Source organism: Pseudoalteromonas sp. CST2 (genome assembly GCF_028599385.1).
Classification (GTDB): domain Bacteria; phylum Pseudomonadota; class Gammaproteobacteria; order Enterobacterales; family Alteromonadaceae; genus Pseudoalteromonas; species Pseudoalteromonas atlantica.
The window spans coordinates 461,372-519,042 of record NZ_JAQREO010000001.1 but is presented as its reverse complement, the minus strand read 5'-3'; the positions used below and the strand labels follow the sequence as shown (position 1 = coordinate 519,042).

The 57,671-nt window shown below is 41.9% G+C and carries 52 protein-coding genes and 1 tRNA gene; 15 read left to right on the top strand and 38 right to left on the bottom strand.

From position 1 onward, the window contains the following. Nucleotides 1-212 precede the first annotated feature (212 nt). Complete coding sequence (gene recA / locus PSH41_RS02370; RefSeq protein ID WP_096739200.1) at nucleotides 213-1,256, bottom strand: recombinase RecA; 1,044 nt, start codon at nucleotides 1,254-1,256, stop codon at nucleotides 213-215. Nucleotides 1,257-1,321: 65 nt separating this feature from the next. Beyond that, nucleotides 1,322-1,813, bottom strand: a complete 492-nt coding sequence (locus PSH41_RS02365) for a CinA family protein (protein ID WP_064385255.1) — start codon at nucleotides 1,811-1,813, stop codon at nucleotides 1,322-1,324. Nucleotides 1,814-1,834: 21 nt separating this feature from the next. Between PSH41_RS02365 and mutS the strand changes: the two genes are divergently transcribed. Continuing rightward, the gene (gene mutS / locus PSH41_RS02360) at nucleotides 1,835-4,420 is read left to right on the top strand and encodes a DNA mismatch repair protein MutS (protein ID WP_273588785.1); all 2,586 of its coding nucleotides are present in this window, start codon (nucleotides 1,835-1,837) and stop codon (nucleotides 4,418-4,420) included. Nucleotides 4,421-4,552: 132 nt separating this feature from the next. Here the strand turns inward: mutS and rpoS are convergent, their stop codons facing one another. The 11 genes from rpoS to PSH41_RS02305 form a co-directional block, all read right to left on the bottom strand. Beyond that, on the bottom strand, nucleotides 4,553-5,527 hold the full coding sequence (rpoS, locus tag PSH41_RS02355) for an RNA polymerase sigma factor RpoS (protein WP_024033114.1): 975 nt from the start codon (nucleotides 5,525-5,527) through the stop codon (nucleotides 4,553-4,555). Nucleotides 5,528-5,562: 35 nt separating this feature from the next. After that, the gene (locus tag PSH41_RS02350; RefSeq protein ID WP_273588783.1) at nucleotides 5,563-6,387 is read right to left on the bottom strand and encodes a peptidoglycan DD-metalloendopeptidase family protein; all 825 of its coding nucleotides are present in this window, start codon (nucleotides 6,385-6,387) and stop codon (nucleotides 5,563-5,565) included. Between the two features lie 41 nt (nucleotides 6,388-6,428). Further along, complete coding sequence (locus PSH41_RS02345) at nucleotides 6,429-7,007, bottom strand: YqaA family protein (protein ID WP_004586188.1); 579 nt, start codon at nucleotides 7,005-7,007, stop codon at nucleotides 6,429-6,431. Between the two features lie 9 nt (nucleotides 7,008-7,016). Beyond that, nucleotides 7,017-7,655, bottom strand: coding sequence for a protein-L-isoaspartate(D-aspartate) O-methyltransferase (locus PSH41_RS02340; RefSeq protein WP_004586187.1), 639 nt, complete (start codon nucleotides 7,653-7,655; stop codon nucleotides 7,017-7,019). Further along, nucleotides 7,645-8,409, bottom strand: a complete 765-nt coding sequence (gene surE, locus PSH41_RS02335; RefSeq protein ID WP_004586186.1) for a 5'/3'-nucleotidase SurE — start codon at nucleotides 8,407-8,409, stop codon at nucleotides 7,645-7,647. The genes PSH41_RS02340 and surE overlap by 11 nt, the downstream gene beginning before the upstream one ends. Continuing rightward, a complete protein-coding gene (gene truD, locus PSH41_RS02330; protein WP_273588781.1) occupies nucleotides 8,390-9,439 on the bottom strand; it encodes a tRNA pseudouridine(13) synthase TruD in 1,050 nt (349 codons plus the stop codon). Before truD ends, surE begins: the two co-directional genes overlap by 20 nt. Further along, entirely contained in the window at nucleotides 9,436-9,933 is a 498-nt protein-coding gene (gene ispF, locus PSH41_RS02325) for a 2-C-methyl-D-erythritol 2,4-cyclodiphosphate synthase (RefSeq protein ID WP_064385263.1), read from the bottom strand. Before ispF ends, truD begins: the two co-directional genes overlap by 4 nt. Continuing rightward, the gene (ispD, locus tag PSH41_RS02320) at nucleotides 9,930-10,631 is read right to left on the bottom strand and encodes a 2-C-methyl-D-erythritol 4-phosphate cytidylyltransferase (protein ID WP_024033118.1); all 702 of its coding nucleotides are present in this window, start codon (nucleotides 10,629-10,631) and stop codon (nucleotides 9,930-9,932) included. Before ispD ends, ispF begins: the two co-directional genes overlap by 4 nt. After that, complete coding sequence (gene ftsB, locus PSH41_RS02315; protein ID WP_004586182.1) at nucleotides 10,621-10,908, bottom strand: cell division protein FtsB; 288 nt, start codon at nucleotides 10,906-10,908, stop codon at nucleotides 10,621-10,623. The genes ispD and ftsB overlap by 11 nt, the downstream gene beginning before the upstream one ends. 30 nt (nucleotides 10,909-10,938) lie before the next feature. Further along, nucleotides 10,939-11,568, bottom strand: a complete 630-nt coding sequence (locus tag PSH41_RS02310; protein WP_096739193.1) for a hypothetical protein — start codon at nucleotides 11,566-11,568, stop codon at nucleotides 10,939-10,941. Nucleotides 11,569-11,643: 75 nt separating this feature from the next. Next, complete coding sequence (locus tag PSH41_RS02305; protein ID WP_024033120.1) at nucleotides 11,644-12,123, bottom strand: DUF2947 domain-containing protein; 480 nt, start codon at nucleotides 12,121-12,123, stop codon at nucleotides 11,644-11,646. A gap of 60 nt (nucleotides 12,124-12,183) precedes the next feature. On the opposite strand from PSH41_RS02305, the gene PSH41_RS02300 reads away from it, so the two are divergent. The 3 genes from PSH41_RS02300 to PSH41_RS02290 all read left to right on the top strand — a co-directional run bounded on the left by PSH41_RS02300 (nucleotide 12,184) and on the right by PSH41_RS02290 (nucleotide 14,774). Next, nucleotides 12,184-12,423: a DUF1653 domain-containing protein gene (locus tag PSH41_RS02300; protein WP_029774266.1), complete on the top strand. Its 240-nt coding sequence runs from the start codon at nucleotides 12,184-12,186 to the stop codon at nucleotides 12,421-12,423. Nucleotides 12,424-12,475: 52 nt separating this feature from the next. Next, on the top strand, nucleotides 12,476-13,330 hold the full coding sequence (locus PSH41_RS02295; protein WP_273588777.1) for an AAA family ATPase: 855 nt from the start codon (nucleotides 12,476-12,478) through the stop codon (nucleotides 13,328-13,330). Nucleotides 13,331-13,586: 256 nt separating this feature from the next. Beyond that, nucleotides 13,587-14,774 carry a vWA domain-containing protein gene (locus PSH41_RS02290; protein WP_273588775.1) on the top strand — a complete coding sequence of 396 codons (1,188 nt, stop codon included), beginning with the start codon at nucleotides 13,587-13,589 and terminating at the stop codon, nucleotides 14,772-14,774. 692 nt (nucleotides 14,775-15,466) lie between these two features. On the opposite strand, the gene PSH41_RS02285 is transcribed toward PSH41_RS02290, so the two are convergent. From PSH41_RS02285 to tkt, 7 genes are all read right to left on the bottom strand, one after another. Continuing rightward, nucleotides 15,467-15,781, bottom strand: a complete 315-nt coding sequence (locus PSH41_RS02285) for a helix-turn-helix domain-containing protein (protein ID WP_004586175.1) — start codon at nucleotides 15,779-15,781, stop codon at nucleotides 15,467-15,469. Then, nucleotides 15,768-16,100, bottom strand: coding sequence for a type II toxin-antitoxin system RelE/ParE family toxin (locus tag PSH41_RS02280; protein WP_054982728.1), 333 nt, complete (start codon nucleotides 16,098-16,100; stop codon nucleotides 15,768-15,770). The genes PSH41_RS02285 and PSH41_RS02280 overlap by 14 nt, the downstream gene beginning before the upstream one ends. A 78-nt stretch (nucleotides 16,101-16,178) precedes the next feature. Next, nucleotides 16,179-16,634 (bottom strand): GNAT family N-acetyltransferase, encoded by a 456-nt coding sequence (locus tag PSH41_RS02275; protein WP_273588771.1) that lies wholly within the window; start codon nucleotides 16,632-16,634, stop codon nucleotides 16,179-16,181. 70 nt (nucleotides 16,635-16,704) lie between these two features. After that, nucleotides 16,705-17,940 carry an NRAMP family divalent metal transporter gene (locus tag PSH41_RS02270; RefSeq protein WP_054982730.1) on the bottom strand — a complete coding sequence of 412 codons (1,236 nt, stop codon included), beginning with the start codon at nucleotides 17,938-17,940 and terminating at the stop codon, nucleotides 16,705-16,707. Between the two features lie 142 nt (nucleotides 17,941-18,082). Continuing rightward, nucleotides 18,083-18,439: a ribosome hibernation-promoting factor, HPF/YfiA family gene (gene hpf / locus PSH41_RS02265; RefSeq protein ID WP_024033129.1), complete on the bottom strand. Its 357-nt coding sequence runs from the start codon at nucleotides 18,437-18,439 to the stop codon at nucleotides 18,083-18,085. Between the two features lie 178 nt (nucleotides 18,440-18,617). Further along, the gene (ppnP, locus tag PSH41_RS02260) at nucleotides 18,618-18,932 is read right to left on the bottom strand and encodes a pyrimidine/purine nucleoside phosphorylase (protein WP_024033130.1); all 315 of its coding nucleotides are present in this window, start codon (nucleotides 18,930-18,932) and stop codon (nucleotides 18,618-18,620) included. A gap of 257 nt (nucleotides 18,933-19,189) precedes the next feature. Further along, nucleotides 19,190-21,181: a transketolase gene (tkt, locus tag PSH41_RS02255; RefSeq protein ID WP_273588769.1), complete on the bottom strand. Its 1,992-nt coding sequence runs from the start codon at nucleotides 21,179-21,181 to the stop codon at nucleotides 19,190-19,192. Nucleotides 21,182-21,485: 304 nt separating this feature from the next. Here tkt and metK point away from each other — a divergent pair, with 304 nt between their 5' ends. From metK to serA, 5 genes are all read left to right on the top strand, one after another. Beyond that, complete coding sequence (gene metK, locus PSH41_RS02250; protein ID WP_004586168.1) at nucleotides 21,486-22,637, top strand: methionine adenosyltransferase; 1,152 nt, start codon at nucleotides 21,486-21,488, stop codon at nucleotides 22,635-22,637. Between the two features lie 308 nt (nucleotides 22,638-22,945). Then, nucleotides 22,946-23,488 carry a hypothetical protein gene (locus PSH41_RS02245; protein WP_256851192.1) on the top strand — a complete coding sequence of 181 codons (543 nt, stop codon included), beginning with the start codon at nucleotides 22,946-22,948 and terminating at the stop codon, nucleotides 23,486-23,488. Between the two features lie 19 nt (nucleotides 23,489-23,507). Beyond that, nucleotides 23,508-24,104: a 5-formyltetrahydrofolate cyclo-ligase gene (locus PSH41_RS02240; protein WP_273588766.1), complete on the top strand. Its 597-nt coding sequence runs from the start codon at nucleotides 23,508-23,510 to the stop codon at nucleotides 24,102-24,104. A 37-nt stretch (nucleotides 24,105-24,141) separates the two neighbouring features. Further along, nucleotides 24,142-24,795, top strand: a complete 654-nt coding sequence (rpiA, locus tag PSH41_RS02235; protein ID WP_004586165.1) for a ribose-5-phosphate isomerase RpiA — start codon at nucleotides 24,142-24,144, stop codon at nucleotides 24,793-24,795. 9 nt (nucleotides 24,796-24,804) lie between these two features. After that, nucleotides 24,805-26,034, top strand: a complete 1,230-nt coding sequence (gene serA / locus PSH41_RS02230) for a phosphoglycerate dehydrogenase (RefSeq protein WP_004586164.1) — start codon at nucleotides 24,805-24,807, stop codon at nucleotides 26,032-26,034. Nucleotides 26,035-26,120: 86 nt separating this feature from the next. On the opposite strand, the gene PSH41_RS02225 is transcribed toward serA, so the two are convergent. Continuing rightward, nucleotides 26,121-27,053 carry a hypothetical protein gene (locus PSH41_RS02225; protein WP_029774278.1) on the bottom strand — a complete coding sequence of 311 codons (933 nt, stop codon included), beginning with the start codon at nucleotides 27,051-27,053 and terminating at the stop codon, nucleotides 26,121-26,123. 75 nt (nucleotides 27,054-27,128) lie between these two features. Then, nucleotides 27,129-28,514 carry a DNA repair protein RadA gene (gene radA / locus PSH41_RS02220; RefSeq protein ID WP_004586161.1) on the bottom strand — a complete coding sequence of 462 codons (1,386 nt, stop codon included), beginning with the start codon at nucleotides 28,512-28,514 and terminating at the stop codon, nucleotides 27,129-27,131. A gap of 359 nt (nucleotides 28,515-28,873) precedes the next feature. Here radA and PSH41_RS02215 point away from each other — a divergent pair, with 359 nt between their 5' ends. Further along, entirely contained in the window at nucleotides 28,874-31,351 is a 2,478-nt protein-coding gene (locus tag PSH41_RS02215; protein WP_273588763.1) for a PilZ domain-containing protein, read from the top strand. 189 nt (nucleotides 31,352-31,540) lie between these two features. Here PSH41_RS02215 and serB read toward each other — a convergent pair whose 3' ends face one another. Next, nucleotides 31,541-32,557, bottom strand: coding sequence for a phosphoserine phosphatase SerB (serB, locus tag PSH41_RS02210; protein WP_273588761.1), 1,017 nt, complete (start codon nucleotides 32,555-32,557; stop codon nucleotides 31,541-31,543). Nucleotides 32,558-32,708: 151 nt separating this feature from the next. Here serB and PSH41_RS02205 point away from each other — a divergent pair, with 151 nt between their 5' ends. Next, on the top strand, nucleotides 32,709-33,329 hold the full coding sequence (locus PSH41_RS02205) for an AhpA/YtjB family protein (RefSeq protein ID WP_004586158.1): 621 nt from the start codon (nucleotides 32,709-32,711) through the stop codon (nucleotides 33,327-33,329). Here PSH41_RS02205 and PSH41_RS02200 read toward each other — a convergent pair. The 7 genes from PSH41_RS02200 to PSH41_RS02170 all read right to left on the bottom strand — a co-directional run bounded on the left by PSH41_RS02200 (nucleotide 33,296) and on the right by PSH41_RS02170 (nucleotide 42,919). Then, a complete protein-coding gene (locus PSH41_RS02200) occupies nucleotides 33,296-34,063 on the bottom strand; it encodes a TatD family hydrolase (protein WP_273588757.1) in 768 nt (255 codons plus the stop codon). The two genes, PSH41_RS02205 and PSH41_RS02200, sit on opposite strands and share 34 nt — an antisense overlap. Nucleotides 34,064-34,075: 12 nt before the next feature. Next, nucleotides 34,076-34,714, bottom strand: coding sequence for a pyridoxamine 5'-phosphate oxidase (pdxH, locus tag PSH41_RS02195; RefSeq protein WP_096739178.1), 639 nt, complete (start codon nucleotides 34,712-34,714; stop codon nucleotides 34,076-34,078). 409 nt (nucleotides 34,715-35,123) lie between these two features. After that, on the bottom strand, nucleotides 35,124-36,866 hold the full coding sequence (gene argS, locus PSH41_RS02190; RefSeq protein ID WP_054982738.1) for an arginine--tRNA ligase: 1,743 nt from the start codon (nucleotides 36,864-36,866) through the stop codon (nucleotides 35,124-35,126). Between the two features lie 62 nt (nucleotides 36,867-36,928). Then, nucleotides 36,929-38,518, bottom strand: a complete 1,590-nt coding sequence (gene prfC / locus PSH41_RS02185; RefSeq protein ID WP_273588754.1) for a peptide chain release factor 3 — start codon at nucleotides 38,516-38,518, stop codon at nucleotides 36,929-36,931. A gap of 289 nt (nucleotides 38,519-38,807) precedes the next feature. Next, nucleotides 38,808-39,842: an HlyD family secretion protein gene (locus PSH41_RS02180; RefSeq protein WP_064385284.1), complete on the bottom strand. Its 1,035-nt coding sequence runs from the start codon at nucleotides 39,840-39,842 to the stop codon at nucleotides 38,808-38,810. Between the two features lie 24 nt (nucleotides 39,843-39,866). Next, nucleotides 39,867-41,411, bottom strand: coding sequence for an MFS transporter (locus PSH41_RS02175; protein WP_273588750.1), 1,545 nt, complete (start codon nucleotides 41,409-41,411; stop codon nucleotides 39,867-39,869). Beyond that, nucleotides 41,408-42,919, bottom strand: coding sequence for an efflux transporter outer membrane subunit (locus PSH41_RS02170; protein ID WP_273588749.1), 1,512 nt, complete (start codon nucleotides 42,917-42,919; stop codon nucleotides 41,408-41,410). Before PSH41_RS02170 ends, PSH41_RS02175 begins: the two co-directional genes overlap by 4 nt. A gap of 240 nt (nucleotides 42,920-43,159) precedes the next feature. Between PSH41_RS02170 and PSH41_RS02165 the strand changes: the two genes are divergently transcribed. Together PSH41_RS02165 and PSH41_RS02160 are read left to right on the top strand one after the other, a co-directional pair. Beyond that, entirely contained in the window at nucleotides 43,160-43,828 is a 669-nt protein-coding gene (locus PSH41_RS02165; RefSeq protein WP_055252831.1) for a TetR/AcrR family transcriptional regulator, read from the top strand. 427 nt (nucleotides 43,829-44,255) lie between these two features. Beyond that, nucleotides 44,256-46,928, top strand: coding sequence for an ATP-binding protein (locus PSH41_RS02160; RefSeq protein WP_054982743.1), 2,673 nt, complete (start codon nucleotides 44,256-44,258; stop codon nucleotides 46,926-46,928). Between the two features lie 48 nt (nucleotides 46,929-46,976). Here PSH41_RS02160 and rimI read toward each other — a convergent pair whose 3' ends face one another. From rimI to PSH41_RS02145, 3 genes are all read right to left on the bottom strand, one after another. Next, nucleotides 46,977-47,444 (bottom strand): ribosomal protein S18-alanine N-acetyltransferase, encoded by a 468-nt coding sequence (gene rimI, locus PSH41_RS02155; RefSeq protein ID WP_029772791.1) that lies wholly within the window; start codon nucleotides 47,442-47,444, stop codon nucleotides 46,977-46,979. Continuing rightward, complete coding sequence (locus PSH41_RS02150) at nucleotides 47,431-47,736, bottom strand: hypothetical protein (protein WP_273588743.1); 306 nt, start codon at nucleotides 47,734-47,736, stop codon at nucleotides 47,431-47,433. Before PSH41_RS02150 ends, rimI begins: the two co-directional genes overlap by 14 nt. Before the next feature lie 64 nt (nucleotides 47,737-47,800). Beyond that, nucleotides 47,801-47,877: transfer RNA gene (locus PSH41_RS02145), tRNA-Trp, on the bottom strand. A gap of 705 nt (nucleotides 47,878-48,582) precedes the next feature. On the opposite strand from PSH41_RS02145, the gene PSH41_RS02140 reads away from it, so the two are divergent. Further along, a complete protein-coding gene (locus PSH41_RS02140; protein ID WP_055252828.1) occupies nucleotides 48,583-50,181 on the top strand; it encodes a BCCT family transporter in 1,599 nt (532 codons plus the stop codon). A 153-nt stretch (nucleotides 50,182-50,334) separates the two neighbouring features. Here the strand turns inward: PSH41_RS02140 and guaA are convergent, their stop codons facing one another. Then, on the bottom strand, nucleotides 50,335-51,912 hold the full coding sequence (gene guaA, locus PSH41_RS02135; protein WP_024033152.1) for a glutamine-hydrolyzing GMP synthase: 1,578 nt from the start codon (nucleotides 51,910-51,912) through the stop codon (nucleotides 50,335-50,337). A 96-nt stretch (nucleotides 51,913-52,008) separates the two neighbouring features. Next, nucleotides 52,009-53,478, bottom strand: a complete 1,470-nt coding sequence (gene guaB, locus PSH41_RS02130; RefSeq protein WP_273588741.1) for an IMP dehydrogenase — start codon at nucleotides 53,476-53,478, stop codon at nucleotides 52,009-52,011. 146 nt (nucleotides 53,479-53,624) lie between these two features. Here guaB and xseA point away from each other — a divergent pair, with 146 nt between their 5' ends. Continuing rightward, a complete protein-coding gene (xseA, locus tag PSH41_RS02125) occupies nucleotides 53,625-54,956 on the top strand; it encodes an exodeoxyribonuclease VII large subunit (protein ID WP_273588740.1) in 1,332 nt (443 codons plus the stop codon). 11 nt (nucleotides 54,957-54,967) lie between these two features. Here xseA and PSH41_RS02120 read toward each other — a convergent pair whose 3' ends face one another. The 3 genes from PSH41_RS02120 to PSH41_RS02110 all read right to left on the bottom strand — a co-directional run bounded on the left by PSH41_RS02120 (nucleotide 54,968) and on the right by PSH41_RS02110 (nucleotide 57,563). Continuing rightward, nucleotides 54,968-55,648, bottom strand: coding sequence for a hypothetical protein (locus PSH41_RS02120; RefSeq protein ID WP_054982747.1), 681 nt, complete (start codon nucleotides 55,646-55,648; stop codon nucleotides 54,968-54,970). A gap of 42 nt (nucleotides 55,649-55,690) precedes the next feature. Beyond that, the gene (cysE, locus tag PSH41_RS02115; RefSeq protein WP_004586131.1) at nucleotides 55,691-56,509 is read right to left on the bottom strand and encodes a serine O-acetyltransferase; all 819 of its coding nucleotides are present in this window, start codon (nucleotides 56,507-56,509) and stop codon (nucleotides 55,691-55,693) included. A gap of 124 nt (nucleotides 56,510-56,633) precedes the next feature. Further along, nucleotides 56,634-57,563: a sensor domain-containing diguanylate cyclase gene (locus PSH41_RS02110; protein ID WP_273588739.1), complete on the bottom strand. Its 930-nt coding sequence runs from the start codon at nucleotides 57,561-57,563 to the stop codon at nucleotides 56,634-56,636. Nucleotides 57,564-57,671: the final 108 nt, after the last annotated feature.

Sequence of the window (57,671 nt, the reverse complement as noted above, 5' to 3'; positions counted from 1 at the left end):
TAGCAATACCATGCTTTTATTACGCGCCTCAATTAAAAAGCGTACTTGTTAGCCAGCCTCGCTGTAAATATGGCTAAGTGCTATTTAAACTGCATCTATTAAAACCTGTAAGGTTATCGTTTTAACGTGCTTTAAACACAAAAAGGCGCTAACCATTGCTGGTTAGCGCCTTTTAAAGCTCGGGTCAAATCAAGCTTAGAGAACGTTTACACTTAAAGGTCAGGCTCAGCGCCTAATACGTCTTCGCCATCTTCTGGCTCAACCGTTGCTTTTAATAGCAACATATCACGTAACTTACCTTCAATTTCATCTGCAATTTCTACGTTTTCTTTCAAAAACTTAATAGAGTTTGATTTACCTTGGCCTACTTTATTGCCGTTGTAGCTGTACCAAGCACCTGCTTTTTCAACAATTTTGTGCTTAACACCTAAATCTATTAACTCACCTTGTTTAGAAATACCTTCACCATACATAATGATGAACTCAGCTTGTTTAAACGGTGGTGCAACTTTGTTTTTAACTACTTTAACGCGGGTTTCGTTACCGACTACCTCATCGCCTTCTTTAACAGAGCCGATACGACGAATATCAATACGCACTGATGCGTAAAACTTAAGTGCATTACCACCAGTTGTTGTTTCAGGGTTACCAAACATTACACCAATTTTCATACGAATTTGGTTAATGAAAATACATAGCGTATTTGAGCGTTTAATATTACCTGTAAGCTTACGTAGTGCTTGCGACATTAAACGTGCTTGTAAGCCCATGTGCGAGTCGCCCATGTCGCCTTCAATTTCAGCTTTTGGTGTAAGCGCTGCAACAGAATCGACAATAACAACATCTACAGCACTTGAACGTACTAACATGTCACAAATTTCTAGTGCTTGCTCACCGGTATCTGGCTGAGACACTAACAGCTCATCAATGTTAACACCTAACTTTTGTGCGTATACCGGATCAAGAGCATGCTCAGCATCAACAAAGGCACATGTTTTGCCTTCTTTTTGAGCCTGCGCGATAACTTGCAAAGTAAGCGTTGTTTTACCTGAAGACTCAGGGCCATACACTTCAACAATACGCCCCATAGGCAAACCGCCTATGCCTAAAGCAATATCAATCCCAAGTGAGCCTGTAGATACAGCATCAATATTTAGGGCTTTGTTATCGCCCAGTTTCATAATTGATCCTTTACCAAATTGACGCTCAATTTGTGATAGAGCAGCGTCCAGCGCTTTTTGTTTATTATCGTTCATTCTGTTCTCCAAATCCGGCTAATGCGAACAAGTATACTGTATGAAATCACAGTATCAAGTGAAATTTATAATTTTATCTTCTCGATAGTTTTTTTCAATGCAAATTCAATAGCTTGCATTCTAACTTGCGCTCTATCGCCGTTAAATATTTGTTTAAAAGTAAATTGTTCATTGGCAATTTGTATGCAAAACCACACAAAGCCAACTGGTTTATCGGACGTAGCGCCACCTGGCCCAGCAATGCCCGAAATTGCCACGGCAACATCAGCTTTGGCAACGCTTGCGGCACCAAAAGCCATCTCTTTTACTGTTTGCTCACTCACCGCACCAAATTGCTCTAGCGTAGTATTGGCCACATTAAGCAGTTCATGCTTAGCTTCATTACTATAAGTAACAAATGCGCGGCCCAAATAACCTGAGCTACCTGGCGTATCTGTAAGCGCATAACTCACTCCGCCACCAGTACATGATTCAGCGGTAGTGATCCATAAGCGTTTATCCGTTAAAATAACGCCCAATTGCGCAGCAAGTGTTTTAATCTCTTGATGTAATTCCATATTCAGCCTTTGGGTAAATACATGTCGTTTGATCTTTATGCACCGCACACTATAAAACAACAAACCCCTATGATGCAGCAGTATCTAAAAATAAAATCAGAGCATCGCGATATTTTATTGTTTTATCGTATGGGGGATTTTTATGAACTCTTTTTTGACGACGCTAAACGCGCGGCCCAACTACTCGATATTTCGCAAACGCATCGCGGTAAAGCCGGCGGCGATCCTATCCCTATGGCGGGTGTCCCTTATCATGCAGTAGAAAACTATTTAGCTCGTTTAGTGCAAATGGGCGAATCGGTTGCTATATGTGAGCAAGTTGGCGATCCTGCAACCAGTAAAGGGCCAGTAGAGCGCAAAGTCGTACGTATCGTTACACCGGGTACTATTTCAGATGAAGCGCTATTGCAAGAACGCCAAGATAACTTACTCACTAGCGTATGGCAAAATAAAAAAGGGCTATACGGTATTGCCTACCTTGATATAAATTCAGGGCGCTTCAACGTAGTTGAAGTTAACACCGACGAAGCATTTACTTCAACCTTACAGCGCTTAGCACCCGCTGAGCTTTTATACTGTGAAAGCTTTGAAAACACACATTTAATTGAGCATATAAAAGGGGCACGGCGACGCCCTGAGTGGGAGTTTGACCTAGACACCGCGCAACACTTACTGTGCGAGCAGTTTGGCACCAAAGATTTAGTTGGTTTTGGTGTAGATAAAGCGCATGCTGCTTTGGTCGCTGCGGGTTGTTTAATGCAATACGTAAAAGATACCCAGCGTATTGCGCTACCCCACATTCGCGCTATTACGCTTGAGCATAACGAGCACGCAGTTATATTAGATGCGGCAACACGCAAAAATTTAGAACTAACCGTTAATTTATCGGGCGGCTTTGAAAACACCTTAGCGCAGGTACTTGATAAAACCGCCACGGCCATGGGGTCGCGTTTACTTAAACGCCGTATTCATACACCTGTGCGTAATAAAAATGAGCTTAACTCACGTTTAAATGCCATTAGCGCAATTTTAGATGTGCAGTTATATGGCGAGTTACACGATTCATTAAAAGAAATTGGTGACATAGAACGCGTAATAGCACGACTTGCTTTATGCACCGCACGCCCGCGCGATTTAACCCGACTGCGCAGTGCCCTACAAGCACTCGCACCACTGCACGCATTATTAAACAATGCTAATGATGAGCGTATCGCTAGCATTGTTCGCCATTCTCCAGAGCTGCCTGAACTACAAGCTTTACTTGAGCGTGCTGTTATTGATAACCCACCAGTACTAATTCGCGATGGGGGCGTTATTGCACCTGGCTACAACAGCGAACTCGATGAATGGCGAAACTTGAGTAAAGGCGCTACCGATATACTTGAGCAACTAGAGCTTAGAGAGCGCGAGCGCACCGGGATCAGCACATTAAAAATTGGCTATAACAAGGTGCATGGCTTTTTTATCGAGGTAAGTCGTGCAAATTCACACTTAGTACCTGCTGATTATATTCGCCGCCAAACGCTTAAAAATAATGAACGCTACATAATACCTGAACTAAAAGAGCACGAAGATAAAGTGCTTGGCAGCCAATCAAAAGCTCTTGCACTTGAAAAACAATTATATGAAGAGCTATTTGAGTTTATAGCCCCGCATATTGAACAGCTTCAAATGATGGCTGGCGCATTAGCTGATTTAGATGTATTGAATAACTTAGCAGAGCGAGCCCAAACGCTTAACTATGCTAAACCACAGCTATGCGATGATGACAATATAAGTATTAAACAAGGTCGCCACCCTGTGGTAGAGCAAGTAATGAAAGAACCTTTTATTGCCAACCCTGTGGAGCTAAATAGCCAGCGTAAAATGTTGATTATCACCGGTCCAAACATGGGTGGTAAATCAACCTATATGCGCCAAACAGCACTTATCGTATTGATGGCGCATATTGGCTGTTATGTCCCTGCTGATAGTGCAAAAATTGGTAATATTGACCGTATATTTACACGCATTGGTGCAAGCGACGATTTAGCCTCTGGTCGCTCTACTTTTATGGTAGAAATGACCGAAACTGCCACAATTTTAAATAATGCAACTGCGCAATCTTTGGTATTAATGGATGAAATAGGCAGAGGTACCAGTACCTACGATGGCTTGTCACTTGCTTATGCAACGGCTGATCATCTGGCACAAAAAATATCTGCTAAAACATTATTTGCTACGCACTACTTTGAATTAACGGAACTTGCCGAGCAAAAAACTGGACTGGTGAATGTGCACTTAGATGCCATAGAGCACAACGACACCATTGCATTTATGCATACTGTGCTTGATGGTGCAGCAAGTAAAAGCTTTGGCTTACAGGTCGCAGCGCTTGCCGGCGTGCCTAAAGCCGTGATAGCCCAAGCAAAACAAAAGCTTAAACTGCTCGAAAACCACCAAAGTGTAACAGCGCCTAATGCTGAGCAGCAGGCGTTTTCATTTGCTAATGAGTTACCTGCGCCTGAGCCTTCAGAGGTTGAGGAGCAACTCAATGCCATTGACCCTGATAACCTATCGCCGCGTCAAGCACACGAACTTCTTTATAAATTAAAGGCTCTGCTTTAAATATAGATAACTTGAGCGGTGGTTAAGAAGCTGATAACACAGTGAATAGTATTTCTTGGGGGTTGTAAGACATAAAAAAAGCTGAAGGTTTTATTCTTCAGCTTTTAAACACATAGACAGTATAAAAGGGAGTTACGAGAACTGGTCAAACAAACTTTCTGTGCTTAACCCTTCTTGTTGTAAAATATCTTTTAAACGACGTAATGCTTCTACCTGAATTTGTCTTACGCGCTCTCGCGTTAAACCAATTTCACGGCCAACATCTTCAAGTGTTGATGGCTCATAGCCAAGTAAACCAAAGCGACGCGCTAATACTTCACGTTGTTTAGGGTTTAACTCACCTAACCAATCAACAATATGTTTGTTAATATCATTGTTTTGAACTTCGCCCTCAGGGCCTGCGCTTTTTTCATCGGCAATAATGTCTAACAGTGCGCTGTCGTTCTCACCGCCAATTGGCATATCAACTGAGGCAATTTTTTCGTTTAAGCGTAGCATTTTAGTTACGTCTTCTACGGGTCTACCTAAGCTTTCAGCAATTTCTTCAGCAGTTGGCTCATGGTCTAGCTTTTGTGTCAGCTCGCGTGCTGTACGCAAGTAAACATTTAATTCTTTAACTACATGTATTGGCAGGCGAATTGTGCGCGTTTGATTCATAATGGCGCGTTCAATTGTTTGGCGTATCCACCACGTTGCATAAGTCGAAAATCTAAAACCGCGTTCTGGGTCAAACTTTTCAACAGCGCGAATTAAACCTAGGTTACCTTCTTCAATTAAATCTAGAAGTGCTAATCCTCGGTTGTTATAACGGCGGGCAATTTTTACAACTAAACGTAGGTTACTTTCAATCATACGCTTGCGAGATGCTTCACATCCACGTAGCGATTTGCGGGCAAAAAAGACTTCTTCTTCAGCGCTAAGTAGGGGAGAAAAACCAATTTCTCCTAAATAAAGTTGGGTTGCATCAAGGTTTTTAGTTACTTCCTCTTTTGCAAATATCTCTTCTTCGTTATCAACCTCTTCAAGTAATGCTGCAGTTTCTTCTACTGCGGTGTCATCAAATTTTTCGTCGGTGGTGTTTTTGTCAAGTTTTGCTGCGTTAGCCATAAGCCTTCTCCCGAGCAATTATCAATACCTAAAAATTAGGGAAGGTATTTAGCAGGATTGACAGCTTGCCCACGGTAGCGAATTTCAAAACGAAGCGCAGTGACCGAAGATTCTGACTTGCCCATTTCTGCTATTTTTTGTCCTGCCTTAACTTTCTGCTTTTCTCTAACAAGTAGTTTCGAGTTATGTGCATAAGCACTTAGGTAATCATCATTATGTTTCAAAATGATTAAATTACCGTACCCTCGAAGCGCATTACCCGCATACACCACCGTTCCTTGTGCTGCGGCTAAAACTGAAGCCCCTGTACGATTAGTAATCTGTAAACCCTTGTAACCGTTTTCCTTATTAGAAAAGCGTTTAGTCACTTTGCCCTTTGCAGGCCAAAACCACTTTACTTTACTGTTCGACAAAGGTTTAGCATTACTAATTATTTCATTGGCTTGTTTTTGAACATACTCTCGTTGTTTCGGCTGATCAAGATTTTTCTTTAATTTTTTGTTAGTTTTTTGTACTTTTTTAGTGGTTGCTGAGCTTCGTTTAGCGGATGAATTGCTAGCAACCGCATGGCTACTGGTGGCTACAAGCGAAACAACTTGCCCAGGATAAATAACATAAGGTGATGGAATTGAATTGTTTTTTGCAAGCGACCTAAAATCTTGCCCTGCACTAAAGGCAATGGAATATAAAGTATCACCCTTTTGTACTGTGTATTTATTTCCACTAATGTTAATGCCTTTTTGAAAATCATTAACATTAGTATTGAGGCTACTAACAGGAGCAGGAATATGGCGAGATGAACACCCCGAAAGAAAAACAGCAATAAATACAACCACATATAATACGTACTGACTATTCAAGGTGTTTTGCTCCGAAATTTAAAAAGTACTACTTTTGCTAGTTAGCGTAATAAAAAGTAAGCAACCGCTATTAATATAACTAAACCCCAGCCAAGTACTTCAACATATTGACGTAATTTTTGCTCCATTTTAACCCCGCCCCACTTCATTAAAGCAGAAACTAAAAAGAAACGCGCACCACGGCCAACGGCAGACGCTATTAAAAATGGTAAAAATGCCATTTGTAATACCCCTGCACCAATAGTAAATACCTTATAAGGGATAGGTGAAAAGCCCGCTAAAAACACCACCCACACGCCATACTCTTTAAACCATGTAAGCGCTGTTTCAAACTTTTCTTGCCAGTGCATCTGCTCAATAAAGGGCTGTACAACAGGCTCAAATAACCAGTAACCTAAAAAGTAACCTACAATCCCCCCAAGTACTGAAGCAACTGTTGCAAAGCTTGCAAAGCGCCACGCTTTACTTGGCTGAGCAAGCGACATAGGAGCAAGCATTACATCCGGTGGTACCGGAAAAAAAACGGACTCAGCAAAGCTCATGGCTGCTAAATAGCGCTCAGCAAAGCGGTGTTTTGCCCACACTAGGGCCATATCGTATAACTTAGTAAACAATTTCAACGTGAATTCCTATTCAATATCACCAGGGACGAGAGGGACAAACCGAACTGGTGCAATAACATGCTCTGTGAAGCTATCGCCTTGGCGAATAACCATGGTTAATTTTTGTTCTTGCTCTCCAATGGGGGCAAGGAGTACACCGCCATCAGCTAGTTGTGCAAGTAAGTCTTGAGGTACTTTCGATGCGGCCGCGGTAACTATAATACCATTAAACGGGGCCTGCGATTGCCAGCCTTGCCAGCCATCTGCGTGTTTCATGGTTACATTGTATAAATCAAGTTGATGTAAACGGCGTTTAGCCTGCCATTGCAGTGCTTTTATACGCTCGACCGAATACACCTTATTAAAACACTTGGCTAACACTGCGGTTTGATAACCAGAGCCTGTGCCAATTTCTAACACTTTGTCGCGTACGCCAGCCAAATGAAGCAGCTCGGTCATACGCGCCACAATATAAGGCTGCGAAATAGTTTGCCCTTGCCCTATCGGCAACGCCGTGTTTTCGTACGCCTTGTGTTTTAGTACATCATCAATAAAGGCATGACGTGGTATATCAGCAATGGCTTTTAATACCTGTTTGTCTTCTACCCCTTCTTGCTCTAATAGCTTAGAAAGCGCAATAGCACTGCGCGAGTAATTAGCCAGCACGGTTTATCTCCATTTCAGCTAACCACTGCCCAACCGCTTCAATACTTTCTTTTGCTGTCATATCAACGCTTAACGGTGTAACTGAAGCATAGCCATTATTAACAGCGTAAAAATCAGTGCCCTCACCGGCATCGCTTTCAATACCAAGCGAGCCATACCAAAAAATATCACGCCCCCATGGGTCCGTTTGTTTGGTCATGGTTTCGGCTTTATGTCGAGCGCCTAAACGCGTAACTTGCACCCCTTTTAGCTCACTTAGAGGAATATCGGGTACATTTACATTGATAATTTGATCTTTAGGCAGTGGGTGCGATGCCAGCCCTTTAATTATATTAACGGTCACAGCTGCTGCGGTTTCAAAGTGCTCACCATGGTGCGAGCAAAGCGACACGGCAATAGCAGGCAAGCCTAAATGGCGCCCTTCGGTCGCCGCAGCCACAGTGCCTGAATACAATGTATCATCGCCCAAATTAGCGCCGTGGTTAATACCTGCTACGACTAAATCAGGCGTTTCATCAACTAACTGATTAACCCCTAAATGAACACAATCAGTAGGCGTGCCATTAACCGATATAAAGCCGTTTTCAAGCGTGGTAGAGCGCAGTGGATTTATTAACGTTAACGAGTTACTGGCACCACTACAGTTACGATCAGGGGCTACAAGGGTTACATCGGCAATTTGCGTAAGAGCCTGGTATAAAACAGCAATCCCTTTAGCGTTTACACCGTCGTCGTTACTTAGCAGTATCTTCATTTTGACTGTCCTTTTCTTTTCGCTCATTAGGGCTTGCATCGGTGTAATCCACCAGCTCACGTAAAAGTGCGGTAGCAAAACACCCTTTAGGCAATCCAAAGCTTAATTTTAAAGTCGTTTCGTCTAGTGTTTCTATGGTTAAATCTTGCGGAATGAGGCGCAGCATACGGCGCTCATTTTTAAGGCCTAATTCGCCTAAGCCCTCACACCATGCTTGGTATGGTTTTAGCCATATTTTTTCTTGTTCAGTTAAGCCCTTTTCACTTTTACCAACCATAGGGGCCGACATCATAATATCGCCAGAGGCTAAACGTGCTATGTTTTCATCGCTTATTGCATCTTCAAAAAATGCGTTACTACCGCTTAGCATAAATACTTCACGGTGCATGGTTTTAGCTAACCCATGCTCTTTAACACGTAAGCTCACTATTTGATTAAATACATGTGAACGGGCAGCGGAGATAATAATACCGCGTAGTTTTTTATCGCGAATGCGCTCGCCGGCAAACATTTTTTCGGCCATAACTAAATTATGCCCATCGCGGCCAAAGCGCTGCTCGCCAAAGTAGTTAGGCACACCCGCACGTACGGCATTAATGCGGCATAAAATATCAAGTGGCTGGGTTACATTACGAAGCGTAATAGTGAATCGGTTTCCTTTGTGGCAACCGGTGCGTAATTTACGTTCGTGGCGCTGTTGCGAAACCACAAAAATGCTGTCGCTATTGAGTTCACTAAAATCAATATGCTTTTTAATGGGTACTTTTACACTAAACCATTGGCTACACACGCCGTGGCGGTCTTTCATGCCAGCATAGCTTACTTCGCGCGGTGACACTCCAGCCTTTTGTGCAATTAACTTGGCCACATATTGCGTGTTTTCACCTTTTTTAACGACCTGTAAGCATACATGCTCACCACTGCCGGTAAATTCTATGCCGAGGTCTTCATCAACCATAAAATCTTCAGCAACGGTTTTAAAGTCTGCTTTTGAAAGCGGTGCACCGTATAGGTAATTTAAATCGCTCATGCGCTTGCTGTACTCTCAGGCGCTTTGCTCATAATAACTACCGCATGGCTAGAAATACCTTCTTTACGCCCTTCAAAGCCGAGCTTTTCGGTGGTGGTCGCTTTAACATTGATTTGTGAAAGCTCGCAATTTAAATCGCTGGCTAAATTAGTGCGCATAGCGTGGATGTGTGGCAACATTTTAGGAGCCTGCGCCACAATAGTGACATCGCCATTGCCCAGTACATAACCTTGCTCTTTGGCAAGGCCTACAACATGGCGAAGTAAAATACGGCTATCTATATTTTCATACTCGCTCGCCGTATCCGGAAAATGCTTACCAATATCGCCCATTGCCAAAGCGCCTAAAATAGCATCGCATAATGCATGAATAGCAACATCGCCATCTGAGTGTGCTAAAAAGCCCTGCGGGTAATCTATTTTTTCGCCGCAAATTGTTATTGGGCCTTCGCCACCAAATTTGTGTACGTCAAAACCATGGCCAATTCGAATCATAATGCTTGCTCGTTTTGTTGTTTGTTTAATAAAAACCCCGCTAGGTCTAAATCCTCCGGCGTGGTTATTTTAATATTGTCGCTGCGCCCTGCAATTAGCTTAACGGGTTTATTTGCCCACTCAATGGCACTGGCTTCATCGGTAATAGTTACGCCTTCACAAAGCGCACGTTGCAACGCATTTTTAAGCTCGTCATATTTAAAAAACTGCGGTGTAAGCGCTTGCCATAAATCATCACGAGGCACGGTTTGCTCGCTATGCGTGTTACCACGCTTTATGGTGTCTTTTACCTTGCTTGCTAAAATACCGCCTTCGTCGTCGGCTATACAATGCGCTATTAAGGTTTCAATATCGTTAATAGTAACTAAGGGGCGGGCTGCGTCGTGCACCAGCACCCATTCAGGAGGGTTATTTTCTAAAAATAATAGGCTATTAAGCACTGAGTCTGCTCGCTCTTGCCCGCCGCTGGCGCGTAAAATTCGCGAGTCTATGTGCGCAAGCGAGTCAAAATAAGGGTCGGTTTGACTAACGGCTACAACTATTTGGCTTAAGCTTTGTAATTGCGAAAGCTTACAGAGCGTGTGCTCTAAAATAGTTTTTCCTGCCAATTTAATATACTGCTTAGGTGCACTGTGCTGCATTCTGCTGCCTACGCCGGCAGCGGGTACAATGGCAGCTATTGAATTATTATTTTTCATGTTGTTTGCCCGGTAAAACACGTATAAATGTTTCATCCGGTTTAATCATTCCTAATTCGTTACGAGCGCGCTCTTCTATACCTTCTTGACCAAGCTTTAAATCTTCTATGTCGGCGGTAAGTACTTTATTGCGCTTAATTAGTTTTTCATTAGTTTGTTGATGAGAAGCCACGGCTGCTTTTAAACGCGTATAGTCTTGCACCCCGTTATGACCAAACCAAAGTCGGTATTGTATAAACAGTGCTAAGCACAACAGGCCAAGCTGAAAAAACCGCATTTAACACTCCCTATTCGTTTTTAAATAAAATTAGGCTCGTGGGCGTTTTATATTACGCCAATTAATATTACCCGCTAATAGCATTTCTCTAAGTGAAAGCAACCTAGGTGCGCAGCGTTTTGAAAATTGCCACTGATGCCCGCAACACGCCGCTGTTAAACTCATTTTACTGGGTTTTACCAACTGCGTATTTGCTTGCTCTAGGCCCTTGCCAAAAAAATCAAACCAGCCTAGTTCATTACAGTGCAGTTTATTGTCGCTTACTTGATCTATGCTGTCTATTCTTAGCCTCACTTGGTCATGGCTATTTATTAACACCGGCACTATTAGCCCCACTTGGGCATATTTTTTATAAAAAAGTTCATTTGCCTGAGCGTTAACCTCTGGCGGTGTTGGCTTTTGTTTTTCAAGCCAAGAGCCATTTTGTGAGTCGAGCGTAAACGGCGAACTCCCATTGGCAACCAAAGTGGCCGCCCGTTCTATATAATAAGGTAAGCTTTTTAATTGGCGGCGTAGTTTATCGGCATTAGGCTCAGCAACTAAGCGCTGTACCTCTCGCTGATAAAACGCATTGCACAATTGTGCATACAGCACTTTTTGCGCATCACTTTGCCATATTTCTTGCTGCTGAGCTGCAAGTGGCTGACTCTTCGCTACCAATAGTTATACTCAAAAAACAATTAGGTAGCTGTTTTATAGCACAATAGCGGCTATTTTTTAAGCGTACTAGGCAATTTAAGCGCTTGGCTTTTCACCTAATTTAGCAATGCCGCTTTCTAAAAATTGCACCACGGTATTACGCTTTTTACCAATTAATAAACTGCCATCAGCTAAAAACATAAAGTTTTGCCAATTACGTTTAAATACATCAAAGGTGGTTTCTATAACGTTATCGCGTGCCATACAAAAATAAACAGTGGTATTAGCCTGCCAATCTAAATGATCCAAAATAGCTTGCGGTAAGCTTTCGTCGCCATTTTCCCACGCATCTTCCCAATTTACTTCATCGCTAAAGCTTTCTTCTTTACCGCACCAATCAGTTTTATCAAAAAAATCGGGGTGGTCGAACTCGCGGCTCACCATAGTGCTCCAAAGCACCGCAGCACGTTCGCTGGTCATTGGCTTAATACGCGCAGCGTCTTCTTCAGATACAGGGAGGTCTTTATGGCGAAAAACCCAGGCTTTTTTGTGATCATCGAGCGAAATATAATTCATAGTGTTGGTGTATTCTTTGGCATAATAAAAAGCAAACGCAATTATACAAGAGATCAAAACATGACTACAGCAATAAAACCGCTTTCCCTCAAACCAGGCATATATCAACACTATAAAGGCCCACAATACAAAGTATTTTACGTAGCAACACACAGTGAAACCGACGAGCAACTTGTTATATACCAAGCCCTGTATGGCGAGTACGGCATGTGGGCACGTCCACTAAGTATGTTTTTAGAAACCGTTGAAAAAGATGGACACACTATTCCACGCTTTGCCTACCTTGGAGCTGCAGATTAACTATGGCATTATAATCACATACAACACTGATCAGACCAGGCAAGGGGAACCCGTGCAATTTAATTCTACCGACAACTACATCGCTAGCAGCTCGCTTAAACAGGCTGTAAATGCCGCTATTATGCTTGAAAAACCCTTATTAATTAAAGGTGAGCCAGGTACAGGTAAAACCATGCTTGCGGAAGAGCTTGCTAAAAGCTTAGATACCGAGCTTATTCAGTGGCACATTAAATCAACCACCAAAGCACAACAGGGCTTGTACGAATACGACGCGGTATCGCGCCTACGCGACAGCCAATTAGGCGATGAGCGCGTACATAACATTGGCAACTACATTGTTAAAGGTAAACTGTGGCAAGCGTTTAACTACGCTGAACTTAACGGCAAACGGCCAGTGCTTTTAATCGACGAAATAGACAAAGCCGACATCGAGTTCCCGAACGACTTACTACTAGAGCTTGATAAAATGGAGTTTCATGTTTACGAAACTAACGAGCGCATTGTAGCGAAAGAACGCCCTATTGTGATCATCACGTCAAACAACGAAAAAGAACTACCAGATGCCTTTTTACGCCGCTGTTTTTTTCACTATATTGATTTTCCAAGCAGCGAAGAAATGCAGCAAATCGTTGATGTGCACTACCCTAACGTTAAACAAGATTTAGTTCGCCAAGCACTCGAAGTATTTTTTAACTTACGTGAAGCCAACGGTCTTAAAAAGAAACCTTCCACCAGCGAATTACTGGATTGGTTAAAGCTTTTAATGGCAGAAGATATAGACGCTAAAACACTGCACGATAAAGCCCAAAAAGGCGGCTTAATGCCGATGTTTGGCGCACTGCTTAAAAATGAGCAAGACATAAGCCTCATCGAAAAACTTGCCTTTATGAGTCGTGGGGCCTGTTGACCTTTCAGGATTAAAATTTGTTCTAACTAAGGACGATTTAATCGTGGCGCGAGGTTTGTAACCTAGTGGGCTAAGTAAAAGCCGAGCAACAAAGAGTTAATCGTCCCTAGGACGAACCCTCGGGCAGCGCGTGTTTGGTATTTATGCTGTGTTATCGCCTATTTATGGGGAATAACCACACTACATAGGCTCTGCCTTACCTAAATACCAAACACACTGCTGCAAATTTAACCTCGAAAGATAAACAGGCCCAAACATGTTAGTACAGTTTTTTTTCACGCTGCGCAAATACCGCTTACCAGTAAGCCTGCGCGAGCTACTCGATTTAATAAACGCCTTAAAAAAAGGCGTTATATTTGCCGATGTAGATGGCTTTTACCATTTAGCCCGCACCATAATGGTAAAAGACGAAACCCATTTTGACCGGTTCGACAAAGCGTTCAGCGACTACTTTAGCGGTATTGCCGACCTTGATTTGCTCGAAAGTTTAAAACAACAGCACAACTTACCTAAAGACTGGTTGCGCAAAGAGTTTGAAAAACACCTAAGCGATGAAGAAAAAGCCCAGCTAAAAGCCATGGGTGGGCTCGACGAGCTAATGAAAACCCTAAAAGAGCGTTTAGAAGAGCAACAAAAACGCCACGCAGGCGGCAATAAATGGGTGGGCACTGGTGGTACATCACCTTTTGGTGCATACGGCTATAACCCAGAAGGCGTGCGTATAGGGCAAGACGGTAACCGTAATCGCCAAGCGGTAAAAGTGTGGGATAAGCGCGAATACCGCAATTTAGACTCTGATCGCGAAATTGGCTCTCGTACTATTAAACTCGCCCTTAAAAAATTACGTAAATTTGCCCGCACAGGCGCAAGTGACACCCTTGATTTAAACGAGACCATTCGCGCTACCGCCAAACAAGGCGGCATGCTGGATGTAAAAATGGCACCCGAGCGCCACAATGCCGTTAAAGTATTAATGCTGTTTGATATTGGCGGCTCAATGGATGACTACATTCATACCTGCGAAGAGCTATTTAGCGCAGCCCACAGCGAGTTTAAACATTTAGAGTTTTACTACTTTCATAACTGTTTATACGAGCACGTTTGGCAAGACAATACGCGTCGCCATTCAAACATCATCGACACCATGACACTGATTAATAAATTTACCAGTGATTACAAAGTTATATTTGTAGGTGATGCCACTATGGGCCCTTACGAAATAGCCTACCCCGGCGGCTCAGTAGAGCACTACAATGAAGAGCCCGGCAGTACATGGTTGCAACGTATAACAAACCACTTTGATAAAGTCGCCTGGCTCAACCCACAACCCGTTGAACACTGGCCTTACTATCAATCAATTGATTTTATTAAGCAGCTGATGGATAACAGAATGTACCCGCTGAGTTTAGATGGAATAAGTAACGCGATAAAAGAGCTGAGTTAGAATGTTAATTTACGAAGGCTCAAAACTAATAGCTAATCCTCCAGGCGTGAACCTATAACTTTGTTGGGTGGCGCCTTTGGCTTAACCAACCTACCTTTGACGTAGGTCGGATAAGTGGCGAAGCCACGCCATCCGACGATAATGATGAATTAACTAGAAACAACCCGACTTACTGCGCTAAATATGAGCTGTTGAAATTTCAAGCAAGGAAAGGCTAAATAATGATACCTACCCTTATCCTATAAATTATTATTTGCACTCTTCTATATAAGGTTATAATATAAACATATAACCAAAAGGAATATGGTTATAACAAAAAGGCCTAAGCGATTATAAATCAACTTAGGCTTTCTTTAGGTATTGACCATTTGTAAATTGCTAATGCCATACCCTTTTGCGTGAGAACTAAAGGTTAGCATTAGCACGGTAAAATGGTCAATTAATTTAAACCATTTGACCGAGAGGTGCATCATGCAAATCACGATTAAAATTAGTGAGAAGTTTTTAGCTGATTTAGTAAGGTTAGTTACTTCAGTTTCTCCAATCTTGTTAATCATCAATAACTTTATGTGACAATTAATTAACTGATAAAAAGAAAGGATTCTTTTTATACTTCTACATTATACCTTGTAGCTCAACTGCGCTTTATTCATTTTAAAACATAATAAAAATCGTATTACAGAGTCAAAGCCCTACAATTCAGCTATATGATTCAATGTTTCAGGATGTCGCTGCACAAGCTTTAACAAGGTAATTGCTTGCCCATTCGGTGCACTACGCCCTTGCTCCCAGTTTTCGAGTGTTCTTGCTGATGTATGTAGAATGTTTGCAAATACACCGCGCGACATATTAAATGTTTCTCGAATATTTACTATTTCATCGGGTGAAATAGCAAGATCGTTAATATCATTTACCGCATGAGTACGTAACGTAAGCTTTCCTTGTGAATGCGCTTTAGCATCATCAAGTGCTGTCGTTAATTCTGAAAATAAATCACGTTTGCTCATTGCGCCATACCTCTAAGAATTCTTTTAATTGCTTTTTCTGATCTGCTGTTAAATCGGTTACTTCGTTTTTACTGTAAATAGTGAGTAGATAAAAACGTCTTTTGTCGTCCAAGTAATAATATATAACTCTTGAACCGCCACGCTTACCTTTTCCTTTGCTCGCAACTCGAACTTTACGTAAGCCGCCTGTTCCTTGAATCACATCGCCCTGTTTTGGGTTAACCATGAGGTCTGCTTGAAATAAACGATATTCGTCATCACTCAAGTACAGCTCTCGGTACTTTTCAAATATGCTTGATTCAACAAATAGGCTTTTCATACATAGAAGTATACGCAGATAGCGTACAAATTCAATTAAAGATTTTAAATGGGCGGCAGCTGGTATCTTTTGCTTTAGCTAAAGCACTTTACTCATAAACAAGCTATACGGATCTAGCTGATAATCACCGAACGGCTCGCACTCTTTAAAACCAAATTGAGTGTAAAGCTTTTGTGCGGGCAAAAATGCCTCTGCTGTTCCAGTCTCTAAGCTTAACTTTTTATAACCTCGCTGTGTTGCTTGCTCAATAATATGCGTGAGTAACTTAGCGGCTATACCTTGGCGTAAATAACTGCTTGAGGTGCGCATTGATTTAATTTCGCCATGCGTTGTATTTAGCATTTTTAATGCGCCAACACCCGCCAAATTATTATCAATCCATAAGCTATAAAAGATTATATTGGGCTGAGTGAGTTTAGTTACATCCAGTGCATGTACGCTCTCAACAGGTGAGTGTTTTAGCATATCGTTATGATGCGCTTGTAGTAACTTTATAATGTGTGGGTTTGAAAGCTCGTCTGTTCTAATATCCATTTACACCCCATTTAATCCTTGAATTTAATGCTTAGGGCTTTAATTAAAACCCTAAAGTAAATAGCTATTTTTAAGCTGCTAGCTTCCACACCACAAACGCAACAGCAAAACCAACCAAGTACACTAAGCCTAACCAGGTTAAGCTGCGCAATAGTACGCTGTGTTTAATGGCAGGCTCTGAGCGCACTAGGCTAAAGTTAAGCCATGCAAAAACGGGGGTAGTGACAAAAGCAAGTGTCATGGCAAAGGTAAGCATGGGGCCAAGGGCCGATTTAAAAAATAAAATCACTGCCATACCGGCAAAGGCCTGCAGTACTAACCAAATATTTAAACTGTGTTTAGATTGCTTAAAACCAAGTAATTTATGTGACTCGTTAAGTGTACGGGCGTAGCCATCAAGCACGGTGAGTGTAGTGCCAAACATACATAAAAAAGCAATGGCTGATACAAGCGGCCTTGCCCACTCGCCAATAGTCAGTGCATACATATCAATAAGCTGTTTAGCAAAGGCAACACCGCCAAGCTCAATACTGCTGCTTTGCCCGTATTGCACCAGCACACCTAAGCTAAAAAATACCAATGCTAAACAGGCTGTTAGCCAATAGCCTACGTTAAAATCGAATAAGCCTTGGCTTTTAGTAACCGTTTGCTGAGTTTGTTTTTCTTTAAGCCATAGCGAACTAAGGGCTGAAATTTCAATGGGTGCTGGCATCCAGCCCATTAACGCGACCATAAAACTCAGCATAGCCAGCTCGTACGGAGACGGGCCAACATAATCAGCTGGCGCCATTGGGCCGTTACTAAACGCGATAACCAGTGCAATAACAGTAGCAAGCGTTAATAGTCCCATAATGCCTTTAGCAACGCTGTCGAGCGCTTTAAAGTGCCCAAGTAATAAAATAGCTAAACACACACCGAGCAATATCCAACACAGTAGCGTAACTTCTATCACTATTGGCAGTGCATAATGCAGCAAGCTTGCAGTCAGTAATAACACCCCTGCAGTATTAACTATGGCGGCCAGTATATTTAAGCCAATAAAACTATAAAAATAGACAGGGCCTTTATTTTTATAACCTTCTACTAAACTGTTTTTGGTTGCTAGGGTGTATTCCATACCAAAGCGAAAAAACGGGTACTTTAATACGTTAACAACGAGAATTAGCCAAAACAGTTGCCAGCCAAATAGCGCGCCAGCTTGAGTAGATGCAACTAAGTGAGAGCCGCCTATTGCTGCGGTTGCCATTAAGATACCAGGGCCTAGTGCGCCCAATCGAGATTTCCAAGAGGTGTGTGTTTGCTGCATTAATTTCTCAAATTATGTGTGTTATTCGCTCTGGTTATTAATTTTCATAATTAATAACACCGAAGGCTGCATAACTTACCTAAATTAAAGGCAATAAAAAAGAGCCGTAAGGCTCTTTTTTATAGTACTTTGGGACTAAATCTTATTTTAGTTCCATCTCTTGGATGATTTCGTGCGCTATTTCTGGCGTTGTGCTTACAGGCTTTTCGTGTAAATTTGCTTTTATTTGCCCTTTTCGATGTTTTAGTGCTGCATCGAGTTTTTTAGCTGCGCTTGCAATCGCCGGGTACATAACTTCGTTTTCCCCTTTTACCGATATACGCGCACCTTCGTAATTTGTGCTAATTTCTGCTTGGATTTTGTGATGCTCTTTAGACAATATAATGTCGAGTGCGATAAGTGATGGAAAGTGGCTCTCGATTTTTGAAAACTTTTCGTTGATATGCTCTCTAATAGAGTTAGTAACGTCTACATGGTGACCAGAAAGATTAATTTTCATAGGGTATCCTTTTATTTGTTACCTCATAAATAGTATTGGGGGCTATTTAGATTAACACAAGGAAAAAGCACTGATTTTTGAAATTAAATTGTTACTTAAACTGATTTAAATTATAAGTTGTGCAAAGTTTATGCAAAGCCCATAAAATATGGGCTTTCAGACGTCTAGCCTTTAGCGTTTAGTCTGTGTACGAACAGCAATAGTCAGCAAAATCACTCACTTTTACTTTAAAGCTAACATTGGCATCAACGTTAAATGATTCGCCCGCGATAAATGTTTTCCACTGCGTTTCGCCAGGTAATAAAATGTCCCACTGGCCGCCTAACAGCTCCATTAATTCTTTTTTACTGGTATCAAATACAAATTCGCCTGGTTGCATAAAACCTAGCGTTTTGGTTGTGCCATCGTTAAATACCACGGTACGGCTTGATACTTTACCGTCAAAATACACGTTCGCTTTTTTAATTACGCTTACATTTTCAAACTGAGACATCCTCACTCCTGTTGTATTATTTTATTTAATCGGCCACCACCTTGCCTGATAGGTCATAGCCTTGCAAGAAAAGCGCTGTGAAAATTACTCATCTGAAATTAAAGCTCAAAAGGCTTTAAGCTAAAAAAGTACTACGTATTACAAGCAGTGTGATTCAAGTACCTTAAAGCTACTACGCCGCTTTATAACTCAGTCAGCAAACAAAAAAGCCCGCCCTGTTTTACACAGGGCGGGCTTTTAAATATTATAGCTAACGGTTAAAACAACTCGTTTGCTTTATTTACAATGTTCTCTACTGTAAAGCCAAAGTACTCAAACAGCTCACCAGCAGGTGCCGACTCACCAAAGGTAGTCATACCTACTACTGCACCGTTTAGGCCAACGTACTTGTACCAGTAATCAGCAATACCAGCTTCTACTGCTACGCGGCGTGTAACGGCTGCCGGTAGTACGCTTTCTTTGTACTGTGCGCTTTGCTCTTCAAATACATCAGTACATGGCATAGATACAACACGTACCTTTTTACCTTGGCTGCGTAGCTCTGTTGCAGAGTCTTGTGCTAGCTGCACCTCAGAACCTGTAGCAATAATAATTAGCTCTGGCTCGCCGTCACAGCTAAGGATGTAACCACCCTTTTTAACATCTGCTAATTGCTGAGCGTCACGCGCTTGTTGCTCAAGGCCTTGGCGAGTAAAGATAAGTGATGTAGGACCGTCTTTACGCTCAATAGCTTGTTGCCATGCTATTGCCGACTCAACTTGGTCACACGGGCGCCAGTTGTATAAGTTTGGCGTTAAACGCATGCTCGCAATTTGCTCTACCGGTTGGTGAGTTGGACCGTCTTCACCTAGGCCGATTGAATCGTGCGTGTATACAAAAATGCTTGGTTGCTTCATTAGCGCAGCCATACGTACCGCATTTTTTGCGTATTCAACAAACATTAAGAACGTTGCACCGTAAGGAATAAAGCCTTTATGAAGGGCAATACCATTCATAATTGCCGACATACCAAACTCACGTACACCGTAGTAAACGTAGTTACCGCTTGCATCGTCTGCAGTTAACCCTTTAGAGCCATCCCAAATTGTTAAGTTTGAGCCAGCTAAATCGGCTGAGCCACCCATGAATTCTGGTAATAACGGGCCAAATGCATTTAATGCATTTTGTGACGCTTTACGAGATGCTGGATTTGCAGGGTTTGCTTGTAGTTGCTCTATGTACGCTTGAGATTTTTCAGCCCAATCGTCTGGAAGTTCGTTATTAATACGGCGCTTATATTCAGCTGCAAGCTCTGGGTATGCCTTTGCGTATGCTGCAAATTTTTCGTCCCAGCTAGATTCAAGCTGTTGACCTTTTTCTTTGCTATCCCACTGTGCGTAAATATCATCAGGGATTTCAAATGCACCGCCAGACCAGCCTAAAAATTCGCGAGACGCTGTAATTTCGTCATCACCTAATGGCGCGCCGTGACAATCGTGGCTACCAGATTTGTTAGGTGAACCGTAACCAATCACTGTTTTACAACAAATTAGTGATGGTTTGTCAGTAACACTTTGAGCCTCTGCTATTGCAGCACTAACAGCATCGCTGTCGTGGCCATCAACGTCACTTATTACATGCCAGCCGTACGCTTTAAAGCGTGCTGGTGTATCGTCGCTAAACCAACCTTCAACTTCACCATCGATTGAAATACCGTTGTCATCCCAAAAAGCCACTAACTTGCCAAGACCTAATGTGCCAGCAAGTGAACATGCTTCATGAGAAATACCTTCCATTAAACAACCGTCACCCATAAATGCATATGTGTAGTGATCAACAATGTCGTGGCCTTCACGGTTAAATTGTGCAGCAAGCGCTTTTTCAGCAATCGCCATACCTACCGCGTTTGTGATCCCCTGACCTAGCGGGCCCGTAGTAGTTTCAATTCCCGGTGCATAACCGTACTCAGGGTGGCCTGGCGTTTTAGAATGCATTTGACGGAAGTTTTTAATTTCATCAAGTGGTAAGTCGTAACCAGTTAGGTGCAATAGAGAATAGATAAGCATTGAACCGTGGCCATTTGAAAGAATAAATCTGTCACGGTCAGCCCACTCTGGATTAGTTGGATTATGCTTTAGATAATCGCGCCATAATACTTCTGCGATATCGGCCATGCCCATTGGGGCTCCAGGGTGGCCAGATTTGGCCTTTTGTACTGCGTCCATTGACAAGACGCGAATAGCATTTGCAAGTTCTTTGCGAGATGGCATGAATTCTCCTACCTTTATGTGTATTTGCGCGGGTACTTATGTGTTCGTTAATACCCTTAAGTAACTTAAGAGCTGTTATAGCAACCATTCTTACTTAATGTGGGTGCAGTGTGCAATTAAAAACCCCATAAAAATGGGCTATTATGAATATTTTTTAAGACCAAAAAGTTATTACTCATTTTATTTAGACGTCTAGGCGTAAAAACACTATGCAAGGTGTTTTGTTTTAGATAAAATACGCCCCTTAATTTTTTAGCGCTAATACCGACGTTTGTGAAGCGCAATATTTGTGAGCAGAAATACAATGGCAAAACATTTATTTACTTCTGAATCTGTTTCTGAAGGTCATCCGGATAAAATCGCCGATCAAATCTCTGATGCGGTACTTGATGCTATCCTAGAGCAAGACTCTCATGCCCGTGTTGCGTGCGAAACTTACGTAAAAACCGGTATGGTTATGGTTGGTGGTGAAATTACCACTAGCGCATGGGTTGATATTGAAGAAATTACACGTAAAACAGTACGTGAAATTGGCTACACGCATTCAGACATGGGTTTCGATGCAGACTCGTGTGCAATTTTAAACACAATTGGTAAGCAGTCTCCTGATATTAACCAAGGTGTTGACCGTACTAGCCCAGAAGAACAAGGTGCTGGCGACCAAGGCTTAATGTTTGGTTATGCATGTAACGAAACAGAAGTACTAATGCCTGCGCCAATTACTTACTCACACCGTTTAGTACAGCGCCAAGCGCAAGTACGTAAAAGCGGCGAGCTTAACTGGTTACGCCCAGATGCAAAATCTCAAGTAACTTTTGCATACGAAAACGGCAAGCCAGTAGGTATTGATGCAGTTGTACTTTCTACTCAGCACGCTGAAGAAATTTCGCAAAATGACTTAGTAGAAGCCGTGATGGAAACCATCATTAAGCCGGTACTTCCTGCAGAGCTTATTACAAGCGCGACTAAATTTTTCATTAACCCAACGGGTCGTTTTGTAATTGGCGGACCTATGGGCGACTGTGGTTTAACGGGTCGTAAAATCATCGTAGATACATACGGTGGTATGGCACGTCACGGTGGTGGTGCTTTCTCAGGTAAAGATCCATCAAAAGTTGACCGCTCAGCTGCATACGCTGCACGTTACGTAGCTAAAAACGTAGTGGCTGCAGGCCTTGCTGATAAGTGTGAGCTACAAGTATCTTACGCAATTGGTGTAGCCGAGCCTACCTCTATCAGCGTTGAAACCTTTGGTACGAGCAAGCTTGAAGAAGGTCGTTTAATTGAGCTTATTCGTGAGCACTTTGACCTACGCCCTTACGGCTTAATTCAAATGCTTGATTTAGAGCGCCCTATCTACCAACCAACAGCGGCATACGGTCACTTTGGACGTGACGAATTCCCATGGGAACGTACAGATAAAGCAGACGCACTTCGCGCAGCTGCTGGCCTTTAAGCCAAAATGCATTAAATAATAAACGGCCCTTTTAAGGGCCGTTTTTATATCTAAAGCAAAGACTAATTATGCGCTTTATATCAATTGCATTAATTTAGTTGTTTATCATAGCACCCAAAAAATAGTGCAATAACAAAGGAATTTACGGCGTACAGTTATTTTATATAAATAATTTTAACGCAGTCAGTGCGCTATTTAATACGCTAAACTAATCGTGTTTTGAATTAAATTGGTATTAGCTAGCCCTCGAATTTCGCACGGTTTTAGGTATATACTCTTTGTATAATAAAAGCTTAAGGGATAAGTAAATGGCCAATAATTTTCGCGTTATGTTTGTAGGACTCGCCGAGGGCACTGAGGCTAAAACGGCCTGCGTAAATTTAGCAAGTAAGCTAAAAACGTCTGAAGATAAAGTAACTCAGTTTTTTAATGGCAAAGCACTCTTTGCACCTAGCAATAAAGACAAAGCCTTAAAGCAGGCCAAATTACTGGCAAGCCTAGGCATTAAAAGTAAGTTACAAGCCACTGGTGAGCTACCCACTCAAAGCCCTAGCGCAGCAAGTCAGCGCGATGAGCGGATTTTTGATGCCCTTGATTACATAACAAGCAGCCTGATCCGCCTAGAAGAAAAACTAGAAGAGCTAGAACAAAGGCTTCCAAGCAATGAGCTAAAAAGCCCTACAGACGAAAGCGATGACTGGCAAGAAGATGATCTTATGCTTGACGAGCAGCTCGATGAACCCGTTAAAACGCGTAGCAATACTTTGTTATATTCACTGATTGCCACTGCCGTTTTACTACTTATTGTGCTTGCTGTTTACTTAGCTTTTCCTGATTTAGTGTCTAATTAATCAAAGGTGCGTAATTACAATGAGCAATAAACGTACACACATACGCCAATCTATTCGCCAATTACGCAATAAGCTATCAAAAAAACAGCAAGAAAAAGCCGCGGCACAGCTAAAGTTGAATTTTACTCAACAGCTAAATAGCGATAAAACAGCCTCACAAAAACATATAGCCATTTACTTTAGTAACGATGGAGAATTAGATACCTCATTGTTAATTAATGAGTTATGGCAACAAGGCCACTCCCTTTACTTACCCGTTATACACCCATTTAATGGGGCTACTTTGCTGTTTCAACGCTATGAAAAAAACTCACCCATGAGGGCAAATCGCTATGGTATCTTGGAGCCTAAGCTGAACTGCTCTCAAATATGCCCATTAACTGATTTAGATTACTTACTGATGCCACTTGTAGCATTTGATAATCAAGGTAATCGATTAGGAATGGGGGGTGGATTTTACGATAAAACACTGGCGCAATTACACGCTTACAATAGGCAAAAACCGCAACTTATAGGCTTAGCACATAGCTGCCAAAAAGTAGATGCACTGCCAATTGAATCGTGGGATGTTCCACTTAAAACCATTATTACTCCCGATAAAATTTATCACTGGTAATAAACACCCACTACACATTTGAAATATGAGCATAACAATGACGCAAGACGAATTAAAAAAAGCAGCTGCGTGGGCTGCACTCGAGTTTGTAAAAGAAAACACCATTGTTGGTGTGGGGACAGGCTCTACCGTAAATCATTTTATTGATGCCCTAGGCACAGTAAAAGACACCATAACGGGTGCGGTATCTAGCTCTGAGGCTTCAACAGCGCGTTTACACGCGTTAGGTATTGAAGTGTTTGAGCTAAACGATGTAGATGCTCTTGATGTATACGTAGACGGCGCAGATGAAATTAATGCCCAAAACGAAATGATCAAAGGCGGCGGCGCAGCACTTACCCGCGAAAAAATAGTCGCAGCCGTTGCAAAACAATTTGTTTGTATTGTTGATGACACAAAATTAGTAGATACATTGGGTGATTTTCCGCTTCCGGTAGAAGTTATACCCATGGCACGCAGCTACGTAGCGCGTGAATTATTAAAACTTGGTGGCGACCCTGTGTACCGCCAAGGCGTAGTAACCGATAACGGTAACGTTATTTTAGATGTACACAATTTAAGTATTAGTAATGCCAAACAACTTGAAACACAAATTAATTCAATTGTTGGCGTAGTTACCAACGGCCTATTTGCGATGCGCGGCGCTGATAAAGTGATTATCGGCACTAAAAATGGGCCACAAATTAAATAGGATGAGGTTATGAGTAAGGTATCGTTAGCAAAAGACAAAATTAAAATTCTCTTGCTTGAAGGTGTTCACCAAAGCGCAGTAGAAACGCTTAAACGTAATGGTTACAGCAACATCGACTACGTAAAAACATCGCTACCTGAGGACGAACTTAAAGAGCGTATTAAAGATGTGCACTTTGTAGGGCTTCGTTCTCGTACTCATATTAACCAAGCAGTTTTAGACTCAGCTGAAAAGCTAGTAGCCATTGGTTGTTTTTGTATTGGTACTAACCAAGTTGACTTAAACTCAGCTCGCGAGCGCGGTATTGCGGTATTTAATGCACCGTTTTCAAACACTCGTTCAGTAGCTGAGCTTGTACTTGGCGAAATACTATTACTATTACGTGGTATTCCAGAGCGTAATGCAGCAGCGCACCGTGGCGGCTGGTTAAAAACAGCAACCGGCTCGTTTGAAGCGCGCGGTAAAACGCTCGGGATTATTGGTTACGGTCACATAGGTACACAGCTTGGTATTATGGCTGAAAACATAGGTATGAACGTAGAGTATTACGACATTGAAGATAAGCTCTCTTTAGGTAATGCCACACAAATTCATAACCTAACACAGCTTTTACAACGCGCTGATATTATTAGTTTACACGTACCAGAAACACCGCAAACTAAAAACCTAATTGGCACAGCAGAACTTGCCGTAATGAAGCAAGGGTCAATACTAATTAACGCTTCACGCGGTACTGTAGTGGATATTGATGCACTTGCCGAAGCACTTAGCGAGAAAAAGCTAAGCGGCGCAGCTATTGATGTATTCCCTGTTGAGCCAAAATCTAACGAAGAAGAATTTGTATCGCCACTGCGTGAATTCGACAACGTTATTTTAACGCCGCACATTGGTGGTTCAACCCAAGAAGCGCAAGAAAACATTGGTATTGAAGTAGCCGGTAAATTAGCTAAATACTCAGATAATGGTTCAACTATTACAGCGGTTAACTTCCCTGAGGTTTCGCTACCAGAGCTTGCTAACCGTAGCCGCTTATTGCACGTACACCACAACCGCCCTGGCGTACTTACGCAAATTAACCAAGCATTTGCCCAGCACGGTATTAACATTGCCGCTCAGTACTTACAAACTGATGAATCAATTGGTTATGTAGTTATTGACGTAGATACCGATCAGTCAGAAGTTGCACTTAAAGAGCTAAGCGCAGTAGAAGGTACAATTAGAGCGCGTATTCTTCACTAAGCTATCAGCTAAAATAATAAAAGCCGTACTTGATTAATCAAGTACGGCTTTTTTGTATTAAACTGGCTACTAAGAGCTGTTCGCAATTACTCGCCTTTAACTTCTAAATTAACAAATTTAACTAGCTCTTCAGGCTGGCCAGCTAACATCATTATTTGCTGGTTTACTTCCATCATGGTTTTACCTTCAGGCAATTTTGCCGATATGCTTAATGAGTTTAAACCTTTGGCAAAATCAGTCAGCGCCTGTGCAATTTCTTCAGTTACGGGAGCTTGCTGTAACTGTTGCTGTAGCGTCATTTGCATTTGCTCAAGCGTCATTCCTTGTTTTTCAAGCTCGCTCACAAATAGCTCTTTTAATTTGCCTTGGTTATTAAGTACTAAATTAATATTTCGTGGCTCAAGCTTACTCATAGCTTGCATAACTAAGGTTTGCTGTTGTAACTCTTGCTCGTACGTAAGCGGCGTGTCACCTGCTTCTTGCTGTGCTTTGCTTATAGCAAGGGATGCGTCCATTAATGCTTTAGAATTGGCAAGGCCTACATCCATATTAAAACTAGCAATATCTTTTGCATCTAGTTTTAAAACTACGTCACTGTCGCCAGATTGTTCATCGTAATCGAGCGATGAGCTTAAGTCGTAACTTGCAGAGGCAAGCATTTCGTTTGTATCAGCAGGTAGTTTTGCTACAAAGTCTTTATCGAACTGAAAGCTTTTTACTGTAAACGATGTATGTGGCGATATTTTATCGGTTTCGTAACCGGTTACTTCAATACTTTGAATATGCGCTACGTTATCACCTTCAGGGCTAATTACTTCCATGTTAGTAATTTCAACACTTTGAGAAATAACACTTGCCGATAAACCCGCGTATTTAAATGTTGCACCGGTTTGATCGCTCACTAAAGCAAGCTGCTTGTCTACTTCGGTACGTACTTCTTGAGTTGCTACATAGTTTGCGTAGCTAACACCGCCTACGCCAGCTGCAACAATGGCTATGGCTATTACGAGTTTTTTCATGCTATTTCCTTATTCTGATCTGTATATAAATTGTGTTTGCTCAAGAGTAACATTGCACAGCAGCAGCTGTAAGCGTTAATTAATTAAACTCAGTAACTCGTGCACGGTTTTTACTGGCGTAATTTTAGCCCCTAGTCCTTCCATCGATTTATGGTAATTACGAAACGGAATAAATATTTCAGTAAACCCATGCTGTGCCGCTTCTTTAACCCGTGGTACACCGCTGTCGATTGGGCGCACATCGCCGTTTAAACTAAGCTCTCCCATAATGCAGGTTGTACGCGGTACAACAAACTCGTTTAAGCTGCTTAAAAGCGCGGTTACTAACGCTAAATCAATACAGGTTTCGGTTTCATCGATTCGTAAGCCGCCCACAATATTAAAAAACGTATCGTGAAATATTTTAGTTTTGGTGTGTTTGCGTAAAATACCAGTGAGCATTTTTATTCGGTTCATGTTTAAACCCACACACACACGCTGCGGAAATTCGGCTTCGGTTTCGGTGGTTAAACATTGTATTTCGAGCAATAAGTTACGGTTACCTTTTCGGATACACGTAATAGTAGAGCCTGGTGATTCCGTACTTGATCCCGATAAAAAAATCTCGCTGGGGTTATCAACACTCAACATGCCGCGTTCGCACATTTTAAAAATACCTACGGTATCAATATCACCAAAACGGTTTTTGTTAGCTCTAAGCGTACGTACCTGTCCATCATTCGTGTCAATGTGCAATAAGGCATCCACTATATGCACTAATGTTTGCGGCCCTGCAATTTCGTTATTTTTATTAACATGGGCAATAATAAACATAGTGACATCGTTTTGCTTACAATACTGAGTAAGCGCTTGTGCGGCACTTTTTACTTGCGAAGGCGAACCAGGGCTGCCATTTGCAGTGTCGGTTACAACAGCTTGAATAGAGTCGATAACAGCAAACTTAATTTTATTTTTATCAAGCTCTTCAATAATGGTTTCTACGCTAGTTTCAGAAAGTAAATAAAGCTCATCGGCGTTATAGTTAAGCTTTAAGCGGTTTACACGGTTTTTAAACTGCGACAACGACTCCTCAGCAGTACAGTAAAGTGATGGCATACGCTGCGACATTCTGGCTACTAAATCAGATAACAGCGTTGTTTTACCTGCACCTGGGTCGCCCGATATAATATTAACCGAGCCCGTGGTTACGCCGCCGCTTAGTACACGGTCAAGCTCGCCTATTTCTGTTAGCTGCTTTTCGGCCTCGGTGGTGGCTACATCATCAATTTTTTTAGAGCCGCCTCCAATGCCACCTGCATAACCACCAACGGTTGCTCGCGCAGCGGCTTTTTTACTTTGCCCTGCAGAGGGTTTAAATTCTGCCAACGTGTTCCACGCACCACAGCGACACTGACCTTGCCAACGTTGGTAGTTCATACCACACTCTGTACAAACAAATTCTACTTTTGCCGCCTTAGCCATTTATAACCTTACCTACTATTCTTTAATTTAAAATGCATACATTTAGTTGTTTATTTTATCATGGGGAGAACGACATAGCAGCGCTACATTGCTAAAGCCAATCAAGGACCTATATTAGAAACAAACACATGTAATTTTCTCTTTTACTTTAAGTTAGGGCATACTTATTGCTTTTAAATACTTTAAAGTAACTTGCCAACAAATTGGCATTTAACACATAATAACAAGAGTTAAACTGTACTTACACGAAAAATCGTACCTATATTAATAACATAGCACGATGTTACGTTTATTGAATTTTTCAAATAAATGGACTTTACAGTATACCTACTTTTCAATTAGACGGTGACGATTTATAAATGGCTGAAGACATACTGCTCAAACACGAAGACCTCGTAAATGAGCTAAAAACCTATTTAGGTAACGCAAAGTTCGACCTAATTTTCAAATCTAAAACGGCAGGTTTAACAAAGCCTGAGCAGTTTTTAATGAAAATGGAAATGTCGCGCCTATCTCAGCCAGTTGCCCGTTTTGTTGACCTGCGAGGCTTAGTAACAGGCCAAGTTCGCCCGTATGAGCACAATGGTAAACAACACTTTATGGATGACACCGCCATAGAAGTATTTGAGGCAGCCTTAAAACAACACGGCGGCTATACTTTAGCGGTATACGAAGCGGTAATGAATACCGAAAACAACCATCGCGTACTACAAAAGCAAGCACAAGAGCAAAGTGATACACAAGTTGAAAACGACACTCTGACTACCAGCGTAATAAAATTTGCCTCTTATGAAAGCCGCTCTGAGGAGCGAATGAACTACTCGATTAAAGTTAAAATTGAGTACAACGATAAGAAAAACATTGCCGCTAGTACCTCAGATATCTCTTTGAGTGGTTGTAAAATTAAGCTTCCTACCCGCCAAATTATAAAAAAAGGGCAGCTAATTGCCATGCGGCTAGTAGGGCTTGAGCAAGATTTTGAGCTAGGCCTTAAAAATGGTATTCAATATGAAGTAGTTGCAGTTGAAAACATATCTCGTGAATATAACCACATTCGTTTAAAGCGTACTTTTATAGAAAAAAATGAAGCGTTCGATAATTTTTTAGATAGCTTTATAAACGGTAATAAACGCCGCTATAAAGTGAACTTAGATAACACCCTAGATGCTGTTGTTTCAAAGGGTTATGAGCAATATTATATTCCGCGCGTTACCTCTTTATACGTATTTTTAAGTAAAAAAGGCGAACAAATTGTTCCTAGTTTAAGCCTAACCACTGAAAATAATATTTTTATTCAGCGCTATTTTACTGATGAACGAAAAGTGCCCTGCTTATATAGCATTTTAAATAATCAACGTATTAGCCAAATGCTTACCCAAGTAAACGCAGTAAAAGAAGATTACTTATATACGTTTACTCATGTTTCTGCAGGAAAAATTTATTACTACTCAGCCACGCGTACAGAGCTTAATAACAACCCTAAATTAAGAAACCTGTTTTTAGGGTTTGGTAGCCAAAAAGACAGCTGGCAATGCTTTAAGTTACAAGTTATGCCAAGCCACCCAGATGATTCGTTTATTCCATTATCGTTGCCTAACTCGGCGGGTAAAAACATAGAAAAGCTTAATAAGCCACCTTCTCCAAGAGTGGCAGGCCTTATAAAAGATGTAAAATACATTGCGGTTTTAACCGCCATTGGCAACAGTGAAGAACAAGCGCATTATAAGAAGCAGCCCTACGATAAGGCGTTAGTTAACCAGCTTAAACATTTTGGCCACGCTAAGCATAATAAGCCTCCTTATTTAGATATTGTGCCACTAGAGTATGTAAATTTACGCTCTCACAAACGTTACTTGTATAAAACACCTGCCGAGCTTACGTTTGAGGATAAGCAGTATCAGGCTCATACTCGGGATTTTTCGGTTATGGGTTTGCAATTAGAGTCAGCCTCGCCGGTTAGCTTTAAAAAAGGTGATATTGTTTTACTGTCTTTCCCCGATTTACAAAAAATAACTAAAAAGCATAATTTAAGTGAGCTTAAATACGAAGTGATGGCAATTAGTAAGTCGTTAACGACCATTAATTTAAAAGCCAACAGAGTTGCTGACTTACCACATGCAGGGGTTAACTTTTTTACCCAATTAATTCAAAGTAATAAAGATAAATTAAAAGTGTCTGAAGAAGCCCCTAAAATAGAAGGCCTTTCTACCGCACTGAGAAATATGGTGACCAAAAGTGTGTGCCAATTCCCGCTTTATTTACATAAAGAAGCAAGCCACTTTATTCCTGGTGCCATAGGTTTTGGTTTATATGCCAGCCCAATTCACGTGATTTTACAAAATTTTGGCTTATTAAATAATAAAACTGACCTAAGCCATATTTTAACGCAGCAACAAATTATTGATGTGATCACCCCAAGCATTAAAGATCGTAGCCGACAAGACCCGCCTTTGCCGTTTACACTCGCAATTAATTTTGACCCTAAACAAGATAACATTGAAAAGGCTGTGACGAGCCAATGCGTACTAGGCGAAAACTATTCAAGCTTTAGTGAGCAAATTAGCGCAGGCGTTAAATCTGAGCTGGTATTTGTTATGCGCTTGTACTTATCGCGAACGGGTCGCCCAGATACAGACTACCTATCAAACGAACTTAAATATGTAAGCCAATATGCAATGCACAAAGCAAAAGACATAGAAGAAGCGCTGTGGGCAGTATCTGGGGTGGGTGATATTGTAGATATAACCGACGAAGCGCTTAGCCATTTAGAGTTAGATCAAAAGCAGGTCGATCAAATGGGTCGCAGAAAGCTGTTATGGTTAAACCGCTTGCGCTAAGCGGCTTAATACCAATCGACTTAAAAGTTTATAGCGTGCTAAATAAAGCGTTAACGGCGTTATAAACTTCTCAAATAGAACAACTACATGTCGAAATTTATGCCTTGTTATCACGCTATTTATCTATCGCTATAAATGTCTAATAACTTAACCCGATTGGTATAACTTATTTTGGTGGTTATTCTCAGGTTACTTATTTAAGGGAATAGCCAGCATATACAATAATTGCAGTAACGAGCCCTGACATATAGCCGCTTGAGCTTGCTCCACCACTTTTGGTTTACCATGTACGGCAACACCTAACCCTGCTTTTTCCATCATGAGCAAATCGTTTGCACCATCGCCAATGGCTACCGTTTGTGTATTATCTAAGCCCAGCTTTTGCTGCAGTGTTTCTAAAACAACCGCTTTTTGCTGCGCATCAACAATGGCACCAGAGACTTTTCCTGTGAGCTTATCGTTTGCAAATTCAAGCACATTAGCATGTACTTCATCTAAATTAATCAGCTGCTGCACACGCTCGGCAAAGGGTACAAACCCGCCTGATGCTATAGCAAGATACCAATTATGCTGCTTTAATATTTGGCATAACGCTTTAATACCTGGCATTAATGGTAAGGTGTTTTTTAAGTCTTCAATTAAGCTTTGCTCTATGCCTGCTAACTTTGCTACACGCTGATTTAAACTTTCGCTAAAATCTAGTTTGCCCGCCATTGCAAGCGCGGTTACAGAAGCCACATCGTCATATACATCTGCTAAACGTGCAATTTCATCAATGCACTCTATGGTGATGGCGGTAGAGTCCATATCCATAACCAGCAGCCCTGGCTCATATAGGTTAGGTGGCGTTGTAACTTGCACTAGCTGAAAATCAAGCGTGTTTGCAAACTCTCTTAGCGCAAGCGGGTTAATTTTTTGCTCTGCCTCTGGGCTATAAAAACACAGAGCTGGGGCTAACCCTAAGTCGGGCTGATATTGACATATAGCTGTTACTTTAAGCCCGTGCGTTTTTAAAAAGTCGATAATACTCGTTACATGCTTTAGTTCAAAATCGCCCGCAAACGCAATACTAAATAACCCAACGGTTTTATCTGATATTGTTTGAGCAGGAGTAAAACTCCCTTCTTTGTAATCAAACCATGTGTTTAGCGTTAAAGAATGTAATGCTTGCTCAGCAGCTGGCTGTGCCATGTTCATTTGCGACATGGGTTCTCCGTGTTTGTTATTTATTTTTCTAATTTGGCGTATCAATTAGGGTATTCATAACGCTAAATTCGCCATCGGGGTAGATTTAAGGTTATAGTTAGCGTAGTTGTAACATCAAATCAAAATGCTGTCAGTAGCATATACGGTGACTATGAAAAATAACCATATAAAAAGCCCTTTGTCTGCATCACAAAGAAAGCGAATCGTTCGCTTATTATTGGCTGCGGGCTGTTTTGTATTACTGAGTTTTGTAGGTGTTAACAGTAGCTTTGAAAGCCACCAACTACTTTATAATAGTGCCGATAATACTGCCAAAAGCTTAACCTCATTTATGGCTCTTAATGCTAAAGAGCCATTGCTTGCTAAAAATAAGCCACAGCTTAGAGCTTTGTGTAATGATATAAGCAAAGACGAGTTTGTACTTTCAGCCACAATTTACGATCAGCAAGGCGTACTGATAGCCAGCAGCGATCACTGGCAATCGCACCATATATTTGGCCAATTGCCAGAGTCCACCCCAGGGATTAGTAAACTAAAAACCCCGTTTGTTGAGCCTGTTGTAAGCGACATAGATAAGCCTTTAGGCTTTGTATCTATTACTTATTTAACCCGCGCGGCAATATCTGACAGCCACAATCACTTTCATGATTTAGGCAGGCAAGTTTTATTAATGCTAGTAATAGCCTGTATTTTTACATGGCAGCTAGGGCGAGGCCTAAAACGTTGGCAGGTAAATCGCTATATGCAAAAAACCTCAGAGCAAGAATCGTAAAGCTGCTGAGCAAGTTCGGCTTTATTACTATTTGGCTTTAAGCTGCATAAAACTTCAAATACAGCAGGAATATGCGCAGGGGTGTTAATTTCTCCCTGATGGCCACTTAATGGCATTGAGGGTGCGTCCGTCTCAAGCACTAAATGCTGCGGTTCTATTTGAGCAATTACATCACGGGTTTTTGCTGCTCGTTCATAAGTAATAACGCCACCTACACCTAATTTAAAGCCCTGTTTAATATAATACTGTGCTTGTTGCATAGAGCCTGAGTATGCATGTATCACGCCGCCATATTTTGGCTTGCAGCGCTTAAACGCATGCGCAATTAAATCATGGCTTTGCCTGTGATGCACAATAAGCGGCAGCTTGAGCTCGTTAGCAAGGGTAATATGTTGCTCAAATAGGCTGGTTTGTTTTTCAAGGTCATCAATACTTCTATCAAGCCCGCACTCCCCTATTGCCACCAGCTGTTTTTTATTGGTTTTTGCAAAATCGAATAACTGCGCTAAGTGAGCATCTTTATGCTCATCTAAAAAGTAAGGGTGAAGCCCTGCGGCAATATGTACTTGTGGGTATTTAGATTTAAATTCAATTAGTTGCTGAGATTGCGCCAAGCTAATACCTGGCACAACAAAGCGCTCAACGCCTTTAGCCATACACTCTTTTATGAGTGCTTCGCGGTTTGCGTCAAACTCAGCAAAATCGAGGTGGCAGTGGGAGTCTATAAACTTCACAGCGTAAACCGGTTAAGGGTTTAAACGTGTTATTTGCCAGCTATTATCAGTTTGGCGCTGATATATAAAACGGTCGTGTAAACGATGTGCGCCGCCTTGCCAAAACTCTATTTTAGTAGGCACTACGCAGTAACCGCCCCAAAAATCAGGCAATGGAATTTCACCATTAGCAAATTTACTCTTCATATTGGCAAAGGTTTCCATAAGCACTTTACGCGATGAGACTGGCCTGCTTTGCGCTGAGGCCCATGCTGCTAATTGGCTTTCTTTAGGGCGCGATAAAAAATATTTAGCGACTGCAGCCGTCGGTAATGGTTTTGCCTCACCGTATACAATCACTTGGCGCTCCATATGATGCCACGGAAAATGTAGCGATATTTTGTTATTGCCTTTTAGCTCTTGCGCTTTACGTGAGCCGGTATTAGTAAAAAATACAAACCCGTTATCATCTAAATGTTTTAACAATACAATACGCTGTGAAGGTTGCCCTGTTTCATCAACCGTTGCCACAACCATGGCCGTTGGGTCTGGGATATTACTGCCCACAGCATGCTCAAGCCAGGTTTCAAATTGTTTGAATGGATCATCTTGCAAGTTATCTTCGCTTAGCGCGTCTTGCAGGTATTCACGGCGGATGTCTTCGAGTTTCATAAACAAATCCTTCTCTGTTTATTAAAGCGTATGTGGGTAAGTAAGGTCAGGCAATTAATAGTAATCAGTAATAAGAACAATTTTATATTTTGGGTTAGTGCTTGGTTAATGTTGGGTTTCGTTTCACTCAACCCAACCTACGGTGCAAACCTATATATCTGCAAGTGTAGAAGTGCTAGCAAGGCGGTAAAACTATTTATGCCAAGGAGCATACAGTTAGTATGTGACTTAGGCTAAAAAAGCACGACAACGCAGTCAAAGCGAACTACACGAAGCAGAAGGTTCACCTAAGTAGTTTAGCCTAAGACAAGGCATCCACCTCCTACTTATCCCTATGAGCATACGGTTTGTATGTGATTAGGGTAAGTTGGGGTGGATAACGCAGTATTAGGTTAAAATACGACGGTGATTACATTTGCTCCATGACTTCAATGCCAAGCAAATCCAATCCTGTTTTTAGTGTATCTGCCACTAAATTACATAACACTAAACGGCTGTCACGTACGCTTGGCTCTACGCCTTCTTTTAGTACTGGGCAGGCTTCGTAGAATGTCATGTATAGGCTAGCTAGCTCGTATAAGTAGCTACATAGTACGTGCGGAGTAGCCTCAGAGATCATTAAATCAAGGACTTCTTCAAGCTGTAGTAGCTTGAGCGCGAGGGCTTTTTCTTGCGGCTCGGCTATGGCTACATCTGCATTTAGCGTAGCGGCATCGACACCTGATTTACGGAAAATACTGCGTACACGGGTATAAGCATATTGTAAGTAAGGTGCTGTTGCGCCTTCAAAGCTTAACATGGTGTCCCAGTTGAATATGTAATCGCTGGTACGATGCTTAGAAAGATCAGCGTATTTAACTGCGCCAATACCTACTTTACGCGCAATTTCGCTGCGATCATGATCTGATAAATCAGATTCACGCTCAGCAAGTTTTGTTGCTGCACGACTAATGGATTCTTCAAGTAAATCAGCAAGTTTTACTGTACCACCTGTACGGGTTTTAAATGGTTTACCATCGGCGCCCATCATGGTGCCAAACGGGCAAAACTCGTAGCTTGTTTCATCGCGTAAAAGGCCTGCTTTACGTGCGGTAAGCTCCACTTGATTAAAGTGAAGGCTTTGGCGTGCATCAACAAATATTAAAATACGCTCAGCGCCTAAGGTGTTTGAGCGGTAGTTACACGCGGCTAAATCGGTGGTTGCATATAAAAAGCCGCCGCCAGATTTTTGCACAATAAACGCCGATGGCTCACCATCTTTATTGGCAAGTTCATCTAAAAACACAACTTGTGCGCCTTGCGACTCTACCGCTATGTTTTTATCTTTTAATAGGCTAATAATATCGTTAAGCTCACTGTTGTAAGCACTTTCAGCCATAATATCGTCTTGGGTAAGCGTTACGTTTAGACGTTTGTAAACTTCTTCAGAGTGCTTAACAGAGGTCGCTATAAATAGCTTCCATAACTTTTCACAGTGCGCGTCGCCGCCTTGTAGTTTAACTACATAGTCACGGGCTTTATCGGCAAAGCCTTCTTCATCGTCAAAACGCTTTTTAGCATCGCGGTAAAACGTTTCTAAATCAGCAAGCGCTACCGACTCTAAGTCTACGCCTTGGCTAATTTGATCTTCTAAATGCGCAATTAGCATACCAAATTGTGTGCCCCAATCGCCCATGTGGTTTTGACGAATGACTTTGTCGCCTCTAAATTCAAGCGCACGTACAATGGCATCGCCAATAATGGTTGAACGCAAATGGCCTACGTGCATTTCTTTTGCAAGGTTAGGTGATGAGTAATCTACCACGACAGTTTGCGGATTTGCGTGCTCGTTTACAGCCAGTTTTGCATCGTTGTTTGCTGCTTTTACACTGTTGGCTAAAAACTCAGGTTTTAAATGAATATTAATAAAACCTGGGCCGGCAATTTCTGTTTTTTCAGCGATGTCGGTTACATCTAGGTTATCAATAATTTTTTGCGCAAGCTCACGTGGGTTGCTTTTCATTTTTTTAGCGGCGCCCATTGCACCATTAATTTGGTAATCACCAAACTGTGGGCGTGTGCTTTGTGTAACAGCTGGGTTTGTGTCTTCTGGTAGGCCTGCTGCGGTCATGGCGGCAATGGCTTTTTCTACTAAAATAGTACGAATGTTCATTATATTATTTACCTTTGTAAGCCCGCCATAGCAGGCTTTCAGTTAACTTTAGTCAGTCGATTCTAGTTTTCGCGCGTATGGTTAAAGGTTACCTCTGGGTAACGCTCTACCGATAAGTTAAGGTTTACACGGCTCGGCGCTATGTAAGTTAAGTTATCGCCACCATCGAGTGCTAAGTTGCTTTCGCACTTACGTTTAAACTCTTCAAACTTTTTAACATCGTCGCTGCTTACCCAACGTGCCGTATTTACATTTACGCCTTCGTAAATTGCATCTACGTTGTACTCAGCTTTTAAGCGCGCTACAACCACATCAAACTGTAGTACACCCACCGCGCCTACAATTAAATCGTTGTTAGTAAGCGGTCTAAATACCTGTACAGCACCTTCTTCAGAAAGTTGTACTAAGCCTTTTAATAATTGCTTTTGTTTAAGCGGATCGCGCAAACGAATACGACGAAATAGCTCAGGCGCAAAGTTAGGAATACCGCTAAATTTAAGCTTTTCGCCTTGCGTAAAGGTATCACCAATTTGAATGGTACCGTGGTTATGCAAACCAATAATATCGCCCGCATATGCATCTGCTGCACGCTCACGATCGCCTGCCATAAAGGTTACCGCATCAGAAATACTAATTTGCTTACCAAGGCGTACGTGGTTCATTTTCATGCCTTGGGTGTATTTGCCCGACACAATACGCATAAATGCAATGCGGTCACGGTGTTTAGGGTCCATGTTGGCCTGAATTTTAAACACAAAACCGGTAAAGTTTTCTTCTGTTGCGATTACTTGGCGGTCATCTGTTTCGCGCGGTAATGGCGTTGGTGCCCATTGCGTCAAACCATCAAGTACATGGTCTACACCAAAGTTACCAAGGGCTGTACCAAAGTACACCGGTGAAAGCTCACCCGCTAAAAACAATTCAAGATCAAACTCATTTGAGGCACCAATTACCAGCTCTAGCTCTTCACGTAATTGCTCAGCGAGTTCTTCACCAATGGCGGTATCAAGCTCTGGGTTATCTAGGCCTTTTACAGTGCGAACTTCTTGAATAGTATGCCCTTGGCCTGTTTTGTATAAAACCGCCTCGTCGTTATGAATGTGATAAACACCTTTAAACTCTTTACCACAACCAATTGGCCAAGTAATAGGCGCACAGGCAATATTTAGCTCTGTTTCTACTTCATCAAGTAGTTCCATTGGGTCACGAATATCACGGTCACACTTATTCATAAAGGTAACAATAGGCGTGGTACGTAGGCGCGTAACTTCCATTAGCTTACGGGTACGTTCTTCTACACCTTTTGCGGCATCAATAACCATTAAACACGAATCTACCGCGGTCAATGTACGGTAAGTATCTTCTGAGAAGTCTTCGTGTCCAGGGGTATCAAGTAAATTAACCAGCGCATTGTTATACGGAAACTGCATTACAGAGGTAGTAACCGATATACCACGCTCTTTTTCCATTTCCATCCAGTCAGACTTTGCATGCTGATTAGAGCCACGGCCTTTTACAGTACCGGCTTTTTGAATCGCTTGTCCGAACAAAAGTACTTTTTCGGTGATGGTGGTTTTACCAGCATCCGGGTGCGATATGATTGCAAAAGTCCTTCGCTTGCTAATTTCGTTGATAATATTCTGGTCTGCCATTAATAAGTTCTTTTAGTTTGATGCCAAGTTACATGCATAACATTGAGTGTATGCAAGGCAACCCGTTAAGTTGATCGTTATTAACTGGGCTTTGAGCAATTTAGTGTGAATAAATTGACAACAATTAACGCCATATAGCTAATTTTTTAATAGTGGCAATTGTAACAGGAGTCGGTATAAAAGTGTGCTATCTAACTCAAAAATATCTTGGCTTTATATGCAAAAGGAAGGAGTAACTAATTTTAAGGGCCAGCAACATGGTTACTGGCCCTATAATTAACGCAATGTGCTACTGCGTTATTGAAATACTTGGCACCACCGACATACCTACTCGTAACTGCTTAAGCGCCGGCTGGTTTGCATCTAAGCTAATTTTAACCGGTAAACGCTGCACAATTTTGGTGAAGTTTCCCGTGGCGTTATGAGCACCAATGGCTGAGTAGCTCACGCCACTGGCAGGGCTTAGGCTATCAACATGGCCGCGTAAAATTTGCCCTGGTAGTGCATCTACTTTTATTTCAACTTCTTGGCCTACTTTTACATTAGCTAGCTGAGTTTCACGGTAGTTTGCACTAACAAACACTTTATCAAGAGGTACAACAACCAATAGCGGGCTGCCTGGGTTTACATACGCCCCTACACGCACCGATTTTTGGCCAACTATGCCATCAATAGGCGCAGTAATTTGGGTATACGATAACTTAAGCTCGGCATCTACTACACGAGCTTTAGCTTGTACAAGCACGGCTTTGGCTTTTTCAATATCGGCACGTAAAATTTCAATCTGCTGCTTTGCTGCTGCAAGGCCTGCTTGGTTTTTATGCAAGTTTGCTTTTTGAATAGCCAGCTTTGCTTGTGCTTCTTCTCGTGCTTGCACAGTGCCTGAGCCATCGGTTGCTAAGTTGGTATAACGCTTTAAATTTAACTGCGCTAATTTAAGTGATGCAGTGTCGGCCTCTACCGCAGCTTGCGCTTGTTGTACCAGCGAATCTTGATAAGTTAGCTTAGCTTGCAAGCTAGCTACACTAGCTTTAGCACTATTAGCTTGGGCTTTAGCAGAATCTAGGGCCACTACAAAATCGCGATTATCTATGGTGGCAATTAAATCGCCTTTTTGTACTCGCTGGTTATCTTTAATGAGTACTTGATCTACCGTGCCAGATACCTGAGGCGCCACAAAGGTAAAGTCGGCTTGCACGTAGGCATCGTCAGTTGTTTGAGTTGCACTTTGCGACTCCGGTTTATTAAGATAAATAATACTGCCTGCAACAACGGCAAGTATAGTTGCTACAACGGTTAATTTAACTACTTTTGGTAAGGCCATAATATATTACTCAACGATTAAAATTTAAGATTTACTAAGATTCGGGGCTGGTACAAAGTTCATACATAGCGCCAGCGGAATTAATACAAGTGCTAACACACCAAGCACCAAGTAGGCATCACCTACCGACATCACTAACGATTGCTGGGCAATAACGCCACCTAATTGATCATTAGGTATGGTGTTTGCCAATGAATTACCGACCAGTGAGGCGCGATCTAATAGCATTTCGTTATGAAAATGACTGCGCACCGTTAATAGCTGCCCCACAACAGCCCCGCCAATAAGCGAGCCAAACACACGTAATGTGTTTATGGTTCCCGAAAAAAACGGCCCTTCGCTTGGGTCTAGTACACTGGTCATTAAAAATAAAATAGAGACCACTGCCATGGGCTGGCCAAATGCTTGCAACAGCTGCGCTGTGATAAATTGATCCCGATGCCATAAAGGCGTAATTTGTGCACCGCTAAAACAGGCCAGCGCAATTAAAAATAATCCAATTGACATCACAATGCGGGCGTCTACCCATTTTTTGTATAAAAGCAGTGCCACTACCGAGCCAAGTACAAGTTGTGGTAGCGCAATTAATAACCCTACTGGCGCTAGCTGTAATGCTCTATAGCTATGCAAATTGGCTAAATGGGTTGAGGGCAACATTGAGCCCGACATCAACACCACTAACAACATGGTAAGCAGTACAGAGCCAATACCTAAATTGCGTCGGCCTAATAATTGCGGTCTCATAAACGGCGCTTTGTGATGCCACTCGGTTAATACGTAGCAGCCAAATAAAATTAGCCCACCAAAAAAACACACACTAATAAGCGATGAATTAAACCAATCTAAACGCACACCTTGATCAAGCGCGATGGCAATTAACGTCAAAGACGATACGCCGCACACTAGGCCTAACCAGTTTCCTTCTTTAAAGCGCGCATATTTAACGCCCTCTTTTGGAAGCCCCCACGCAGTTAGTGAGCCCGCAATAATACAAAGCGGAATAACTTGCCAGTAAATCCAGCGCCAGTCCGATAACACATCAGCCCACTGCCCGCTTAGCCAAATAGCTAAATTTGGGGCGAATGTAGCGGTCATGGCGTAAAGCGCTAAACCGTGTAAACGTATGTTAGGGGGTAAAAATTTAAGTGCAGCCATCATTAATATAGGAATGAGCGCGCCACTACTTACCCCTTGCACAAAACGCAGCGCAATTAATAAGTTTAAATCATGAATAAAAGGCAAAATTGCCGCAATAACGCCACATATAGTCACCATAGAAATATGAAAGCGTCTAACCGATAACGTAATGGCAAACCAAGAAGCAAAAGGCATAGCGATTAGCTCCCCAACGGTATAGGCGCTTGAAAGCCAAGAGGCATCGTCTAAACTAGCCCCTATTACGCCCCTCACATCTGCTAATCCAAGTGCCCCTACTCGGTTATTTAAACCCGTCATCATAGCGGCAATAAAAATGCCTAATAGCCCAGCCAGTGCTTGTTTTGATGGCCCTGCGGGCTTAGCAACAGGTGCTGCATTTTGTACAGGCACATTAATCGTGACTGCATTCATTTCTCGCCCTCCGCCTTGGCTGACATGGGCGCAAGCGCACTTTCAGGTAGCGCGTCTGGGTTCCAGCCACCACCGAGAGATTTATACAAATTTACAACCGCAATCGAGGCATTGGTTGCACTGTTATTTAACTTAGTTTGGCTTGCTAATAAATTACGTTGCGCCGTTAAAACACTAAGGTAGTCGGCTGCCCCTTGCTGGTAGGCTCTTTCAACGGTTTGTAAAGCCTGCTTATTAAAGTCGTGGGCAATTTCAACTTTGTGATGGTGATTTTGCTGCGCAGCCCAGCCATCTACTGCGTTATCAACTTCGTGCCACGCTTTTAGTACAGTTTGACGATACGTTAATGCCGCGTTTTTCTCGCGCTCTTTAGTAAGCTTAAGCTGTGACTTTAAGCGCCCACCCTGAAAAATAGGCAAATAAACATTTGGTCCCACTGAAAAAACACGTGAATCCCAGGTTGATAAATCACTCTGCGCATACCCTTCAACTCCTAATGAGCCCGTTAAAGTAATGCGTGGGTAAAAATTCGCTTCGGCCGCGCCAATAGCGGCAACAGCGCTGTGTAAGTTTGCTTGCGCTTGCAAAATATCTGGGCGGCGTTTCACAAACTCTGATGGAATAGCCGAAGGGATTTCGCTTGGCATAACAGGCGCAGCAATACGCTCGGCTAACAAAGTATTTAAGGCACGTGGTTTTTCACCTACTAGCAACGCAAGCGCGTTCATTAACACATTACGGCGCTGCGTTTGCTCTGGTAGCGCAGCATTAATTGTTGCCAGCTCTGCTTTTGCACTAATTGTTTCAAAACGTGTACTTACACCGTTTTTTTCGCGGCTTTGTGCAAGCTTTAACACACGCTCTGCAATGGTTTTGTTTTCGTGTGTTATGTTGAGCTGCGTTTGTGCACTGCGCAGTAACAAATACGTTTTAGCCACCTCGCCAGCTAAGCTAACACGCGCGGCTTCACGCGCATACAAAGAGGCCTGCAGCATAGCGACGGCCCCTTCTTCAACACGTTTATTACGGCCCCATAAATCAAGTTCCCAGCTGGCATCAAAACCAAGCTGCCAAAAGTTATCAGGGTCTGAGGGCGCACCGAGTGCAACAAACTTACCATTTTCGCTCAGCCCTTCGCGCTTGTAGTCAAACCCAGCAGATACACTGGGTAAGCGGTCTGCCGATGCAATACCCAATGCCGCGCGGCTTTGGGCAATTCGGCTTGATGCTAGCTGTAAGTCAAGATTACCTAACTGTGCTTTGCGCTCTAGCTCCGTTAAAATAGGATCGTTTAAAATTGTCCACCAATTCCACGCCAATTCAGCATTACCGCCTTGTAGCTGAGTAAATTCGGGAGTTGGCTTTATAGCATCGTTGTTTATATTTGTATTAGGCTCTTCAAAGTTAGGACCCACTACACAACCCGACAAAGCCGCAGCTAATGTAAGCGCAATAGCTGAATGCCGCGAATAATTAAAAAGTCTTTTATTAAGACACTGATTAGCCATTTTTAAATCCTAAATTAATAACACAATTATTTATGTACTGTACCGCTCGGTTCGAGTGATAAGCAAAAAAAAAGCTAAGCACGCTAATTGCTGCCTAGTCACACCTTAAATACATTTAAACAGGGTAATACCAATAGTTAACAGCTGCAAAAAACACCCTTAACTTAAAGCTCAAATTGAACTGTACCGCTCGGTTTGATATGCTAGGCGTAATTTAACATTATGTCAAGGTGAAATGTAATGACAAAAACGCTTACTAATGCCCAAAACACTCTGCCTCCAAGTGAATTAGAGCTTGGCGCAAAAGCACGAACGGTATTACACGCTGCACGTAAAATATTTTTAATTCATGGTTTTAACGGTGCAACCACCGACATGATCCAACGTGAGGCAGGCGTATCAAAATCGACGGTTTACGCTCACTTTGCAAATAAAGAAATTTTATTTTTAGCGGTCATTAAAAGTGAATGCGAAATATTTACAGCATCAATCGATAATATAACGTTTAAGCCAGGTAACTTAACAGAAAACTTACGCCGCCTTGGGCATGCTTATTTACAAATCGCTCTATCAGAGTCGGCCATGGCTTTATACCGAATTGTTGTTGCTGAAGCCCCCCGCTTACCCGCCCTAGGTCATATGTTTTATAACTCTGGCCCGCGGGTGGTAAAAGACAAGGTCTCTAATTATTTAAAAGCGGCAGTGGAATCTAAAGAGCTTGATTTTGAAGAATTAAACATTGAAGAAGCCACTAACCTATTTGTTGCCTTAATGCGCAGTGAGCTACATTTAATGTACTTAACTCACCCCGATCAGCCTGTGCTTAAAAAAGATATAGACCGCTGGGTAGAAGTAGCAATAAACTTTTTAGTGCGCTCTTACGGTACGGCTCACACTCAAAAGAACTAATTTTTAAATGTGTAATACTTTAAATAAATAGCATTTTAAAGCCACGCATTAATTTTAAGCGTGGCTAAATTACCCTCAATGCCAATGCCCTAAAAACGCATATTTTAATGCATTGTGCTAAACACTAATAAATATAAAAATAGCGCTACGGGTTAGCCCCTTGCGCTCAATTTATGACAGGCATTGATACTGCACTGTTAGCTATATAATTAAAAAACCAAGCAGCGCAGCCGCTAACTTATTTAAAATAAAGCTAAATATAGCACCTTAAAGATAGTCTCGCTTTCGGTGCTCACTAGCCTTGTTTAAACCAATTATATACACACTTTTTTTACGCTAAATTAACCCAAATCAGCTTACGCTTCTTGTGTAATAAAGTCGTAACGCATATCATTGCTAGATTGCACGGAGGATAAGTAGTTTGGTCATGAAAACCAGTAAGTTAAGTATTCGATTATTATGGTATATAACCCCGCTTGTTATATTACCCTTGTTGTTTTTAGGTGGTTTTACATTAACTAACGTAACCAACTCAACACAAAAGCAGGCTGATCTTATAATGAGTCGCTTTGTTGAGCAGCAACAGCAAAAGGTTTTCAACTACATAGACTCGTTTCATTCAACAGCAAAACTACTGTCTACCTCGCCTGTTTTAAACGATTTTTTATCAAACGACATTCATGCTGATGGCAGCTATACCCGCCGCTTAGGGGCACTAATGGATGTTTTTGCCAGTTACAGCGAAGCCTACCCAGATATAATTAGTATTAACTTAGTCTCGGCCAGTGGTAAAAGTGACGCGTATTATTCTAATAATTTAACTACCGCACCGCAGTCATACCCATTTTTTAAGCAAGTACTGCAAAGTAATTTGCGCCAACAACAATTTATGGTGCAAAACAACGATGGCACCACCAACTTATTTTTTGTACAGCGCGTACAAAGTGTTGATTACTATTTAAAACGCCCACAACAACTTGGCTTTATAGTATTACAAGTTGAACCCTCTATATTAAACACCAGTATTTTAGAGGCGCCTTATAACAACACCCTAAATTTACTGCTAACCAACGACGGGCAAATTTTATTTAGCTCAGACTACAGCTTACGTGGGCAATATATTACCGAGCACGAGCTTGAACAGGTTCACGATTTAGCCGATGTAGGCACCCTTTCGACTATTGAGCTTTCGAGCATAGATAAAATAGAAAGAATGATATTTGCCGTACAAATGAGTGGCGGTTATTACTTTGTATCAACCATTCCAAAAGGCGTGCTTTATCAATCGGGTAAGGCAATTAGCTTAATCACAGGCTTAATTGTGATAATTTCGGTGATCACCCTGCCTATCCTTATTTTTGTGGTTGTGCGCAATTTACTGCTAAACCCAATTGAGCTTTTAGGGGCCGCCAGCCACCGTGTAGGTGATGGTGATTTATCGGTAAATTTACCTGCTCATACAAATGATGAAGTTGGCGTGTTGTTTAACGATTTTAACCACATGATCAACCAAATAAGACACTACCAAGAACAGTTAGAAGAATATAAACACCACCTAGAAGACAAAGTAGAAAGCCGTACTAAAGCGCTTGAAGCGATGAACAGCCAGCTTGAACTTGCCATAGCTCAAGCAGAGCAAGCTAACCAGCTTAAAAGCCGCTTTTTAGCAAATATGAGTCACGAGATTCGCACCCCACTTACAGCCATTATGGGCTTTACCGAGCAGTTATTAATTAACGATAAAGTGGTTAACGACAAACAGCATTTAAATACCATTTTACGAAACTCTAAACACTTATTAGAGCTAATAAACAACATACTCGATTTATCTAAAATAGAAGCAGAAAAGCTCGCTGTAGAGCAAGCACCCCTTAATGTAGTGCAGCTGGTTCACGATATAGAATCAATTATTGAACCGCTAGCACACGAAAAACAACTCGGGTTTAGCATTCATTACGAGCTGCCATTACCGCGCACTATTTATAGTGATATGACGCGCTTAAAACAAATTTTGATAAACATAGCCAGCAATGCCGTAAAGTTTACCGAGCAAGGCAAGGTGTCAATTTGTGTGCACTATTTGCAAAGTAAGCAGCAGCTTGAATTTGTTGTTAAAGACACCGGTATTGGTATGTCTGAGCACCAAATAGAGCGTATATTTAAACCTTTTGAACAAGCTGATGCCACCACCACGCGCCGCTTTGGAGGCACAGGATTAGGTTTATGTATTTCTAAAAACTTAGCGCAATTATTGGGTGGCGATGTTACTTTAAAAAGCGAAATTGGCATAGGCAGTCGCTTTGCTATTACCGTTGATTGCCATATTAACGAGCCTAAACAGTCACTAGAGCTTTTAACTGAGCAAGCACAGCTTATTCCAGAAAAAGACCCTTTCTTGTCGTTTGCCACTTCTAGTTTTGATGCCAACATATTAGTTGCCGAAGATAACCCCGATAACCAGCTACTTATAAAACTGCTATTACAAACCTGGGGCCTAGAGCCAGATATGGCTAACAATGGTGCACAAGCAGTAGAAATGGCGTTAGTAAACGACTACCAGCTAATTATTATGGATATGCAAATGCCTGTAATGGGCGGCCTTGAGGCAACTAAAATGCTACGTCATGCAGCCTACGATGGGCCTATTATCGCGCTTACTGCCAATGTAATGAACCATGATATAGACACATACATTGAGGCAGGTTGCGATAAAGCGCTGGCAAAACCCATTGATAAAGACGCGCTTGAAAACGTGCTAGTTAGTTACTTAAACCTTGAAAAAGATAATCAGAACAAGTGGGATAGTTTACTAAAAAGTGAAAAGTTTCAGCAAATTAACGATAACTATGTGGCTAACCTGCCAAGTTACTTACAAAAGGTAAACAGCTTAAAAGCCAGTAACGATGCAGAGGCGCTTCGAAGTGTAGCTCATAGCTTAAAAGGCAGTGCTGGTTGCTTTAATTTTGACGATATTTACCACAGTGCAGCGCTACTAGAAGAAAACCTGCTTAGTAATGACCAAGCGCAACGCCCCACATTAATTGTAAATTTAATTAATGCTATTGAGCAAACCATAGCTAAAAGTAAAGAAACAGCCTAAAAGCGCGTGTTTTACTTTAAACGTTTATTTAGCGCTTAATTTAACCCTTTAACTAAACCCTAAGTTAAGCGCCATACCCATTAGTATGGCGTCTTCATAGCCATTTTTAGAGGGCTCATCGCTTGGGTAATAGTTTTTACGTACCGACATTTGCGTAAAGCCAGCATGTTCGTAAAGCGTTATTGCACGCGCGTTTGATTCGCGTACTTCTAAAAAAAGGTTTTCAGCATTTTGCTGCTCGCCATATTCAATAAACTGGCTAAGTAACTGCCTTGCAATGCCTTTACCTTGCTCACTGGGCGTTACACATATATCCATAAGGGTAAAGTCAGGCCCTGCCTTTTCACCTATATAAAAACCTACCAGGGTGTTTTCATCAAACGCCGCTAAATTAAAGTAACGGCCCCCCATGCAAGAGCTCATTGTTTTAAGAGACCAAGGATGAGAGTGGCAGGCAGTTTCAATAGCCATTAATTGTGCTATTGCGCTTTCGTTTACAGGTTTAAAGTTTATCAAGGTGTGTGCTCATTAAAGCCCATAAAGCGCGCTTATCAGAAGCACTGAGCTGTGAGGTTGGTAGTGTAAGTTTATCGTCGGCTAACTGTATGTCTGGCCCTTTTAAAACATGATTAATTGTTAAAGAAGGTGCACTTAAACGTATATCACTTAATAACTGTTTGCTCAGCGCTAAAGGCTCAGCTGGAGTGCTTTGTGAAACGGCTAAAGTAGGATCAGTATTTTTAGGACGATAATGCTGATTTAGTTCAAGGTTTTCTATACCAAAAATAGCTGCGTAACGTGGATGCATAACAACTCAGTAGATTAAACACTAGAACAATATATGAAGTAATAAAAACGATGTAAAGAAGAAATGGCAGGGGCGGAGAGATTCGAACTCCCAACCGTCGGTTTTGGAGACCGCTGTTCTACCAATTGGAACTACGCCCCTGCAATGTCGACGAATTATAGAGACCTTTTAGAAAAGGTAAAGTAAAAAATTAACTTTTTAGTTCAACTGCTTTTTAATTATACAAAACGCTGAATTAGCAAGCTAAATAGCGCTGTAAAGCCACTTTAGCTTTAGCAGCACTCACCTTTTAAAAAAATAAATGCTGCTCAGCTTAGCGTAATTAAAACTGCAGTATGTGCTTTAAAACCGTACGAGCTTAATAACCGCGGTACTGTTTTTACCTACGCTTAGCCCAAACGCTATGCTGTAAATTCCTTCTTAAGCGTTAAATACTTTAGCTAGCATGGTGTATTTACACTTGCTGCTAGTTATTTTTATAGCGATTTAGCTTGGTGGAGTTGCTGTATACATAAACAAGTCAATAACATTGGTAGCATTTATGATACAATTTAGCGTCTAGGGGATCCGCGTTATACCAATCGTGTTAAGTTATTAGTCGCTTATAGCGACAGATAAATAGAGCGGTTACAAGGCATTAATTTTTACATGTAGTTGCTCTACCTGAGAAATTTATAACGCTGTTAGCGCTTTATTTAGCTCGCTAGAAAGGCTAAGTATTTAAGTCGATTGGTATTACCACCTAATTGCATATTTCATCATGTATCTTACTTACGCGGGTCATTCACAATGCAAATATGGAGGAGCTTTACTATTAGCAGTTGCTGGTAGTTCACGCCGTGTTATATGAAGTTTAAATCAAAAAAATACAGTATCGATTCAACCGATTACCAAGTAGGACAAGATAACGTTAGCAAATGGGGCATGGATATTCATACTAATGTATTTTCTGTTTCTATTGGCCTATCTCTACTTTTTATAATTACTCTACTTGCACTCTCGCCTAACGAAGCTAAAGAGGCGATTAACTCAATAAAAAATGCCGCACTAACTAATTTTGATTACGTATTTATGTGGGGCGCCAATATATTACTGCTGTTTGCAGTGGGTATTGCCGCTTCACCGCTGGGTAAAATTCGCCTTGGCGGCGATAAAGCAACTACAGACTATTCAACCTTATCGTGGGTATCGATGCTCTTTGCTGCAGGCATGGGTATTGGTCTAATTTTTTGGGGTGTGGCAGAGCCTACCGCCTTTTACACCGACTGGTTTGGCACGCCTCTCAACGCTGAAGCCTTTACCGAACAAGGCCGAGAAATGGCTTTAGGGGCTACTGTATTCCATTGGGGTCTGCACGCGTGGGCAATTTACGGTATGACCGCTTTATGCCTAGCCTATTTTGTTTATAACAAAGGCTTACCGCTTTCTATGCGCTCTATATTTTATCCGCTTTTAGGAGATAGAGTATGGGGCAAGTTAGGTGATGTTATCGATGTAATGGCGGTATTAGTAACCCTTTTTGGTCTTGCTACGTCGTTAGGCTTAGGCGGGGCACAAGCTGCCAGTGGTATTAGCCACGTACTCGGCTTTAAAAGCTCTTTATTATTACAACAAGGCATTATTTTATTAATTATGAGCTTGGCTATCCTCTCTATTGTGCGCGGTATGGATGGTGGCGTTAAACTCCTAAGTAATATAAATATGGGCATAGCCTTTGTGTTTCTGGGTTTAGTGTTTATTTTAAACTTTACCACGGTACTTGATTCTGCATACACTGCAGTAATAGGTTATGTTAAAAATATCATTCCTCTAAGCTACAGCACAGGCCGAGAAGATACGCAGTGGCTACATGGCTGGACTGTGTTTTATTGGGCGTGGTGGGTTGCATACGCACCTTGCTTTGGTATGTTTGTAGCGCGTATTTCAAAAGGGCGCACCATACGCGAGTTTTTAGTGTATGTATTACTCATTCCTACTCTTGTAACTACTGCTTGGATGTCGGTTTTTGGTGGTGTTGCGATTGATCAAATTATAAATGAAGTTGGGGTACTTGGCGCAAACCAAGGTATTACAGATGTAACGCTTAGCTTGTTTTATATGCTAGATGCTTATGCATTCGGTACGCTGCTTTCTCTTTTAGCTGTGGCGTTAATAATTATCTTTTTTGTCACCACCCTCGACTCCGGCTCTATTGTAATAGATAGCCTTACATCAGGCGGAAAACTAGAAGTACCTATAAAGCAAAAGCTAGTATGGGCCGTTATTGCCAGTATTATTGCTATGTTAATGCTGTGGATTGGTGGCACCGATTCAATTCAAGCATTGCAATACATTACTATTATTGCCGCCCTGCCCTTTACTATTATTTTAATTTTAGGCTGTATTAGCCTAGTTAAAGGGCTACTTACAGAAACCGAGCAACCTACGCCCGTTCCTGCAAAATAAACCCGCTTAGCCCACTTCACTTAATGAGTTTATTGGGCAAGAGCTAACGGTTTTTAGGCATAAAAAAAGTCCGTGTAAGCGGACTTTTTATTATTTAAATAACAAAACTATGTTTGCAATCTAAAAGGCATTAACCATTAGTAAAGACGGGTGTTATTCCCACTCAATAGTGGCCGGTGGTTTACCAGAAATATCGTAAACAACACGTGAGATACCGTCAATTTCGTTGATGATACGGTTAGAAACCACACCTAAAAACTCATACGGTAAATGTGACCAACGCGCCGTCATAAAGTCGATAGTTTCTACACAACGTAGTGATACAACCCAATCGTATTTACGTGCATCGCCCATAACCCCTACCGACTTAACAGGTAAGAATACAGTAAACGCTTGGCTTACTTTATGATAAAGCTCAGCTTTGTGTAGCTCTTCAATAAAGATAGCATCAGCACGACGTAGTAAATCACAGTACTCTTTTTTAATTTCGCCAAGTACACGTACACCTAAACCTGGCCCTGGGAACGGGTGGCGATAAAGCATGTCGTACGGTAAACCAAGCTCTAAACCAATTTTACGTACTTCATCTTTAAATAATTCACGTAACGGCTCAACTAAGCCCATTTTCATGTCATCTGGTAAGCCGCCCACGTTGTGGTGAGATTTAATTACGTGTGCTTTACCTGTGGCTGAAGCGGCTGATTCTATTACGTCTGGGTAAATAGTCCCTTGTCCTAACCACTTCGCATTTTTAAGCTTTTTAGCTTGCTCATCAAATACATTAATAAACGTATGGCCAATGGCTTTACGTTTTTCTTCTGGATCTGATTTGCCTGCAAGGTCAGCTAAAAATTGCTCCTCAGCGTCTACTTTAACAATGTTTAAGCCAAATTTATTACCAAACATGTCCATAACTTGCTGACCTTCGTTTAAACGAAGTAAGCCATTATCAACAAATACACATGTTAGGTTTTCGCCAATTGCACGGTGGATCAGCATTGCTACAACAGATGAATCAACACCTCCTGATAAGCCTAAAATAACTTCATCATCGCCAACGGTTTCTTTAATGCGCTCAATAGCATCATCAATAATTTTGGCAGGTGTCCATAGCTTTTCACATCCACAAATATCAATTGCAAAACGCTCTAATAAACGTTGTCCTTGATGAGTGTGCGTTACTTCTGGGTGAAATTGTACGCCGTAAAAACGTTTTTCTTCGTTAGACATAGCAGCATGCGGACACGTTGGTGTTTTAGCTGTGGTGCTAAAGCTTGCCGGCACTTCCATTACTTTGTCGCCGTGGCTCATCCAGACGTCTAAAACGCCGTTGCCGCCATCAGTAATATGATCTTCAATTGCATCGAATAATGCACAGTTACCCACTTTTTCTACTTGTGCATAACCAAACTCTTTTTTATCTGAGCTGTGTACACTACCGCCAAGTTGAGCTGCCATGGTTTGCATGCCGTAACAAATACCCAGCACTGGCACGCCAGCGTTAAACACGTATTCAGGTGCACGCGGGCTGTTCTCTAGTGTGGTTGACTCAGGGCCACCAGATAAAATAATACCTTGTGGATTAAATTCGCGAATTTGCTCTTCGGTCACATCCCATGCCCACAGCTCACAGTAAACGCCAATTTCGCGGATACGACGCGCGATTAATTGAGTGTATTGCGAACCAAAATCTAAAATTAGAATTCGTGAATCGTGAATATCTTTGCTCATGAAGGATCTCGTAAAGTAGATGCTAGATTCCACTAATTTGCTTAGTGGCTATAAAAGAGGGCTGGTAATTCCAGCCCCGTAATTTAAACGTGTTGTTTAACCTAAGCGGTAGTTAGGCGCTTCTTTGGTAATTTGCACATCGTGAACGTGCGACTCACCCATACCTGCAGATGTAACACGTACAAACTGCGGTTTAGTATTTAGCTCTTCAATGGTGGCACAACCCGTTAATCCCATTGCGCTACGAAGGCCACCCACTTGCTGATGAATAATCGTTGCAATTGGGCCTTTATAAGCGACGCGACCTTCAATACCTTCAGGTACTAATTTGTCAGCTTGGTTAGATTTTTGGAAGTAACGGTCCGACGAACCTTCTTTTTGATCCATCGCACCCAATGAGCCCATACCACGGTAAGATTTGTAGTAACGGCCTTGGTAAAGTTCAACTTCGCCTGGCGCTTCTTCAGTACCAGCAAGCATTGAGCCCACCATTACACACGATGCACCCGCAACCAATGCTTTAACAATATCGCCAGAAAAACGAATACCGCCATCAGCAATAACTGGAATGTCACGCCCTTGTAAGCCATCTACCGCATCAGAAATAGCCGTAATTTGTGGCACACCACAACCTGTAACAATACGCGTAGTACAAATTGAACCTGGGCCAATACCTACTTTAACCGCATCCACACCTGCATCAGCAAGGGCAATTGCGCCTTCGGCTGTAGCAACGTTACCGGCAATAATTTGTAAATCTGGGTAAGTTTCACGAGTTTGAGAAACACGGTCAATAACGCCTTGTGAGTGGCCGTGTGAAGTATCGATAAGTAAAACATCAACACCCGCCTCTACTAATGCAGCAATTCGCTCATCAGTACCTGCGCCAACACCAACTGCAGCACCTACACGTAAACGACCTAGCTCGTCTTTACATGCATGTGGTTTGTCTTGCGCTTTTTGGTAATCTTTTACGGTGATCATGCCTTTTAGTTTAAACGCATCATCAACCACTAAGATTTTTTCAATGCGGTGTTCGTGCATTAAACCTAAAATTTCTTCGCGCGATGCACCTTCTTGAACCGTTACCAGTTTGTCTTTTTGAGTCATAACGCTAGAAACAGGCTGTTCAAGCTTCGTTTCAAAACGCATGTCACGACCAGTAACAATACCTAGTAGGTTATTTTCGCTATCAGTAACCGGGAAACCCGAGAACCCTTTTTCTTGCGAAAGAAGCGTCGCATCTGCAATGGTTAAATCGGCAGACACAGTAACAGGGAATGACACAATACCTGCTTCATAGGTTTTAACTTTACGTACGTTTCTCGCTTGTTCTTCAATGGTCATGTTTTTATGAATAAAACCAAGACCACCTTCCTGCGCGAGGGCAATAGCTAAACGAGCTTCTGTAACAGTATCCATAGATGCTGAAATAAGCGGCAAGTTAAGTTTGATACCACGCGTTAAGCGAGTTGAAATATTTGCCGTGTGTGGCAAAACAGTAGAATGACCAGGTACTAAAAGTACGTCATCAAAGGTAAGAGCTTCTTTAGCGATTCTAAGCATTTTGGCAACTTCTCACATGTGGATCTAAGATAAGGAATTGCGGCCAAATTTTAACAGCGTTGTGGGCATTCGTAAATAATATTTCGCAAATATTTATGATAAACTTGCCTTATAACTTGCCTCATAATAGTTTTAGGTTGTTTTTTATGTTTTCGAAGCCTTCGCAAACGGTTTACACCGTATCGCGCCTTAACAGAGAGATTCGTACAGTTCTTGAGCAGGGCTTTGCATCGCTAATTTTAACAGGCGAAATTTCTAACTTTATTACCCCTGCTTCTGGGCACTGGTACTTTTCGTTAAAAGATGAAAAAGCACAAATTAAAGCGGCTATGTGGCGCGGCAATAACCGCTCTCAAAGTTACCGCCCCGAAAACGGCGCACAAGTAACAGTAAGAGCCCGTGTTTCACTTTACGAACCACGCGGTGATTATCAGCTTATTGTTGAGCATATGGAACCTGCCGGTGAAGGCCAGCTTAAGCAAGAGTTTGATGCATTAAAAATGCGCCTAGCCGCTGAGGGCTTGTTTAGTTCGGCCTATAAAAAACCACTGCCGCAAAATATAAACCGTGTAGGTGTAATAACCTCAGCAACGGGCGCTGCTATAAAAGATATATTAACCGTACTTAAACGCCGCGCACCGCAATTAGAAGTCATTATTTACCCAGCCATGGTGCAAGGCAAAGAAGCCCATGTGCACTTAATTAACCAAATACAGTTAGCCAATGCACGCAATGAAGTCGACGTACTTATTGTAGGGCGAGGCGGTGGCTCGTTAGAAGATTTATGGTGCTTTAACCATGAGCAGCTTGCGCGTGCTATTTATCAAAGTGAATTACCCATAGTCAGTGCGGTAGGCCACGAAATAGACACAACCATCAGTGACTACGTAGCCGATGTACGCGCAGCAACGCCTTCAGCAGCCGCTGAGCTTGTCAGCCCGAACACGCAAGAGCTACATGGCAAGGTTATTGAGCTCATTAACCGGTTAAATAATGCCTTTAAACACGATATGGCCGATAAGCGCGCACTAGCAACACAGTTACAGCATCGGCTTAACTTGTGTCATCCGCGCAATCAACTTAATCAAAAAGCGCAGCGATTAGATGAGCTAACTATTGCCTTACAACAAGGCATGCGCAATCGCCTTTACCAACAAGAGCGCACGCTTAATAATTTAACCCCGCGTTTAATGCGTCAATCGCCTGATAAAAAGTTATCGCAGGCCAGCCATCAGCTTATGCAGATACAAACTCGGCTTGAACAAGCAATGCAGCACAAGTTGCAACACGCGCAAAATAGCTTAGCGCTGCAAGCGAGTAGGCTTGACTCGGTAAGCCCACTTAATGTTTTAGCGCGCGGTTACAGCATAACCAAAACCCCGCAAGGCAAAGTGGTTAAATCGGTAGACCACATTAAAACGGGTGACGTGCTAATTACAGAGCTGGCCGATGGCGCTATAAAATCAACGGTGTTGTAAAGCCCTTTCAGTTAAAGCTCTGTGGCCATTAGTAAGGTTAGTTCGGTGTCGCTTGACGTTGAGGTTGTTCTTTTAAATTGCAACCAAAACTCTTGCTTCATTAACTTATCGTTTAGCTCTCGCCATTGGGTATGATCAAACGAGTCGTTATCAGTAGGTGCAGCAAGTTCAAATTTACATACGGTGGTTTTACACGCTGCACTAACTATCTCTGGGATAGAGCTTAGATCAGAGGTAAGTAAAAAATCTTGTAAAGCTATTTCTGTTTGATAAGCCCACTCTTCATTACGTATTTGCTCATCAAATTGCGCTTGCAAAACGGCTTGTGCATCAGAGGGGTCACGTAGCTGCTGCGCCGCGTTTTTCATCAAGGCTTTTTGCGCTGCTAATTGCTGTTTAAGCTGCGATACTTGCTCTTCTAAAGGAAGCTCATCTAGCGGTTGTGGTTCTGGTTTAGGGGGATTATCTTTTTGCTCTATACGAGCGCTTTGCTCAGGGGCTGCTGGTATAACACGCTTTGCTGTTGCTTCACTGCTTTTAACTGGCTGAACAAAAGGTGCCTGCTGCTTTGTATCAGCATGTTGTAACTTTGCGGGGTTTGCGTCACTTGAAGATAAATTAAAGTAGCTCCACGTTAAACCTACACCCGCAATAAATCCTATCCCTAATGTTAATAAGCTATTTTTGTTCATTTTAATTCCTTTTAAAATTATTTTTATTTATACAGGCTGCTATTACAGCATGGCGCTGGTGTGTGATTCGTTTTCAGGCTCTGGAGTGGTTAAAAAGTTTTGGTTCATACTTTGCGCCGGACACGGGCAATCCGGTCTGCCAATAATTTTAGCCGGTACGCCTACAGCGGTGGTATGTGGCGGTACTGCGGTTAAAACAACTGAACCTGCGCCAATACGTGCACCCTCGCCTACTTCAATATTACCCAGCACTTTAGCGCCTGCACCAATAAGCACACCGGCTCTAATTTTAGGATGACGGTCGCCCTGCTCGTTACCCGTACCACCAAGCGTGACCGATTGCAGTATTGATACGTTATCTTCAATTACCGCCGTTTCACCAATAACAATACCGGTGGCGTGGTCAAACATTATCCCTTTACCAACCTGACACGCGGGGTGAATATCAACCCCAAACACTTCTGAGGTTCGGCTTTGAATAAAACGAGCAAGCTCTTTACGGTTTTGCTGCCACAAGCAGTTAGCTAAACGATGCGCTTGAATAGCATGAAACCCTTTTAAGTTTAAAATAACCGTAAGGTAGGTTTCGGCTGCCGGGTCTCTGTCTTTAACGGCTTTAATATCTTCGGCCACATAAGTAAGCATACGGTCGCACTTTACAAACGCTTGGTCGAACAACTCACGTATTGTAAAAGCCGATACAACAGCATCAGCCAACTTATTAGCAACAATAAAGCTTAACGCCGAACCTAAACACTCATGATTTAAAATGCATGAATACACATGACTTGCTAAAAGTGGTTCGCGAGTTACAACTTCATTAGCTTCACTACGAAGCTGTTGCCAAATTTCATGACGCATAATACTACACTGCCTTAAATTGATATAAAAAGAGCCTTTTCCTAAGTTTAACGGATTTAAAGCCTAAGGTGTTAACGCCTTAGTTATTTGTTCTGGTTATTAGGTATAACTAAGAATAAAAAAATTATATGAGTGCTAAATCACTCACACACAAAGCATCTTTTCCTTTATCTTTTGCTTTATAAAGTAAATCGTCTGCTTCTTTGATTAAATACGCACATGTAAAGTCACTATTGGGTGTAATAGTAGTGAGGCCTACACTCACTGTAAGGGTTCTGCTTGGTAATGAATGTTTATTTTCAATGTTTAACTGTTTTAATTTTTCTAAAATATCGTTCAATACTAACAAGGCCTGATCTGAGTTTGTATTTCCATACACTAAAACAAATTCTTCACCACCAAAACGGGCACATAAATCACCTGGGCGTTTAGTAAATTCATTAAGTACTTTAGCCACCCTTTTTAAGCATGTATCGCCTTGTTGGTGGCCGTAAGTATCATTGAGTAATTTAAAATCATCTATATCAATAATAGCCAACGAAAGCGGCATACCTAAACGCTGACAACGATTCCACTCTTGCTCTAAAAAGGTATCAAAAAAGCCTCGGTTAGCAATATCCGTTAAGCCATCAATAGCGGCAAGTTTTTGTACTTGCTCTTCAGCCAGTTTACGCTCGGTAATATTTTGATGGCTAATAGCGTAATACGCTTTATCTGTATGGCTAAACGACACTACTCGCATCATAAACCAACGTTTTTCATCTTCACTATGACATGGATATTCTAAATAGAAGTCGTCATCAGCCCCCGAAATAACTGATTTAATGCCCTTAAATGCCTTTAAACCAAAGCTATCTCCTTTTTGCGCAGCTTTTTCACACTCTGCTAAGTAATTTTGCTGCTCCCACATATCACAGCAAGCACAGTCGTTTTGCTCACCAAAGCTTTGCCAGCTTCGGTTTATATAAACTATGTCGCCGTTAGAATTAATAACCACTACTTGGTCGGGCGTGGTATCTAGTACCAACTTAAAAAACGCTTTATCGTCAATCACGAGCTTTCCATTTTAGCTTTGTTGTTTACTAGTATAATAAATAACAATTTTTTAACAAAACATTATTGATTTACTTGATTTATCTAAACGCTAGTTGCTTAATTTATT

Coding starts and splice junctions, on each gene's coding strand:
- recA (WP_096739200.1), bottom strand. CDS start 1,256: ATGAACGATAATAAACAAAAAGCGCTGGACGCTGCTCTATCACAAATT.
- PSH41_RS02365 (WP_064385255.1), bottom strand. CDS start 1,813: ATGGAATTACATCAAGAGATTAAAACACTTGCTGCGCAATTGGGCGTT.
- mutS (WP_273588785.1), top strand. CDS start 1,835: ATGTCGTTTGATCTTTATGCACCGCACACTATAAAACAACAAACCCCT.
- rpoS (WP_024033114.1), bottom strand. CDS start 5,527: ATGGCTAACGCAGCAAAACTTGACAAAAACACCACCGACGAAAAATTT.
- surE (WP_004586186.1), bottom strand. CDS start 8,409: ATGAAGATACTGCTAAGTAACGACGACGGTGTAAACGCTAAAGGGATT.
- truD (WP_273588781.1), bottom strand. CDS start 9,439: ATGAGCGATTTAAATTACCTATACGGTGCACCGCTTTCAAAAGCAGAC.
- ispF (WP_064385263.1), bottom strand. CDS start 9,933: ATGATTCGAATTGGCCATGGTTTTGACGTACACAAATTTGGTGGCGAA.
- ispD (WP_024033118.1), bottom strand. CDS start 10,631: ATGAAAAATAATAATTCAATAGCTGCCATTGTACCCGCTGCCGGCGTA.
- ftsB (WP_004586182.1), bottom strand. CDS start 10,908: ATGCGGTTTTTTCAGCTTGGCCTGTTGTGCTTAGCACTGTTTATACAA.
- PSH41_RS02305 (WP_024033120.1), bottom strand. CDS start 12,123: ATGAATTATATTTCGCTCGATGATCACAAAAAAGCCTGGGTTTTTCGC.
- PSH41_RS02300 (WP_029774266.1), top strand. CDS start 12,184: ATGACTACAGCAATAAAACCGCTTTCCCTCAAACCAGGCATATATCAA.
- PSH41_RS02290 (WP_273588775.1), top strand. CDS start 13,587: ATGTTAGTACAGTTTTTTTTCACGCTGCGCAAATACCGCTTACCAGTA.
- PSH41_RS02285 (WP_004586175.1), bottom strand. CDS start 15,781: ATGAGCAAACGTGATTTATTTTCAGAATTAACGACAGCACTTGATGAT.
- PSH41_RS02280 (WP_054982728.1), bottom strand. CDS start 16,100: ATGAAAAGCCTATTTGTTGAATCAAGCATATTTGAAAAGTACCGAGAG.
- PSH41_RS02275 (WP_273588771.1), bottom strand. CDS start 16,634: ATGGATATTAGAACAGACGAGCTTTCAAACCCACACATTATAAAGTTA.
- PSH41_RS02270 (WP_054982730.1), bottom strand. CDS start 17,940: ATGCAGCAAACACACACCTCTTGGAAATCTCGATTGGGCGCACTAGGC.
- hpf (WP_024033129.1), bottom strand. CDS start 18,439: ATGAAAATTAATCTTTCTGGTCACCATGTAGACGTTACTAACTCTATT.
- ppnP (WP_024033130.1), bottom strand. CDS start 18,932: ATGTCTCAGTTTGAAAATGTAAGCGTAATTAAAAAAGCGAACGTGTAT.
- tkt (WP_273588769.1), bottom strand. CDS start 21,181: ATGCCATCTCGCAAAGAACTTGCAAATGCTATTCGCGTCTTGTCAATG.
- metK (WP_004586168.1), top strand. CDS start 21,486: ATGGCAAAACATTTATTTACTTCTGAATCTGTTTCTGAAGGTCATCCG.
- PSH41_RS02245 (WP_256851192.1), top strand. CDS start 22,946: ATGGCCAATAATTTTCGCGTTATGTTTGTAGGACTCGCCGAGGGCACT.
- PSH41_RS02240 (WP_273588766.1), top strand. CDS start 23,508: ATGAGCAATAAACGTACACACATACGCCAATCTATTCGCCAATTACGC.
- rpiA (WP_004586165.1), top strand. CDS start 24,142: ATGACGCAAGACGAATTAAAAAAAGCAGCTGCGTGGGCTGCACTCGAG.
- serA (WP_004586164.1), top strand. CDS start 24,805: ATGAGTAAGGTATCGTTAGCAAAAGACAAAATTAAAATTCTCTTGCTT.
- PSH41_RS02225 (WP_029774278.1), bottom strand. CDS start 27,053: ATGAAAAAACTCGTAATAGCCATAGCCATTGTTGCAGCTGGCGTAGGC.
- radA (WP_004586161.1), bottom strand. CDS start 28,514: ATGGCTAAGGCGGCAAAAGTAGAATTTGTTTGTACAGAGTGTGGTATG.
- PSH41_RS02215 (WP_273588763.1), top strand. CDS start 28,874: ATGGCTGAAGACATACTGCTCAAACACGAAGACCTCGTAAATGAGCTA.
- serB (WP_273588761.1), bottom strand. CDS start 32,557: ATGTCGCAAATGAACATGGCACAGCCAGCTGCTGAGCAAGCATTACAT.
- PSH41_RS02205 (WP_004586158.1), top strand. CDS start 32,709: ATGAAAAATAACCATATAAAAAGCCCTTTGTCTGCATCACAAAGAAAG.
- pdxH (WP_096739178.1), bottom strand. CDS start 34,714: ATGAAACTCGAAGACATCCGCCGTGAATACCTGCAAGACGCGCTAAGC.
- argS (WP_054982738.1), bottom strand. CDS start 36,866: ATGAACATTCGTACTATTTTAGTAGAAAAAGCCATTGCCGCCATGACC.
- prfC (WP_273588754.1), bottom strand. CDS start 38,518: ATGGCAGACCAGAATATTATCAACGAAATTAGCAAGCGAAGGACTTTT.
- PSH41_RS02180 (WP_064385284.1), bottom strand. CDS start 39,842: ATGGCCTTACCAAAAGTAGTTAAATTAACCGTTGTAGCAACTATACTT.
- PSH41_RS02175 (WP_273588750.1), bottom strand. CDS start 41,411: ATGAATGCAGTCACGATTAATGTGCCTGTACAAAATGCAGCACCTGTT.
- PSH41_RS02170 (WP_273588749.1), bottom strand. CDS start 42,919: ATGGCTAATCAGTGTCTTAATAAAAGACTTTTTAATTATTCGCGGCAT.
- PSH41_RS02165 (WP_055252831.1), top strand. CDS start 43,160: ATGACAAAAACGCTTACTAATGCCCAAAACACTCTGCCTCCAAGTGAA.
- PSH41_RS02160 (WP_054982743.1), top strand. CDS start 44,256: ATGAAAACCAGTAAGTTAAGTATTCGATTATTATGGTATATAACCCCG.
- PSH41_RS02150 (WP_273588743.1), bottom strand. CDS start 47,736: ATGCATCCACGTTACGCAGCTATTTTTGGTATAGAAAACCTTGAACTA.
- PSH41_RS02140 (WP_055252828.1), top strand. CDS start 48,583: ATGAAGTTTAAATCAAAAAAATACAGTATCGATTCAACCGATTACCAA.
- guaA (WP_024033152.1), bottom strand. CDS start 51,912: ATGAGCAAAGATATTCACGATTCACGAATTCTAATTTTAGATTTTGGT.
- guaB (WP_273588741.1), bottom strand. CDS start 53,478: ATGCTTAGAATCGCTAAAGAAGCTCTTACCTTTGATGACGTACTTTTA.
- xseA (WP_273588740.1), top strand. CDS start 53,625: ATGTTTTCGAAGCCTTCGCAAACGGTTTACACCGTATCGCGCCTTAAC.
- PSH41_RS02120 (WP_054982747.1), bottom strand. CDS start 55,648: ATGAACAAAAATAGCTTATTAACATTAGGGATAGGATTTATTGCGGGT.
- cysE (WP_004586131.1), bottom strand. CDS start 56,509: ATGCGTCATGAAATTTGGCAACAGCTTCGTAGTGAAGCTAATGAAGTT.